The organism is Mucilaginibacter sp. A5337 (genome assembly GCF_059690695.1).
This window is the reverse complement of sequence record NZ_JCAWEC010000002.1, coordinates 1,095,757-1,153,427: the sequence shown is the minus strand read 5'-3', so window position 1 is coordinate 1,153,427 and position 57,671 is coordinate 1,095,757. Positions and strand designations below refer to the sequence as shown.

52 protein-coding genes (2 of these 52 only partly in view) are annotated in these 57,671 nt (G+C 41.9%); 27 read left to right on the top strand and 25 right to left on the bottom strand.

Annotation, left to right across the window (positions count from 1 at the left end; genetic code table 11):
- The 5 genes from mtaB to AC59JO_RS09520 all read left to right on the top strand — a co-directional run.
- On the top strand, nucleotides 1-1,102 hold the 3' portion of the coding sequence (gene mtaB, locus AC59JO_RS09540; protein ID WP_413667704.1) for a tRNA (N(6)-L-threonylcarbamoyladenosine(37)-C(2))-methylthiotransferase MtaB. The gene continues 218 nt to the left of window position 1, outside the view; the window shows 1,102 of its 1,320 coding nt (coding positions 219-1,320); the start codon falls outside the window, past its left edge; the stop codon is at nucleotides 1,100-1,102.
- A 28-nt stretch (nucleotides 1,103-1,130) separates the two neighbouring features.
- Entirely contained in the window at nucleotides 1,131-2,300 is a 1,170-nt protein-coding gene (locus AC59JO_RS09535) for a prolipoprotein diacylglyceryl transferase (RefSeq protein WP_497304934.1), read from the top strand.
- A complete protein-coding gene (locus AC59JO_RS09530; RefSeq protein ID WP_413667706.1) occupies nucleotides 2,293-2,781 on the top strand; it encodes a GtrA family protein in 489 nt (162 codons plus the stop codon). The genes AC59JO_RS09535 and AC59JO_RS09530 overlap by 8 nt, the downstream gene beginning before the upstream one ends.
- Nucleotides 2,747-3,538, top strand: a complete 792-nt coding sequence (locus tag AC59JO_RS09525; protein ID WP_413667707.1) for an inositol monophosphatase family protein — start codon at nucleotides 2,747-2,749, stop codon at nucleotides 3,536-3,538. The genes AC59JO_RS09530 and AC59JO_RS09525 overlap by 35 nt, the downstream gene beginning before the upstream one ends.
- A 126-nt stretch (nucleotides 3,539-3,664) precedes the next feature.
- Nucleotides 3,665-4,009, top strand: coding sequence for a hypothetical protein (locus AC59JO_RS09520; protein WP_497304931.1), 345 nt, complete (start codon nucleotides 3,665-3,667; stop codon nucleotides 4,007-4,009).
- A 174-nt stretch (nucleotides 4,010-4,183) separates the two neighbouring features.
- Here AC59JO_RS09520 and AC59JO_RS09515 read toward each other — a convergent pair whose 3' ends face one another.
- The 4 genes from AC59JO_RS09515 to purB all read right to left on the bottom strand — a co-directional run bounded on the left by AC59JO_RS09515 (nucleotide 4,184) and on the right by purB (nucleotide 7,594).
- A complete protein-coding gene (locus AC59JO_RS09515) occupies nucleotides 4,184-4,654 on the bottom strand; it encodes a RidA family protein (protein ID WP_497304929.1) in 471 nt (156 codons plus the stop codon).
- Between the two features lie 92 nt (nucleotides 4,655-4,746).
- Nucleotides 4,747-5,325 (bottom strand): Crp/Fnr family transcriptional regulator, encoded by a 579-nt coding sequence (locus AC59JO_RS09510; RefSeq protein WP_413667710.1) that lies wholly within the window; start codon nucleotides 5,323-5,325, stop codon nucleotides 4,747-4,749.
- A 140-nt stretch (nucleotides 5,326-5,465) separates the two neighbouring features.
- Nucleotides 5,466-6,017, bottom strand: coding sequence for a NifU family protein (locus tag AC59JO_RS09505; RefSeq protein WP_413667711.1), 552 nt, complete (start codon nucleotides 6,015-6,017; stop codon nucleotides 5,466-5,468).
- 233 nt (nucleotides 6,018-6,250) lie between these two features.
- On the bottom strand, nucleotides 6,251-7,594 hold the full coding sequence (gene purB, locus AC59JO_RS09500; protein ID WP_497304926.1) for an adenylosuccinate lyase: 1,344 nt from the start codon (nucleotides 7,592-7,594) through the stop codon (nucleotides 6,251-6,253).
- A 211-nt stretch (nucleotides 7,595-7,805) separates the two neighbouring features.
- On the opposite strand from purB, the gene AC59JO_RS09495 reads away from it, so the two are divergent.
- The 5 genes from AC59JO_RS09495 to AC59JO_RS09475 all read left to right on the top strand — a co-directional run bounded on the left by AC59JO_RS09495 (nucleotide 7,806) and on the right by AC59JO_RS09475 (nucleotide 15,039).
- On the top strand, nucleotides 7,806-8,417 hold the full coding sequence (locus tag AC59JO_RS09495; RefSeq protein ID WP_413667713.1) for a TetR/AcrR family transcriptional regulator: 612 nt from the start codon (nucleotides 7,806-7,808) through the stop codon (nucleotides 8,415-8,417).
- Nucleotides 8,418-8,500: 83 nt separating this feature from the next.
- Complete coding sequence (locus AC59JO_RS09490; RefSeq protein WP_497304924.1) at nucleotides 8,501-9,850, top strand: TolC family protein; 1,350 nt, start codon at nucleotides 8,501-8,503, stop codon at nucleotides 9,848-9,850.
- Between the two features lie 33 nt (nucleotides 9,851-9,883).
- Nucleotides 9,884-10,987 (top strand): efflux RND transporter periplasmic adaptor subunit, encoded by a 1,104-nt coding sequence (locus AC59JO_RS09485; RefSeq protein ID WP_413667715.1) that lies wholly within the window; start codon nucleotides 9,884-9,886, stop codon nucleotides 10,985-10,987.
- 25 nt (nucleotides 10,988-11,012) lie between these two features.
- The gene (locus AC59JO_RS09480) at nucleotides 11,013-14,435 is read left to right on the top strand and encodes an efflux RND transporter permease subunit (protein ID WP_413667716.1); all 3,423 of its coding nucleotides are present in this window, start codon (nucleotides 11,013-11,015) and stop codon (nucleotides 14,433-14,435) included.
- 124 nt (nucleotides 14,436-14,559) lie between these two features.
- Entirely contained in the window at nucleotides 14,560-15,039 is a 480-nt protein-coding gene (locus tag AC59JO_RS09475) for a DUF4126 family protein (protein ID WP_497304921.1), read from the top strand.
- On the opposite strand, the gene AC59JO_RS09470 is transcribed toward AC59JO_RS09475, so the two are convergent.
- Nucleotides 15,036-16,163, bottom strand: a complete 1,128-nt coding sequence (locus tag AC59JO_RS09470; RefSeq protein ID WP_497304919.1) for a mechanosensitive ion channel family protein — start codon at nucleotides 16,161-16,163, stop codon at nucleotides 15,036-15,038. The two genes, AC59JO_RS09475 and AC59JO_RS09470, sit on opposite strands and share 4 nt — an antisense overlap.
- Before the next feature lie 177 nt (nucleotides 16,164-16,340).
- On the opposite strand from AC59JO_RS09470, the gene AC59JO_RS09465 reads away from it, so the two are divergent.
- Nucleotides 16,341-16,958: a TetR/AcrR family transcriptional regulator gene (locus AC59JO_RS09465; RefSeq protein ID WP_091221535.1), complete on the top strand. Its 618-nt coding sequence runs from the start codon at nucleotides 16,341-16,343 to the stop codon at nucleotides 16,956-16,958.
- A gap of 219 nt (nucleotides 16,959-17,177) precedes the next feature.
- Here AC59JO_RS09465 and AC59JO_RS09460 read toward each other — a convergent pair whose 3' ends face one another.
- The 3 genes from AC59JO_RS09460 to AC59JO_RS09450 all read right to left on the bottom strand — a co-directional run bounded on the left by AC59JO_RS09460 (nucleotide 17,178) and on the right by AC59JO_RS09450 (nucleotide 19,437).
- Nucleotides 17,178-17,591 (bottom strand): OsmC family protein, encoded by a 414-nt coding sequence (locus AC59JO_RS09460; protein WP_413667719.1) that lies wholly within the window; start codon nucleotides 17,589-17,591, stop codon nucleotides 17,178-17,180.
- 106 nt (nucleotides 17,592-17,697) lie between these two features.
- Nucleotides 17,698-18,117 (bottom strand): hypothetical protein, encoded by a 420-nt coding sequence (locus tag AC59JO_RS09455; protein ID WP_091221526.1) that lies wholly within the window; start codon nucleotides 18,115-18,117, stop codon nucleotides 17,698-17,700.
- 72 nt (nucleotides 18,118-18,189) lie between these two features.
- Nucleotides 18,190-19,437, bottom strand: coding sequence for a nucleoside recognition domain-containing protein (locus AC59JO_RS09450; RefSeq protein WP_413667720.1), 1,248 nt, complete (start codon nucleotides 19,435-19,437; stop codon nucleotides 18,190-18,192).
- Nucleotides 19,438-19,511: 74 nt separating this feature from the next.
- Here AC59JO_RS09450 and AC59JO_RS09445 point away from each other — a divergent pair, with 74 nt between their 5' ends.
- From AC59JO_RS09445 to AC59JO_RS09420, 6 genes are all read left to right on the top strand, one after another.
- Complete coding sequence (locus tag AC59JO_RS09445) at nucleotides 19,512-19,946, top strand: DinB family protein (protein WP_413667721.1); 435 nt, start codon at nucleotides 19,512-19,514, stop codon at nucleotides 19,944-19,946.
- A complete protein-coding gene (locus tag AC59JO_RS09440; RefSeq protein ID WP_413667722.1) occupies nucleotides 19,946-20,362 on the top strand; it encodes a DUF3052 domain-containing protein in 417 nt (138 codons plus the stop codon). The genes AC59JO_RS09445 and AC59JO_RS09440 overlap by 1 nt, the downstream gene beginning before the upstream one ends.
- Before the next feature lie 80 nt (nucleotides 20,363-20,442).
- Nucleotides 20,443-20,871: an OsmC family protein gene (locus AC59JO_RS09435; protein WP_497304915.1), complete on the top strand. Its 429-nt coding sequence runs from the start codon at nucleotides 20,443-20,445 to the stop codon at nucleotides 20,869-20,871.
- Nucleotides 20,872-20,898: 27 nt separating this feature from the next.
- Nucleotides 20,899-21,741: a maleylpyruvate isomerase N-terminal domain-containing protein gene (locus AC59JO_RS09430; RefSeq protein ID WP_497304913.1), complete on the top strand. Its 843-nt coding sequence runs from the start codon at nucleotides 20,899-20,901 to the stop codon at nucleotides 21,739-21,741.
- A gap of 310 nt (nucleotides 21,742-22,051) precedes the next feature.
- Complete coding sequence (locus AC59JO_RS09425; RefSeq protein ID WP_497304911.1) at nucleotides 22,052-23,428, top strand: OmpA family protein; 1,377 nt, start codon at nucleotides 22,052-22,054, stop codon at nucleotides 23,426-23,428.
- Between the two features lie 380 nt (nucleotides 23,429-23,808).
- The gene (locus tag AC59JO_RS09420) at nucleotides 23,809-24,573 is read left to right on the top strand and encodes a hypothetical protein (RefSeq protein WP_497304910.1); all 765 of its coding nucleotides are present in this window, start codon (nucleotides 23,809-23,811) and stop codon (nucleotides 24,571-24,573) included.
- Nucleotides 24,574-24,637: 64 nt separating this feature from the next.
- On the opposite strand, the gene AC59JO_RS09415 is transcribed toward AC59JO_RS09420, so the two are convergent.
- From AC59JO_RS09415 to AC59JO_RS09395, 5 genes are all read right to left on the bottom strand, one after another.
- Nucleotides 24,638-25,501: an alpha/beta hydrolase gene (locus AC59JO_RS09415; RefSeq protein WP_497304908.1), complete on the bottom strand. Its 864-nt coding sequence runs from the start codon at nucleotides 25,499-25,501 to the stop codon at nucleotides 24,638-24,640.
- A 4-nt stretch (nucleotides 25,502-25,505) separates the two neighbouring features.
- A complete protein-coding gene (locus AC59JO_RS09410) occupies nucleotides 25,506-27,122 on the bottom strand; it encodes a carboxylesterase/lipase family protein (protein ID WP_497304906.1) in 1,617 nt (538 codons plus the stop codon).
- 213 nt (nucleotides 27,123-27,335) lie between these two features.
- Entirely contained in the window at nucleotides 27,336-28,157 is an 822-nt protein-coding gene (locus tag AC59JO_RS09405; protein ID WP_413667729.1) for an MBL fold metallo-hydrolase, read from the bottom strand.
- A gap of 23 nt (nucleotides 28,158-28,180) precedes the next feature.
- Entirely contained in the window at nucleotides 28,181-29,224 is a 1,044-nt protein-coding gene (locus AC59JO_RS09400; protein ID WP_497304904.1) for an EamA family transporter, read from the bottom strand.
- A gap of 5 nt (nucleotides 29,225-29,229) precedes the next feature.
- Nucleotides 29,230-29,739 (bottom strand): TQO small subunit DoxD, encoded by a 510-nt coding sequence (locus AC59JO_RS09395; protein ID WP_497304902.1) that lies wholly within the window; start codon nucleotides 29,737-29,739, stop codon nucleotides 29,230-29,232.
- An 83-nt stretch (nucleotides 29,740-29,822) separates the two neighbouring features.
- On the opposite strand from AC59JO_RS09395, the gene pdxR reads away from it, so the two are divergent.
- Nucleotides 29,823-31,328, top strand: coding sequence for a MocR-like pyridoxine biosynthesis transcription factor PdxR (pdxR, locus tag AC59JO_RS09390; RefSeq protein WP_413667732.1), 1,506 nt, complete (start codon nucleotides 29,823-29,825; stop codon nucleotides 31,326-31,328).
- 715 nt (nucleotides 31,329-32,043) lie between these two features.
- Here pdxR and AC59JO_RS09385 read toward each other — a convergent pair.
- Nucleotides 32,044-32,175, bottom strand: coding sequence for a hypothetical protein (locus AC59JO_RS09385; protein WP_413667733.1), 132 nt, complete (start codon nucleotides 32,173-32,175; stop codon nucleotides 32,044-32,046).
- 157 nt (nucleotides 32,176-32,332) lie between these two features.
- Between AC59JO_RS09385 and AC59JO_RS09380 the strand changes: the two genes are divergently transcribed.
- From AC59JO_RS09380 to AC59JO_RS09370, 3 genes are read left to right on the top strand one after another with little or no spacing between them, the layout of a single operon-like run.
- Nucleotides 32,333-35,329, top strand: coding sequence for a glycosyl hydrolase family 28-related protein (locus AC59JO_RS09380; protein WP_497304900.1), 2,997 nt, complete (start codon nucleotides 32,333-32,335; stop codon nucleotides 35,327-35,329).
- A gap of 21 nt (nucleotides 35,330-35,350) precedes the next feature.
- The gene (locus tag AC59JO_RS09375) at nucleotides 35,351-36,610 is read left to right on the top strand and encodes a DUF5009 domain-containing protein (RefSeq protein ID WP_497304898.1); all 1,260 of its coding nucleotides are present in this window, start codon (nucleotides 35,351-35,353) and stop codon (nucleotides 36,608-36,610) included.
- Nucleotides 36,611-36,633: 23 nt separating this feature from the next.
- A complete protein-coding gene (locus AC59JO_RS09370; protein ID WP_497304896.1) occupies nucleotides 36,634-37,779 on the top strand; it encodes a glycoside hydrolase family 18 protein in 1,146 nt (381 codons plus the stop codon).
- A 69-nt stretch (nucleotides 37,780-37,848) separates the two neighbouring features.
- Here AC59JO_RS09370 and AC59JO_RS09365 read toward each other — a convergent pair whose 3' ends face one another.
- Genes AC59JO_RS09365 through AC59JO_RS09340 form a run of 6 tightly spaced genes read right to left on the bottom strand, consistent with a single transcriptional unit; the run spans nucleotide 37,849 to nucleotide 43,129 of the window.
- Nucleotides 37,849-38,607 carry a 6-phosphogluconolactonase gene (locus AC59JO_RS09365; protein ID WP_497304894.1) on the bottom strand — a complete coding sequence of 253 codons (759 nt, stop codon included), beginning with the start codon at nucleotides 38,605-38,607 and terminating at the stop codon, nucleotides 37,849-37,851.
- A gap of 9 nt (nucleotides 38,608-38,616) precedes the next feature.
- Entirely contained in the window at nucleotides 38,617-38,883 is a 267-nt protein-coding gene (locus AC59JO_RS09360) for an HPr family phosphocarrier protein (protein WP_413667737.1), read from the bottom strand.
- Complete coding sequence (ptsP, locus tag AC59JO_RS09355) at nucleotides 38,880-40,592, bottom strand: phosphoenolpyruvate--protein phosphotransferase (protein ID WP_497304892.1); 1,713 nt, start codon at nucleotides 40,590-40,592, stop codon at nucleotides 38,880-38,882. The genes AC59JO_RS09360 and ptsP overlap by 4 nt, the downstream gene beginning before the upstream one ends.
- A 13-nt stretch (nucleotides 40,593-40,605) precedes the next feature.
- Nucleotides 40,606-42,186 (bottom strand): PTS system mannose/fructose/sorbose family transporter subunit IID, encoded by a 1,581-nt coding sequence (locus tag AC59JO_RS09350; protein WP_497304890.1) that lies wholly within the window; start codon nucleotides 42,184-42,186, stop codon nucleotides 40,606-40,608.
- Nucleotides 42,187-42,228: 42 nt separating this feature from the next.
- Entirely contained in the window at nucleotides 42,229-42,699 is a 471-nt protein-coding gene (locus tag AC59JO_RS09345) for a PTS sugar transporter subunit IIB (RefSeq protein WP_497304888.1), read from the bottom strand.
- A complete protein-coding gene (locus AC59JO_RS09340; RefSeq protein WP_497304886.1) occupies nucleotides 42,692-43,129 on the bottom strand; it encodes a PTS sugar transporter subunit IIA in 438 nt (145 codons plus the stop codon). Before AC59JO_RS09340 ends, AC59JO_RS09345 begins: the two co-directional genes overlap by 8 nt.
- Nucleotides 43,130-43,506: 377 nt before the next feature.
- Here AC59JO_RS09340 and AC59JO_RS09335 point away from each other — a divergent pair, with 377 nt between their 5' ends.
- From AC59JO_RS09335 to AC59JO_RS09310, 6 genes are read left to right on the top strand one after another with little or no spacing between them, the layout of a single operon-like run.
- Nucleotides 43,507-45,360, top strand: coding sequence for a glycoside hydrolase family 9 protein (locus AC59JO_RS09335; protein ID WP_497304884.1), 1,854 nt, complete (start codon nucleotides 43,507-43,509; stop codon nucleotides 45,358-45,360).
- A 23-nt stretch (nucleotides 45,361-45,383) separates the two neighbouring features.
- The gene (locus AC59JO_RS09330; protein WP_413667743.1) at nucleotides 45,384-46,517 is read left to right on the top strand and encodes a redoxin family protein; all 1,134 of its coding nucleotides are present in this window, start codon (nucleotides 45,384-45,386) and stop codon (nucleotides 46,515-46,517) included.
- A gap of 9 nt (nucleotides 46,518-46,526) precedes the next feature.
- Entirely contained in the window at nucleotides 46,527-47,279 is a 753-nt protein-coding gene (locus AC59JO_RS09325; protein WP_497304882.1) for a ThuA domain-containing protein, read from the top strand.
- 24 nt (nucleotides 47,280-47,303) lie between these two features.
- Nucleotides 47,304-48,062 carry a ThuA domain-containing protein gene (locus AC59JO_RS09320; RefSeq protein ID WP_413667745.1) on the top strand — a complete coding sequence of 253 codons (759 nt, stop codon included), beginning with the start codon at nucleotides 47,304-47,306 and terminating at the stop codon, nucleotides 48,060-48,062.
- A 30-nt stretch (nucleotides 48,063-48,092) separates the two neighbouring features.
- Nucleotides 48,093-48,614 carry a DUF4468 domain-containing protein gene (locus AC59JO_RS09315; protein WP_497304880.1) on the top strand — a complete coding sequence of 174 codons (522 nt, stop codon included), beginning with the start codon at nucleotides 48,093-48,095 and terminating at the stop codon, nucleotides 48,612-48,614.
- Between the two features lie 19 nt (nucleotides 48,615-48,633).
- Entirely contained in the window at nucleotides 48,634-49,392 is a 759-nt protein-coding gene (locus AC59JO_RS09310) for a ThuA domain-containing protein (protein ID WP_413667747.1), read from the top strand.
- Nucleotides 49,393-49,456: 64 nt separating this feature from the next.
- Here the strand turns inward: AC59JO_RS09310 and AC59JO_RS09305 are convergent, their stop codons facing one another.
- From AC59JO_RS09305 to AC59JO_RS09285, 5 genes are all read right to left on the bottom strand, one after another.
- Nucleotides 49,457-52,369, bottom strand: a complete 2,913-nt coding sequence (locus tag AC59JO_RS09305; protein ID WP_413667748.1) for a ligand-binding sensor domain-containing protein — start codon at nucleotides 52,367-52,369, stop codon at nucleotides 49,457-49,459.
- A 257-nt stretch (nucleotides 52,370-52,626) separates the two neighbouring features.
- Entirely contained in the window at nucleotides 52,627-53,394 is a 768-nt protein-coding gene (locus AC59JO_RS09300) for a ThuA domain-containing protein (RefSeq protein WP_497304878.1), read from the bottom strand.
- A gap of 248 nt (nucleotides 53,395-53,642) precedes the next feature.
- Nucleotides 53,643-54,326, bottom strand: a complete 684-nt coding sequence (locus AC59JO_RS09295) for a hypothetical protein (RefSeq protein ID WP_413667750.1) — start codon at nucleotides 54,324-54,326, stop codon at nucleotides 53,643-53,645.
- On the bottom strand, nucleotides 54,323-57,064 hold the full coding sequence (locus AC59JO_RS09290) for an MBG domain-containing protein (RefSeq protein WP_413667751.1): 2,742 nt from the start codon (nucleotides 57,062-57,064) through the stop codon (nucleotides 54,323-54,325). The genes AC59JO_RS09295 and AC59JO_RS09290 overlap by 4 nt, the downstream gene beginning before the upstream one ends.
- 363 nt (nucleotides 57,065-57,427) lie before the next feature.
- On the bottom strand, nucleotides 57,428-57,671 hold the 3' portion of the coding sequence (locus AC59JO_RS09285; protein WP_413667752.1) for a YeiH family protein. The gene runs 731 nt beyond the window's last position; only the last 244 of its 975 coding nucleotides appear in the window; the start codon falls outside the window, past its right edge — the gene reads right to left on this strand; its stop codon occupies nucleotides 57,428-57,430.

The window sequence follows — 57,671 nt, the reverse complement described above, 5'->3', positions numbered from 1 at the left end:
CGTAACTATTGTAGGTTGTTACGCACAGCTAAAACCACAGGAAATTGCTGAAATTCCCGGCGTTGACATGGTGCTTGGGGCTGCCGAAAAATTTCAGATAGTTGATCATATCACCGACTTAACTAAAAGGCCAAAGGCGCTGGTGCTTAATCAGCCCGTGTCTGAAGCTAATGAGTTTGTGCCCGCATATTCTTTTGGCGACCGTACCCGTACTTTCCTGAAAGTGCAGGACGGCTGTGATTATTCCTGTACCTTTTGTACCATTCCCCTGGCGCGTGGTGCGAGCAGGAGCGATACTATTGAAAATGTTGTAGCGCAGGCAAAGCAAATTGCCGAATCGGGCGTAAAAGAAATTGTGCTTACCGGCGTAAACCTGGGCGATTTCGGGATCCGTAATGGTAAACGCGAGGATAAGTTTTTTGACCTGGTTAAGGCGCTTGATGAGGTAGAAGGCATTGATCGTTTCAGGATTTCATCTATCGAGCCTAATTTGCTTACCGACGAGATCATTGCCTTTGTTGCTGCTTCAAAGCGCTTTGTGCCGCATTTTCATATTCCGTTGCAGTCTGGCTCAGATAAGATCCTGGGATTGATGCGCCGGCGTTACAAACGCGATTTGTATGTTAACCGCGTTGCCAAAATAAAAGAACTGATGCCCGATTGCTGCATCGGTGTGGATGTTATCGTTGGTTTCCCCGGCGAAACAAGGGAGGATTTTATCGATACCTATAATTTCCTGAACGAGTTAAATATATCATACCTGCACGTATTTACCTATTCGGAAAGGGAAAATACTTTGGCTGCCCAGATGACCGGCGCTGTTCCGGGTTCTGCACGCGGAGACAGGAGCAAAATGCTGCACATCCTGTCGGATAAAAAGCGCCGTGCTTTTTATGAAAGTCAATTGGGTAAAAATCAGGAGGTTTTGTTTGAGGGCGATATTAAAGATGGCTTTATGCACGGCTTTACCCGTAACTACGTGAAGGTGCGCACCAAGTACGACCCTGTACTGGTTAACGAGTTAAAAACGGTACATCTAACAAATATTTCACCTGATGGTGATGTTGAAATAACAGAAGGCGAAGAAATATTAGTACATTAAATTCTATATTCGCCTTAAAATATAACCTATGTTTCCAACGCTCACATCGTTATTAAAATATCTTTTTGGTTTTAATCTTCCTTTGCCCATACAAACTTTCGGCTTTTTTGTGGCGATAGCTTTTGTTGGCGCTTACTGGGCTTTTGGGCAGGAGTTTAAGCGCAAGGAAGCATTAGGCGTTATCCATACGTTTAAAAAACGGGTTACCTTAGGTTTGCCCGCTTCAAATACCGAATTGATAGGTAATGGTGTATTCGGCTTTGTTTTAGGCTATAAAATAATTGATTGTGCACTTAACTATCAGTCATTGATTGATAGCCCGCAGGAGTTCCTGTTATCATTAAGGGGTAACTGGATAGGTGGTATACTCGGAGCGGCAGCATTTGCGTACTGGGCATGGCATGAAGCCCAAAAACAAAAATTGGATAAACCGGTAACCAAAGATGTTGATGTGCACCCAAATGAATTGATGGGTAGTATATTATTGTGGGCCGCAGTATTTGGCTTTGCAGGTGCCAAGCTGTTTAATGCATTGGAAAACTGGGGCGACTTTATGAAAGACCCGGTTGGTATGCTGATAGGTTTTAGTGGCTTAACTTTTTATGGTGGCTTGATATGTGGCGGTGCGGCCGTACTTTATATTGCTAATAAACACGGTATTAAACCCCTGGATATGCTTGATATCGGCGGTCCGGGTATGATGCTGGCTTACGCCCTTGGCCGTATTGGTTGCCAGATGAGTGGTGATGGCGACTGGGGTATAGTTAACCTGGCACCCAAACCGCACTGGCTAAGCTGGGCACCCGACTGGATGTGGAGCTTTAAATTTCCGCATAACGTGAATGACGAAGGTGTACAGATGATAAATTGTGCAGGAAAGTTTTGCCATGAACTGCAATACCCGGTTTATCCAACCTCATTTTATGAATGTGTAATTTGTTTATTACTGTTCTTTGTATTATGGAAAATAAGGCACAATTTTAAAGCTCCGGGCGTTTTGTTTGGTGTGTATATGATATTGGCAGGCGTTGAGCGTTTCTTTATTGAGCTCATCAGGGTTAATACCAAATATGTTGTCGCCGGTGTTTCATTTACACAAGCCGAAATGATTTCGGTGATTATGGTTTTAGGTGGCATTACACTTATTGTAACAGGATTAAACAAAGAAAAGAAAGCACTGGGTACTACAAATGGCTGATAATAAATCAAAAGGTAAATTAGTAGATAACCAGGTATTCAGATTTGTGCTTTCGGCCGGGGCCGGTTTTTTGGTGGATGTTTCGGCATTTTACCTTTTTTATCACAATCTGCTTACAGCACATACTTACCATATTTTCGGGCTTACCGTTCGCAATTATACTGTTTCACTTGCGCTATCCTTTTTTATGGGTGTAGTGGTTAACTTTTTAATCACACGGTACATGGTATTTAATGAATCAAAATCGGCGCCGCGCAAACAGTTTTTCCGTTTTGTGACAGTGGCTATTATTGGCTTCTTCGCCAATTTATCTGTTGTGAAAATATTGATCCAGGCTTGCAGCTTTAACCCAACGGTAGCACGGATCTCGGCGGCGCTGAGCCTGTTCTTCGCAAGCTTTTTTATTCATAAAGTTTTTTCATTCAGCCTATCATTAAAACGTAACCATGCAAACAGCGAACATCATAAACCAGGTAATTGAGGTTTCAAAACAGGCAGGTGATTTCATCAGGCAGGAACGTAAAGCGTTTGATCCTGATAGGATAGAGTATAAAGGCCTCAACGATATGGTATCATACGTTGATAAAACCGCCGAAGAAACCATTGTAAAAGGTCTGAGCAAAATTTTACCTGAAGCTGGCTTCATCACCGAAGAGAAAACGACCACCAAAATAGGCGAGCGCTATAACTGGATCATCGATCCGCTGGATGGCACAACCAATTTCATTCACGGCGTACCTGCTTTTTCGGTAAGTATAGCTTTGAAAGAATATGATGAACTGATAGCCGGGGTGGTATATGAAATAAACCTTGATGAATGCTTTTACGCCTGGAAGGATGCGCCCGCATACCTTAATGGTAAGGAGATCAGTGTAAGTAAAAACATCACAATCGGTACCAGCTTGCTGGCAACCGGTTTCCCATATTACGATTTCACAAAACAGGCAGCCTATATCGAATTGTTTACCGAGCTGATGCGTACCAGCCATGGTTTGCGCCGCTTAGGTTCGGCCGCTGTTGATCTGGCTTATACCGCTTGCGGGCGTTTTGATGCTTTTTATGAGTATAACCTTAATGCCTGGGATGTTGCTGCGGGTATTGTGATTGTAAAACAAGCTGGAGGCGAAGTGGTGAACTTTAAAGGCGGCTCTGAAGTATTGGATACCCGTGAGTTATTGGCAACTAATGGGATAATAACAGGGGAGATGCTGGGGGTGATAGGGAGATATTTTAAGTAGAGGAGGTAGTTAATAATTTACTCCAATGCTGTAGGATCGTTGTAGTAGAGGTTTTTTGAAGTTGAATTATTTTTTTACTGCAGTGTTTGTGGACTCTATCCAATTAAATAATTTCATTTAAGAAATATGGCTTGTTTTTTATTTTGGATTTTATTTTCTCTCCCTTTTGTTCTGATAGGTTTGTTTTTCTATTTCTTTATCATTAAATCAAAAAGCCGGTACCTTCGGCGGAATGGTGTTACTTGCAAAGCGAAGGTCGAGAATGTTGAAATAACCGCACTTAGCTATGGTAGTGGTATCGTTAGTGAAAAAACAATTGCGATTGTGAAGCTTGTTATTCTCGAAGGGGGTGCCACCGGCAGGGAAGTAACGGTTAGGCAAGGGTTCTTGAAAAGCGTGATGCCTCAGAGGGGAGATGAACTGCTTGTTCTAATTGATCCACAAAATCTCAACAAAGCTATAATAATATAACTCTTTTGGGCGCGAGTATGTAGAGTAAGGTTCAGGTACATAGGTACTCGTGACTTCAATGCAGCTAATTAAACTTTGCACTATTAGTAGCCCTGATAAAGTCACGAGTACGCCACGTTTCTTAGCCCTGCATATGCATTTGCTTTTAATATAGGAACATATTTTTATAACTGATCATTTCACCACTGTTGCCTCAAGTTCAACCTTTAAGGTTTCAAAAAGGCTTTTCACCTCCAATAAAGTTAAGGCTTGCTTAATTCCATGTTTAGATATCCAATCCTGTAATATTAGAAAATGGGGCCAAAGTTCGGCTGTGTTTGTTGTGTAAATATTCAGTCGTATAATACCTTTAGGTTCGTATCCTGCCTGGCTGATAACATGCTCAAGATTTTGCAGTGCCTGAATTAATTGAGATTTCATATCCTCATCGCTTGATTTTCCGTCTGCGTTTATCGCCGTCTGTCCCGAGATATACAAGGTGCTTTCTACATTTTTTACTTCGACGGCCTGGACATAGCTACGTTTGTTTTGCCATTGCCAGGGATTGATAATTCTCTTTTCCATTTTATTGATGTTTTTTGTTTGCGCCAAAACGGGGGCGGTCGTAATTAATAAGAGTGCTAAAAGTGTCGCTGCTTTTTTCATATTCGCGCTTTGAATTTGCACTGCAAACTTGTTAATAACATCCGGAATGGAACGTTGACCTACCTCACGTTTTTGAAGTGAGGTAGGTCACATCAATAAGAAATTCTGCTTAGGGTTTCGCGCGAGACGCCGAGATAGGAGGCCAGCAGAGCCTTGGGCACACGATTAATAAGCGTTGGATACTGCTTAATAAGCTGTTCATAACGCTCCTTAGCGTTTGATGTAAGGGTGGATATAATACGCCTTTGTGAGGAAAGAAAACCGAAAGTTGCCTTTTCAAGAAAGAAGCGTTCCATCTTTTGAAGGCCATTACAAAGCTTTTTATAGTCTTCAAGTGTTAAGCACAGCACTTCGGTATCTTCAAGGCACTCCAGCGACATTGTTGCCGGGGATTCGGTATAGTAGGCATAAAAATCAGTCTCCCACCAGTCTTCCATAGCGAAAGCAACGATATGCTGCTTTCCTGTATCGTCGGTATATATAAGTTTTAAAAGACCTGAAACAACAAAGTAGTTATACTTAACAATCATGTCTTCCTGAATAAGGAATTGGTGTTTCCTGAATTTTTTAGTCGTGAAATGAGAAGATATGAACTCAAACTCATCATCAGTGAGCGGTATTATTTTTTCTATATGTTCCCGTAATTTATTCAGCATGATGTATGTCGGCATAAAGATAAGTTTGAAACCGCTTTATTCAAATCCATTCTACGATCACCCAATCGGGCAAAAAAAATCGGACAAAAACTAATTTAAAGTTTTTGTCCGACACAAGGGTAAGTAATAGGGCCCGGACCCTAAAATCAATAATATTATAACGCTTCAGAAACCACTTCAGTAACTTCTGGCACCATACGTTTAAGCAGGTTTTCGATGCCGGCTTTAAGGGTTACGGTTGATGACGGGCAACCGCTGCATGAACCGCGAAGTTCAACAGTTACAACGCCTTCGTTAAATGAACGGTAAGAGATAGCGCCGCCGTCCTGCTCAACAGCCGGGCGAACGTAATCATGCAGGATCTGCTGAATTTTAACTTCAGTTTCAGTACCTTCAAAGTTTCCGACTTCGGCTTCTTCCTCTAACTGGATCTTCAATTCTGATTCGATAGCGCCTTTGACAAACTCTTTCATTATCGGCTCAACATCTGCCCAGTCGCTGCCTTCAGTTTTGGTGATGGTAACAAAGTTGCTGGCAAAGAAAACGCCGTTTACAAACGAAAACTTATAAAGTTCCTTTGCAAAGGGTGAATGTTCGGCACTTTCCTTAGTAGGAAAGTCAACGCTGCCATTGATAAGCAGTTTGTTAACTATGAATTTCATAGTTGCCGGGTTAGGCGTTAATTCTGTATATACGTTGATGTTCATCGTTTCGTGTTTTTATTCAATCTAATTTAACAAATTTAGCTACCTTTTTTATTAAAAACGACCCTAAACTTTGTTATGACATTTCTTTGATGCGAAGATTTAGATGTGCAAATTTCAAATGTGCAGATATGCAAATGATTTTGATTTATTAATGCTTTAATTGCTCATCGATTTGCACATCTGAAATCTGCGCATTTGAAATCTACTAATCTGCACATTTGAAATTTGCACATCTAAATGCCTGTATAATTTAAAGGTGTTATCTTTTTGATCTCTTCTTTAATGGCGTCACTTACATTTAACGTATCAACAAACTCCGCTATTGTGTTGGCGTTGATCTGCTGATTGGTACGGGTAAGGTCTTTCAGTGCTTCGTACGGGTTAGGGTAAGCTTCGCGCCTTAATATAGTTTGGATAGCTTCGGCAACAACCGGCCAGTTAGCTTCCAGGTCGGCATTGATGGCGTCGGTGTTTAATAGCAACTTATTTAATCCCCTTACGGTTGACTTAATGGCAATCAATGTATGCGCAAAAGGCACGCCGATGTTCCTTAACACGGTAGAGTCTGTAAGGTCGCGCTGTAACCTTGATATTGGTAATTTGGCCGCAAGGTGCTCAAATAGTGCATTAGCGATGCCAAGGTTACCTTCAGAGTTTTCAAAATCGATAGGGTTAACCTTATGAGGCATGGCCGATGAACCAACTTCGCCCGCCTTGATTTTTTGTTTAAAGTAGTTCATGGATATGTAAGTCCACATATCGCGGTCAAGATCAATCAGGATATTGTTAATGCGTTTCAAAGCATCGCATTGAGCAGCGAAGTTGTCGTAGTGCTCAATCTGGGTAGTAAACTGTGAGCGTTTAAGACCTAAAATATTGTTCACGAAATTATTGCCGAACGCTTTCCAGTCGATAGCCGGGTAAGCGATATTATGCGCATTAAAGTTACCGGTAGCACCGCCAAACTTGGCCGAATTTGGGATAGGTTTCAGCAACTCAAGCTGAGTTTCCAAACGCTCAACAAAAACCAGGATCTCTTTACCTAAACGGGTAGGTGAAGCCGGCTGGCCATGGGTATGCGCTAACAGCGGAACATTTTCCCAATCTGCGGCAAATGCTTTCAGGATGCTAACCAGGTCTGTAATAGCAGGGTAGTAGCTATTATTTAAAGCCAGTTTAAAGGTATATGGAATAGCAGTGTTATTGATATCTTGTGAGGTAAGGCCAAAGTGAATAAATTCTTTGAACGGCTCCAGACCTAATTTATCAAACTCTTTTTTAATGAAATACTCAACGGCTTTAACGTCATGATTTGTCGTTTTTTCGATCACTTTGATACTTTCAGCGTCATCTTCCGAAAAATTCCTGTAAATATCGCGTAACTTTTCTGATAGATTTTTATCAAATGATTGTAACTGAGGTAGTGGATATTCGGCAAGTGCTATGAAATATTCTATCTCAACAAATACACGATACTTGATAAGTGCATATTCTGAAAAGTATGCGGCAAGTTCGGCGGTGGTGTTTCTATAACGGCCATCAATAGGCGAGATCGCTGAAAGTGAAGTAAGCGTCATATATTAAAAAGAGAGTGGGTAATAATTTTTTGCAAAGGTAAGCATTTTTGAGGTGCCAATGGCAGATTAAAAGCTTCGCAAATAAACCACAGGATAATAAGCATTAATTAAATGGATTTTAAAAATGAACAAGTATTTGTAATAAGAAAGTAAAAATGAATGGAAACTTTTTATTCAAAAAATGTTTCCTTAGTTTTGACCCGGAAAGTCAATGAGTCAAACAGAAAGAATTATTAAAGGCGCCGAAGACCTGTTTTTAACTGCAGGTATTAAAAGTATCACCATGGATGATATTGCCAGGCACCTTGGCATGTCGAAAAAAACGATCTATCAGTTTTTCAGAGACAAAAATGAATTGGTAGTTGCCCTTACAAAACAGAAGTTGAAAGAAGATGAGGATCAAATGAATGATATCATCAGCAAATCAAATAATGTAATTGAAGAGATGATCAACATGACCAAGTGTTCGGAAGAGATCTTTTCAAGGATCAACCCGATTGTTATTCATGATCTGCAAAAGTATCATCCCGAAGCCTGGAACGATTTTCAAAAATTTAAGGCCGAAGTATTGATCCAAAAAATGGAAGAACTTTTAATTAAAGGAATGGGGCAGGGTTACGTTCGTAAGGATATCGACGTAAAGATAATGGCACGGATGAGGGTAAACCAGGTTGAACTGGGTTTCAACACATCCATATTCCCGGTATCGGAGTTTAGTCCATGGAAGGTGCAGGTTCAGTTTTTAGATCATTTTAATTATGGCATTTGTACACTTGAAGGATACAAGCTGCTTAATGAGTATAAGAATATTAATAATGAATAACATGCTGACACACAGTTGTCATTAACAGCATGAAATTTGTATCAGTTTAGATGAAATCAAATCACTCAACCACAACATATATAATGAAATATCTATTTTACACGGCAATGTTACTTTGCGCCATAGCTGTTAAAGGCTACGGGCAGGAGGCTGCGCCTAACACGCAAACGTATAATTTTACGGTTCAGGACTGTGTTAATTATGCTTATGAGCATCAGAATGCAGTTGTAAACTCGGCCCTTGATATTAAAAGTGCAGAGTATAAGGTAAAAGAAACAACAGGGATCGGCTTACCACAAATCAGCGGATCAGCTTCGTTTCAGGATTATCTGAAGATCCCGACCACCTTATTACCGGGCGAATTTTTTGGTGCGCCTGGTACCTTTGTGCCGGTTAAGTTTGGTGTAAAGTACCAATCAAACTTAGGTCTTAGTTTAAACCAGATCCTTTTTAACGGGAGTTACCTCGTTGGTCTAAAGGCTTCAAAAACATACCGTGAGCTTTCACAACGTAGCTATACCCGTTCAAAAATTGAAGCTAATGTTGCTGTTACCAAAGCATATTACCAGGTTTTGGTAAGCGACGAACAAATAAAGCTGTACGATGCCAATATTGCCCAGTTAAAACAACAGGTTGACCAAACGGTAGCACAAAACAAGCAGGGCTTTGTTGAAAAGATTGATGTAGACCGCATTACCGTACAGTACAACAACTTAATAACCAACCGCGAAAATGTAATCCGCTCGCTGGCTTTGAATTATCAAATGCTGAAATTTCAGATGGGGATGCCCGTAGATGAAAATCTTGTGTTGAAAGATAAGCTAAGTGATATCAGTCTTGATAAGAATGTTGCGGAGTTAGCGGTAGATACCGGTTTTTACCATAACCGGATTGAATACTCCTTACAGGAGACTCAGAAGAAACTAAACGAACTCGATCTGCAAAACAAGAAATCAACTTATTTGCCAACATTAAGTGCTAACGGAAGCTACGCAGCATCGTATCAGGATAATAATTTCAGTAAGCTTTATAGCCAGGTTTTTCCTTCAAGTTATATCGGTTTAACGCTTAACGTACCTATTTTCAGTGGCGGGCAAAGGCTAAACCAGGTAAGGCAGGCAAAAATTGAAGTGCAAAAATCAACAAACGACCTCGTAAACCTTAAAAATACGATTAACCTTGATGCTAAGGTGGCAACTGTGTCGTATATTAATGGTTTACAATCGCTTAATAACCAAAAGCGTAACCAGCAGCTTGCACAGGAAGTACTGCGTGTTTCAAAAATAAAATATCAGCAGGGCGTTGGCTCAAGTATTGAAGTTACACAAGCCCAAACCAGTCTTGAGGATGCCGATAACCAATATATACAAGGCCTTTATGAGGCCCTGGTTAGTAAAGTTGACCTTGATAAAGCTTACGGACGAATTAAATAACAACAACACTAAACTCACTATATAACAATGAAAATGAAAAATTTTATATACATACCGTTCCTGGTTTTACTGGCTGCCTGCTCAAGTAAACCCAAAGATAAAAAGGCCGAACTGGCCGACCTGCAAAAACAGCAATCGGATATCAATTCAAAAATAGCGAAACTGCAGGCCGAAATGGGCACTACAGATTCGGTTAAGAGCACTGATGTAAGTGTTACCGAGGTTAAAAACGGAAACTTTACTAACTACGTGCAGATTCAGGGTAAAATAGATGCTCAGGATAACGTTACTGCCTATCCGCAGGCATCAGCGGTTATTACTGCTATTTATGTAAAACCGGGTCAGCATGTAACTAAAGGCCAGGTGTTAGCACAGCTGGATAATAGCGTTATGCAACAAAATATAGCACAGGCAGAAGCACAGGTTAGCTTGAGCCAACAATTGTTTGATCGTCAAAAAAATCTTTGGGATCAGAAAATTGGCACCGAAGTACAATATCTGCAAGCTCAAACCGCATTACAAAGCAATCAGAAAGCTTTGGCTTCCTTAAAAAGGCAATCGGGTTTATACCGCATCATATCGCCAATTAGTGGTACAGTAGATCAAATGGACCTGAAATTGGGGCAGGGTGCCACTCCGGGTCAAACAGGGATCCGTATTGTGAATGCCGATGTTTTAAAAGTTAAGGCTGATGTTCCTGAATCATATGCAAGCAGCGTGAACACTGGTAATGATGTTAAGATATTGATTCCGGATGCAAAGGATTCATTAGTTACTAAAGTAACTTTTGCTGCTAAAGCTATCGACCCAACGTCGCGTAGTTTTGGTGTGGAGGTTAAATTACCTCAGCGCAGCACACTTCGCCCTAACATGACCGCAATTTTAAAAATTGCTGATTATTCAAAAACAAATACCATAGCAGTACCGGTTAAAGCTATACAGAAATCAGAAAACGGCGACCATGTTTTTGTTAATCAAAATGGTATTGCCAAACAGGTAAATGTAAAATCGGGCGTTACCTATGGTGGTCAAACAGAGATATTATCAGGCCTGAAAGCAGGCGACCAGCTGGTTGTTGAAGGTGCAACTGAAATTGAGGATGGCGATAAGATCAAAGTTGTTCAGTCGGCCAATTAGTTATTAACCAATTGATCTGTTCATTATGAAAGATGTAAAAAAAGAATTTGGCCCTTCAAGCTGGGCCATTGATAACAAAACAGCCATCTATGTGCTCATGTTCCTGATCACAGCACTTGGCTTGATAAGTTATAACCGCCTGCCAAAGGAAAACTTTCCGGATATAGCGCAATCAAAGGTATTTATACAAACAACCTATGCCGGGCAGTCTCCACAAAATATTGAGAACCTGGTGACTCGACAAATTGAAAAGCAATTGAAGTCGTTAAAAGGCTTAAAAAAGGTGACCTCAAACTCGGTACAGAATGTTTCCATTATTACGGCCGAATTTCAAGCCAACATTAATATTAAGGATGCAAAAATCGATGTAAAGGACGCAGTCGATAAGGCTAAGCAGGATCTGCCCCAAAATGACGATAACCTTAAGGAACCGGTAATATCCGATATTAATGTTGCCGATTTGCCCATCTTATACATCAATATATCAGGTAATTATGATCTTAAGAGGCTCAAGGAGTATGCTGATGTTTTAAAAGACGAAATAGAAGGTTACAAGGAAATATCTAAAGTTGATGAGGTAGGTGCTTTAACTCCCGAAATACAGGTAAACGTTGATCTTAATAAAATGGCTGCTACCCAAATAAGCTTCGGTGATATTATTAAAGCCATTGGGGATGAAAATATTCTTTCGTCGGCAGGTACAGTTAAAACGGATGGAATACGTCGCAGTATCGATATCAAGCAGGATTTTAAAAATGCAGATGAGGTAGCTGCTATGGCAATCCGTAACCCAAAAGGCCAAACAATTTATTTGAGGGACATAGCTGAGATAAAAGACTCATTTTTAGAACAGGAAAGTTATGCAAGGTTAAAAACTAATGATAACCCCAACTTTAAGAACGTAATTACCCTCAACGTAAGTAAAAGAGCGGGAGAGAACCTGATAGAGGCATCGGATAAGATCAATGAGTTGATCAAACTTAAACAGAAAACGGTTTTTCCTAAAGGATTAGATATTGTTGTAACGGGAGATCAGTCAGACAAAACACGTACAACTCTGAATGACCTCATCAATACTATAGTTATCGGCTTCCTTTTGGTTACCGTTATCCTGATGTTTTTCATGGGCACAACCAACGCTATTTTCGTGGCGCTATCTGTGCCTTTATCGTGCTTTATCGCTTTCCTGGTAATGCCGGCCATCGGATTCACCCTCAATATGATTGTGTTATTTTCGTTCCTGCTGGCGTTAGGTATTGTGGTGGATGATGCTATTGTGGTTATTGAAAATACCCATCGTATTTTTGCTAACGGAAAAGTACCTATTAAGGAAGCTGCAAAAATGGCTGCAGGCGAAGTGTTCTTACCGGTATTTTCAGGTACAATGACTACTTTGGCGCCGTTTATACCATTGGCTTTCTGGAATAGTTTGATAGGCCATTTTATGTTCTTCCTGCCTATTACGCTGATTATAACACTGCTGGCATCGCTGGTTGTAGCTTATATCTTTAATCCGGTATTTGCGGTTGACTTTATGAGACCCCATCATGATGGCGAACATGATAATCCTAAGTTTGACAGGCCAACAAAAAGGGCTATGATATTTTTGGCGATAGCTGCAGTTATCGGTTACCTGATGAACGTTGGGGTTGGTAACCTGATAGTGCTGATCATGGTATTATACCTGATCAACCACTTCTTCCTGTTGCGGGTTATTGACAGGTTTCAGAAAAATGCCTGGCCTAAATTTCAAAACTGGTATGCAAAATGGCTTGAGCGTGCGGTACACCGTCCGGTTATAGTTTTACTGGGAACCATTGGCTTATTCGTTTTTGCTATCTTCTTTATGGCTGTGCGAGGTAAAACACCGGAGTTTTTCCCATCTGGTGATCCTAACTTTGCCTATGTATATATTACCTTGCCTATAGGTACCGATCAAGCTTATACGAATGAAGTTACCCGGCAAATAGAAAAGCGTGTTGCTCAGGTTGTTGAACCAGATAAGGATGTAGTATCGTCGGTAATCTCAAACGTGACTAAAGGCGTAACCGATCCTACCGATGAAGATCAGGGTGATTATGAAAATAAAGGCAAGGTTACTGTTGCCTTTGTAGAATTTGGCAAACGTAACGGTAAGGATACTAAAAAAGTATTAGCCAATATCCGCGCGGCGGTACAAGGTATTCCAGGGGCAAAAATAGCAGTAGCTCAGGAAAACAGCGGTCCGCCCGTACAAAAGGATATCAGTATAGAGATAGTTGGCGACAATCTTGACACTCTTGTTGCCACGGGTAATCGACTAAAAAGTTACCTCGCAAAGCAAAACATCGCTGGTATTGAAAACCTTATTGCCGACGTACAAAGCGATAAGCCGGAAATTGTTTTCGATGTAAATCGTGAACGAGCAAATCGCGAGGGCATAAGTTCATCACAGGTAAATCAATCATTGGGGGCAGCTATATTTGGTGCTAAAGCTGCAGATTTCAGAAATACCAAGGAAGATGATTATCAAATAAAAGTACGTGCTTTAGAGAGTCAACGAAGCGATATTGATGCATTGCGAAACATAAAAATCACTTATCGTGATATGGCAATGAACGGAACAATACGCCAGGTTCCTATCTCAGCTTTTACTGACGTGCGTTACACAACGACTTACAGCAATATCAAGCGTAAACAGCAACGCAGAGTATTGACACTGGGTTCAAATGTTATTAAGCCTAATAACCCTAATGAGGTTAATGCCAATATTTTGAAAGCTATAAACAACTTCAAAAAGCCGGATAATGTTATCATAAGGCAGGGCGGTGGTCAGGAAGACCAAATGGAAGCCATGACTTTCCTGCTTTCTGCTCTTGGCGTGTCATTCGGGCTTATCCTCATTATTTTAATGATCCAGTTTAACTCTATTGGCAAAACGCTTATTATTATCAGCGAGATACTCTTCAGTATTATTGGTGTGTTGCTGGGTGTTACCGTATTTGGCATGACCATGTCTATCGTAATGACTGGTATCGGTATCATTGCACTCGCCGGCGTGGTTGTTCGTAACGGGATCTTATTAGTTGAGTTTACCGATATGCTGTTGGAGCAGGGCGTAAGCATCCATGATGCCGTGGTTGAAGCCGGCCATACCCGTATGACTCCGGTACTCCTTACCGCAACAGCTGCTATTTTAGGTTTAATACCGCTGGCAGTTGGTTTCAATATTGATTTCGTGGGCTTGTTTACCCGTTTTGAACCGCATATCCACTTTGGTGGTGATAACGTTGCTTTCTGGGGGCCGCTGGCCTGGACAATGATCTTCGGTTTAGGTTTCGCTACCATTATTACATTGATCCTTGTGCCGTGTTTATACCTGATCCGTTATAACCTTAAGGCAAGGTTATTTGGTAAAAAATCGGTTGAAGTTAAGCATGCCGCAGTATTAGAAACAGAAGCAGTTTAAGAAAAAACTGTTTAGTTAAAAAAACGGCCGTGCTAATACAGTACGGTCGTTTTTGCATTATAGATTTTTAATCAGAAACATCATAGGATATTTAGAGTTATTTAAGCATACGTTTTGAAACAAAATGAAAGCATTAAAACCACTTTGGCCAGTAATTGGCCTGGGCACGTTAGCTGGTATGCGCACCTTGTCTGCGCCGGTTATGACCACTCATATCTTAAGTCGTCATCCATCAAAAAAATTGGATAAATCGCCGTTACGGTTTATCCAATCGCCTACGATAGCTGCCGTTTTGAAGATCTTATCTGTCACTGAGCTTATCGCGGATAAATTGCCTTCAACGCCAAACAGGATAGAGCCAGCCGGTATAGCAGGCAGATGCTTATCCGGTGCTTTGGCTGGTGCAAGTATTTATAAATCAGTTGTAGGAAAATGGTTAACCGGTGCATTGATTGGAGGAGCGACAGCAATAGCGGCTACCTACGGAAGCTACTATTTACGCAAAAACATAGTTAAAGCCAATCACATTGCCGATCCATGGATAGGCGCGGCTGAAGATGCTTTGGTAATAGGGGTGGGTATCGGTCTAAATAAGTTGGTTTAAGAAGCAGGGGCGGGTTGAATATATTTTTCAAGCTCGCCCAGGTTGCTGAATTCATTACGTGAGCGTGGAAGGCTATTGGGATAATTCTTTTGGATAAAGGTTATCAGATTTTCACGAATATAACAACGAAGGTCGAATGCGTTTGATGAGGTACTTGAGCTCATTAGTACCCTGATTTCAATAACATGCTCCCGTACGTCCGTTACCTGTACTACCTTAACCCGCTTATCCCAAAGGTTTGATTTTACGATCAACCGCTCAAATTCTTCGCGTATGGCATCAACGGGAACGGTATGGTCCATGTATAAAAACACGGTGCCCAGGATGTCTGCCGATGTACGCGTCCAGTTTTGAAAAGGTTTTTGGATAAAATAATTGATTGGCAGTATCAGTCTTCGTTCATCCCAGATCTTTAAAACCACATAGGTAAGCGTAATCTCTTCCACGCGGCCCCATTCGCCCTCAACTACCAAAACATCATCAATACGGATAGGCTGGGTAAACGCTATCTGAAAGCCTGCAAGCAGGTTACCTAAAGAGTTTTGCGCAGCAAAGCCAACTATAATACCGCCAATACCAACACCAGTAAGCAGGCCTGTGCCTATCTTACGCATACTTTCAAAACTAAGCAGGATAATGGCTATGGTCAAAAAAATGATAGTTACTATAATGATCTTACGGATGAACTGGATCTGCGTTCGCACTTTGCGCTCTTTCAGGTTGTCAACCTTGTTAAGGTCATAAGTATGATAAATATAATCTTCCAGGATTCGCACCGAACGCACAATTAAGCCTGCAAATGATATGGTAAGCAAAATTTCAATTATTTTATCAAGTGGCTGATAATAAAGCTTGTTCATCCGCATTAGCGGCGAAAATAAATTGAGTAGAAATAAGGGTATAAAATAAGCCACCGCCGGCCCCAGGTTTACAATTATTGACCGCAATATGGAATAATCTGTGTCTTTGCGTTGAGCGTAAATCCTGAACAACCTGGTTATAATAAATTTAGTGAAAAGGCCAATAAGTATTGCCGAAGCGATAATGACCAGGTTCCAGGCAAAGGAGGGGATCCGTTGCGAAAACTCAAGCAAGTCAGGCGGTAATCTGTTTTCTATATCCATAATCACAGAACTTGTTTACCCTATAAAATAGTCAGAATGTAAAATTGTTTTAGCAAATGCCCCATCACCGGGTGTTGCTACATTTATTTAATGAATTTTTGATAGTTTTGTTAAAAAAGTCAGGAAATCGATTGTGTTGACTTTATTTGTTTACCTGTTTTTAGAAAAATTTTTCACATGGCAGCAGCGAATGACCAGCAGGATATTAAAAGGGAGAAAATTTTAGAGGCCTCGCATCAGCGCTTTTTACATTACGGTTATTCAAAAACTACTATGAATGAAATAGCCGGCGATCTTTCTATGTCAAAGGCCCTGCTGTACTATTATTTCCCTGATAAAAGTCAGTTGTACATTGCCGTAATGCGCAAGCTTGCTACTGATTATCTTAAAACACTCGAAAACAGGTTAAATAGCTTTACCAATTTAAAAGAAGCTTTCACGTTCCAGGTAAATACCCATCACGAGTTCATCGTTAATAATTACAACTTTTTTGATTTTTTCAGGCTTAACGAGCAAAATCTCCCCGAAGCCATCTGGGAGATAGTTGGCGAAGTACGTGGCGCTGAATTGGGCCTGTTGAGCAATGCTATTAAAACAGAAGTTGAAAAAGGAGCTATAAAACCCGTTGAAAACCCCGATGAGATTGTTGACGTATTGATGGATGCCTTACATGGCATTAGGGTGGGATCCATATCCCAAAAGAAAACAAACTTCCCCCGTAAGGAACATCTTGAAGAAATCCATACAAAAAAACTCCTTCTGCTCGATATTTTTATCAAAGGGTTAACTGCCTAAAGTCATCTGAAAGTATAAATGGTCTGTACTGTCAGTTAGCCGTCAAATGAACTGTCTGTTGAGTGCTGTAGCTCCTATTTATGGGTACATTTGTACTTATAAATAGTTTAATAGCCAGGTAATTACCTTCCTGTTCAAATTATTTATAAATACTTCTTTTTTAAGAGGTGATTGTTTTAGAGTGATTTAGCCTGCGTAGCTTTTTGCCGCGCGGGCTTTTTATATATTGATATTTGTGTTAATATCAATGTTGCCAACCAGTATTTTATGAACCGGGCAGGCATTTGCTATTTTAAGCAACCTGCCCCGTTGCTCGTCATCGACTTCGCCCTTAAAGCTTAGCTTGGTTTCTATGCGTGTGCCGCTTAAAGTTTTATACATCTCAATATCAGCTTTGATTTCTTCTATCGGCCACATTTTCCGATCGATGTACATGCGCAGGGTAATAACCGTACAGCTTGCGAGACTCGCCAGTAATAAACTAAATGGGTTCATGCCGGTGTTGGTGCCATTGGCTTTCAATGGTTCGTCGGTGATAAGGCCATGCCCGCCGCTGTTAACTACTGTTTGATATTGGGTACGCCCTATAAATGCGGTGGCACTTTCTATCAGCTCAAGTCCAGTTTCTTCCATAAGGCTTATAGTGGTGTATTGTTATTAGTCTTTAGTCATAAGTGCTAAGTTCAGAAAGGCGGGGGGGCCGGGCTTTTGACTTCCGGCTCAATACTTCTGACTTTGTCTATTCAGCTGTTTCGTTAATGTCTACCAAAGCCCAGTTCTTTTTTAAGTATCTAGGGCCTCCATTATATCTCAGGATCACTTCAAAATTGGTACGGTTTGTTTCCCCTCTGCTGCCTCTTGAAAGCACGTACGATTTAATGATGAAAACCGAATCGGCTTTTTTTCCAAACTGGTATTTATCGTCAGGAAAAGAGATGTTACCGTTACGGATGGTTGGTGTTACAAATTCCTTGGCAATTTTATAAGCATCATCAGCATTGGGCATTTTACTAAATGACAATACTTCGGGTACTCCACCCGATGTGGCAAATTTGGCCATGACAAATATGAATATTATGCCGGCAACAACTATGGCATACACGCCTTTCATAGCACGCTTTTTTTTAAGGTGCTTTTCCTTAAGATAAGTTTGAGTCATTAGTTTATAAAGGGTGCGATAAAATTAGTAATTAATTTGATGAATAAAGCAAGCCCCCTTTTTAAGCGGTAATTACGGCTGATGGCCAAAGAATAAGTAAGCGATAAAGATAGCCGCAATAACACCAGCCAAATCGGCAATAAGTCCTGCCGGGATGGCATAGCGTGATTTTTTAATACCCACCGAACCAAAGTATAAAGCCACAATATAAAACGTGGTATCAGCTGAACCGTTAAAGATCCCGGCAAGCCGGCCTGCAAATTTGTCGACACCGAAATTTTGCATTACGGTTATCATCATGCCCTTTGATCCTGATCCGCTAAGAGGTTTCAGGTACGCTACCGGCATAGCGTCAACAAAACGGGTATCCAAATTAAACTGAACGCAAACCCAGCGTAATCCTTCGTTCATATAATCAAGCGCGCCACAACTCCTGAACACGCTTATCCCCACCAGCATCGCTACCAGATAGGGGATTATTTTTACAGACGTTTCAAAGCCGCCTTTGGCACCCTCTACAAAAACTTCAAATACATTTACCTTTTTTATAAGTCCGCCGACTATAAATATCACCGGAATGGTAAACAGCATCACATTGCTGATAACGGATGATACCGTGCTGATCTGCTCTTTGGTAAGCTGGGTAGTAAAATACCATACAACTAATGTAATAAAAGCAGTAACCCCGCCAAGCCAACCAATAATTACCCTGTCAAAAAGGTTGATCTTTTGTTTGATGGCCACGGCTATAAGGCCAACTACTGTGGCTACATAGGTAGCGATGATACAAGGTAAAAATACTTCGGCCGGGTCTTTTGAGTTTAGGATGGCCCTTTGCGCGATGATGGTAACAGGTAATAATTGTAAGCCCGATGTGTGCAGCACCAGGAACATGATCTGGGCATTTGATGCCGTTTCTTTATCTGGATTAAGCTCTTGCAGGCTGCCCATAGCTTTTAAGCCGAGTGGGGTTGCAGCATTATCAAGCCCCATTAAATTGGCCGAAAAGTTCATCATCATCTGGCCGGTAGCAGGGTGATCTTTGGGTACATCGGGGAATAAACGACTAAAGAAAGGCCTTACTATTCGGGACAAAAAATTGATAGCCCCTGCTTTTTCGCCGATATTCAAAATACCAAGCCAGAACGCCATCGAACCTATCAGCGGCAACGCAATATCCATTACTGATGACTTGGACGAATTAAACAATCCTTCAACCAATAATTTGAAAGCTTCTGTATCGCCAAAAAAAACTAATTTTATGAGTGAAACTACAAATGCAATTACAAAAAAAGCTATCCAGATATAGTTAAGCGCCATAGTAATGTTTAAGGCTTTGAAGTTAGTGCTTTTGTTGTTTAATATGAAATGCTGATATTTTTATACAACTACCAATGAACGAGGTAACCAACAAACTCACCGGAATTATAGATAAAGTAAGGGAACTAAAATACCATGATATTGACTGGGCTTATAAAGCCTCTCCTGCTAAGTGGTCAAAGAAAGAGGTGATTGGGCATTTGATTGACAGCGCCCAAATTAACTTGCAACGTTTTGTACGCTGTACTTATGAAGAAAACTTCAGGCTTACCTATAACCAGGTTGAATGGGTTGTTGCCGCCCGTTATCAGGACGGCAATATTAACGAGCTGATTGAACTTTGGACTTTATTGAATCGGCAGATTGTACGGGTTTTAGAGAATTATCCCGCCGACAGGTTAGGTGCACGTTGCGATAATAGTAAACAGGAACCCAACCTCCAAACCGTTGAGTGGCTTGCTGCCGACTATGTTGATCACATGCTGCATCACCTAAAAGATATATTGTAATGGCGGGCTATTCAGGTACTCCATTGGCAAAAAAGCTTGGCATAAAGACAGGAACAAAGCTTATGGTTGTAAATGCACCCGGCCGTTATCCTGATCTGTTTACGGACTTGCCAACAGATGTTTATTTCACAGATGATCTTTCGCTTGAAAATGATGTGATCCATTTCTTTAGTAAAAGTGCTGATGAATACCGCGTGAATCTGCCCGAACTAATGAAACAAATAAAGCAGGATGGCATGATCTGGGTTTCCTGGCCAAAAAAGGCTTCAAAAGTAGTTACGGATATCACAGAAGACCTGATCAGAAATTTCGCACTGCAGATTGGCCTGGTTGATGTTAAGGTTTGTGCCGTTGATGAAGTTTGGTCGGGGTTAAAATTGGTTATCCCGGTTAAAGACAGAAAATATATGATGTAGGTCATTTTTGGTTAAACAACCGTAGTGTGTTTCAGCATAAGCGTACAATTGTATAACTTAGCACAATAATACCTGATAATATGGCTCAGATTAATTTAAAACGTGTACATGGCGATTTTGGCTTTGAAGCTGTTGACGCCAACGGGCACACCGTAAAAATGGACAGCAGTCCGGAAAGTGGCGGCCAGGACTTTGGGATCCGCCCAATGCAGATGCTTTTAATGGGCCTTGCCGGTTGCTCGGCAATTGACGTGATCAGTATCCTGAAAAAGCAACGCCAGGAAATAACCGATTACAAAATGGTGGTTAACGGCGAACGTGAAGCAGGTAAAGAGCCTTCATTGTGGGAGGATGTGGATATTGAATTCCATATCTACGGCAATGTTGACGAGGACAAAGCTGTACGTGCTGCCGAACTTTCTATTAACAAATACTGCTCAGTTGCTGCAACACTTGCAAAAGCCGGTGCAGAAATTAAGTGGAATGTAATTGTTCACCCTGCTGAATAATAGATTCATTACTTATTAAAATATCAAATGGCGGAACAGGAAGTCCCTATTAAAACAGTTCACCTGTTCCCCCTTTTGGACCAAAAGCTGATAGAACTGCTCAAGTCATTATCAGCCGACGACTGGAATAAACCTACATTAGCAAAGCTTTGGACGGTAAAAGATATTGCCGCTCATTTGCTTGATGGTAACATCCGGGTTATCTCTTCCGCTCATCAATTCGCCGGAGATCCTCCGCCCAATCCCATTAATAGCTATCGCGATTTAGTAGATTTTCTGAATGGATTAAACGCCACCTGGGTAAAAGCCATGAGGCGTGTGAGTCCTCAACTGCTTATCGAACTTTTGGAAACAACCGGTAAACAATACAGCGAGATCATGGAAGCTGCTGACTTGTTTGCACCTTCGCCATTTTCAGTAGCCTGGGCAGGTGAAGATGAATCGGTTAATTGGTTTCATATTGCCCGCGAATACACCGAAAAATTTCATCACCAACAGCAAATCCGCGAAGCTGTAGGTAAACAGGGTATTATCACAGCCCAATTGTTTTACCCCTGTGTTGATACTTTTATGTGCGGATTACCTCATGCTTACCGCACGGTGATAGCCAATACAGGTGCGCTTATACAAATAACAATAACCGGAGAGGCAGGAGGGAGCTGGCACTTGCTTAAAACAGCAGAAGGATGGACGTTAACCAAAGAAGCTGCTGGTCTTGCACCGGATACAATCATTACTTTATCGCCTGATATTGCCTGGAAAGTATTTACTAAAGGTATTGATCCGCAAACAGCACTGGAAGCCTCTCATATCAGCGGAAATATTAACCTTGGCGAAAATCTGTTCAACATGGTTGCCGTGATGGCTTAACAACTATTTTGTTTATTTACCCTTTCTCTGTACAAAACTGTATTCTTTTTTACTCATTAACCATTTGGTACAAAAAGTTAGAAAATTGCTGTTTGTTGCCTTTTTAAATGAGCCTGGACTGCGTCATAAAAACACGGGTGATTTACTTAGTTAATCAACGGTTTATATTAAATTTCCGCTCTGTTTTTTCGATTTGTTTTTGACTTGTTTACGGTAGGGTGTTCATGTTGCCAAATGCCCGTGGCATCAATGTTGAATTACCCGGTGTACGTTTTTCTTGAATGTTAAACGTATAATTAAACTTATAAATATGAAAACAAATCTAAAAAAAGCCTCACTACTTCTTACCGGAGTTATGATAGGCAGTAAATTATTAGCCCAATCGGCAGATACTTCAGCTACAGCAAGAGATTATGTAAAACCATTTTCGGGTGGCGACCAACTACGTACATGGTCAATAGGTGTACACGGCGGTTTATTAACCCCATTTACCATATTCGGCCGTAATAGCAGGCAGGACTTTACAAACCCAACCGAACAGTTCGGCTACGGTGGTTACATCAAAAAACAAATATTACCGTCATTAGGCCTACAGGCCGACTTCCTTCGTGGTAAATTAACTTCATCAAATAGCCAACCTAATGCCGCAGGCGTTTCTCCCTATGATTCTTACTCTACTAAATTTAACTGGTCGGCGGCATTAAGTGCTAACATTACCCTGGCCAACATCAACTGGCGACATGAAAAACCATTTATCCAGCCTTACTTAACCGCCGGCTTAGGTAATTTGAACTACACGCCAAGAATTACACCAGTTGGCGGGCAACAAGAAAACTTTAAGAAAACCGATAACGGACATATTAATGAGCTGTTTATACCGGTTGGTTTAGGCTTGAAGTTTGACCTTGCACCTGGTATAAATCTTGATTTGGGTTACCAGGTTAACTTTGTACAGTCAGATAACCTTGACGGTTACAACCATGGTTTAGGCGACGATAAGTTTTCTTATGCACACATTGGTTTAGAGTTTGCCCTTGGCAGCAAGAAAAAACACCAGATGGCAACTCATAACCCGGTATCATCAATGCGTACCGAGTATCAATGGGAAAACCAGCGTACCCGTGCCGAACTGCAACAGCAAATTGATGCGGAGAAAGCTAAAAATGCTCAGCTTGCAAGCGACCTTGCCACAACCAATGCCAACTTAGCTAAGTTAACTACCGATAGCGATGGCGACGGTGTTGTGGATGTGAACGATAAATGCCCTAACACGCCAGCTGGTCAAAAGGTTGATGGTTCTGGCTGTCCTTTAGCTAAACCGGTTGTTTATGTCACCGAAGAAGATAAAAAAGTAGTTAAAGACGCCATCAAAAACCTTGAGTTTGATTTGGGCAAAGCCACTATCCGCGCACATTCATACCCAAGCCTGGATAGGGTAGCACAGTTGCTGGTTGATAAAAACTTTAGCCTGAAACTTGCGGGCCATACTGATAACACAGGTTCGGCTGATTTGAACATGCGTTTATCAAAAGATCGTGCCGAATCGGTTAAATCATACCTGGCAAGTAAAGGTGCAAATCCTTCACGTATCGAGGCAACCGGTTATGGTCAAACCCAGCCAATTGCTACAAACAAAACTGCAGCAGGCCGTCAGGCTAACCGCAGGGTTGAGTTTACCTTATATTAATATTTATTGTTAATATGCCATAACTACAAAGGCCGCTCATGTGAGTGGCCTTTGTAGTTATATAATCGGCTAACCTGACTTTGTCATTAGGCTTCAAAGTGTAATATACGGATAACCGGTCTGTTTCCATTTGCCAACGGCATTAAACGGCAGCCTTATTTAATATCAGTGTAATTTAAAATAAGTTATTTAAAAGATTGATCAATATGCGCGTTTATTGCAACAAGTGGTAAACAGTATGGGGCTTTTAGTTAGAGGTTAAGGGTTGTAGTCTGTCAGTAATTAATGTCAATATTAAACTGACTTTTTAATGACGTTTTTAATTATAAATTAAAAACAGCCCCTGCCGTCGCTTGTTCATCCTTATATATCTATTAGCTATGAAAGCAATCTTAGTGATTCACAACCTTAAAAAAGAAAGTAATTATGCACTTACCTACGCCGGTAATTTAGGAGTAAAATTAAAAACTAAAGTAATTGTCATGAATATGGTGCCGGAGCAGTTCACCGTTCAATTATCTGATACTGCTGTTCAGGACACGTTTGAAAGTGACGACTTTGGGTTTAAAGATCAAAAAACCACTGAAAATATAGTTTTCCTTAGTTACCTGGACACGCTTGGAATGTCACTTCACGCCATTATAGCTAAGTATGATATCGGTTTAATAATAAAGGGCGTTAGCGGAACTGCTAAGGAAATCAATGAGCAACTTACACCAATTTTAAATCATTCATCCTGCCCTTTGCTTGCCGTACCTGAACACGCTACCTTTAATATCACCAATATCGGGTACCTTGCCGATCTTCGTTACGCCAAAAAGGACATTGTAAGCTTTTTAAATAAAATGAGCGAAGCGATGGGTGTACAGGCTTCACTTTTTAATGTTACCGAATCGGGATTGCCCCACATGAGTGATAGCTATGCGGAAACTGTGTTCAGGCAATTGTTTTCAAACTCAAATCTGAACCTCGTGAACATCATGGAGCGGGACATTATGAAAACTGTAGATGTGTTAGCCAATGTAATGCAGGTTGATTTTTTTGTGTTGAGTAACCGCAGTTCGCAATTAAACGGCCTTTGGGATTGGGAGAATATGGAAAATGAAGAACATGCCCATTTGCCCGCCTTGATATTTCCTTGTTAATCAACAAAAAAAGGGGAAAGATACGAGCGATATCTTTCCCTTCACGAATATTAAAATCGGCATTTTATAAAACGTAAGTACCGTTTGCTTTCAAAATTTTGCTGAAAAACAAAAGATGCCCGGGCAATGCGTTTTGCCAAAACTCCCAGGTATGCCCTCCAGGTTGTTCACTGTAATCATGCGGTGTATGGTTGTAAACAAGCCTACGATGTAGCTCGCGGTTGGGTTCAAGCAAAAAATCGTCAACACCGATATTAATAACCAAAGGTAATCCGTTTCTCCTGATCTGATCGGCCATGTTCACTACCGAATATTGCAGGTAAGTATCCGGCGTCATAGGTCCCCAAATCTTATCAAGCATTTTGGTAAGCATTTCAAACCTGTCGGGAGGAAGTTTCCAGGTAGTCATGTTTGGGTCGAGTGCCCCGCTCATGCTTCCCGCTGCAGCAAAAAGGTCCGGATGCTTTGTTGAGAGGTACAATGAACCATAGCCACCCATGGATAAACCTGTTATAAGCCTGCCTTTTTTATCGTTAATAGTGCGGTATTTATTATCAATAAAAGGGATCACCTCCCTGGTAATATAAGTTTCAAACTTGCTGTTGGGGTCAACGGGGCTGTCAACATAGTAACTAAAGATTTCGCCTTCGGGCATTACAATGATGATGTTGTATTGATCGGCAAGATCTTTCACCAATGATTTATCCGGCGTTTTTTGCAACCAGTCGTCAAAGTGGCCATATCCTCCATGCAGCAGGTATAATACCGGGAAATTCGCTTTGCTTTTTGCATAGGTTTTAGGAAAAGCAATGGCCGCTTTGTAGCTTTTGTTCATGGCCATACTTGGGATCAGTACTGTATCAACCTTTGCTGCAAATACCCATATGCAGCAAAATAACAGCGCAAATGTTAAAGCTATTCTTTTCATATCATTAAGGCTTAGGGGCGGCCGCTACTATTTTTAATAATTCATCATCCGGATGGTTTTTAACTACGCACTGGTTATCCAATATCATGGTTGCTCCATTTTCTGCAGCATAAGCAGGCCATTTAGGCAACGACGGTGTATTGGGGTTACCGGTTTTAGCAAAGTTTATCCATGCGCTGCTTATTTTGTCGGCAAGGGCATAAGCGTCCTTACCGCCGCCGGTCATTTCCTGGCAACGTGCTATGTTATTAAACTGGAAAGCAATATCCATACAGTGCATAGCCTTGTACATACCGCCATTTACAGGCGACTGCCACGTAAACAGGTACATATAAACGGGTGCCGCGCCACTTACAGCTTTTTCGTCGGCTTGCTTAATGGCTAATGAACGGAAATTAAACTCAATATCAGTGTATTCTGAAGGTTTCGAGATAGTAGGATAGGCTTTTTTAGCAGCAGCGATGTAAGCATCGGTTTTATCGCCGTATTTTTTTTGTAAGCTGGCTTTTAACTCTTCCATGGTTTGGCTTTTTGGGCCGGGGATGAATGGAGCAAACTCGTTTTTGGTTGTACCTACAAGCAGCGGAACATTTTTGGACAGTTCTTTGGCAGCGGGATCAGATGGTTGATATGGCAAAAAATCACCATCTAAAGCAGGGCCCCAGCCATTTATACCCTTACCTTCTTTTCTTAGCTCGGCGGATACTTTACGCATGGCTTTTTTACCAGCCTCGTTCAGCACATCATATGGCAATTTTTGAAGGGAGTCAATCTGCGACGGCTGCAAGTGAAGTTCTTCCAGTAGTGCAGCAGCAACTTTTTGAGTAACCGGTTTTTCGTTAAATGCGGTTATGTAACTGCCGCTTTCAACAATGGCATTTTTAAACAGGCCTTTTACTGATGGCGCGTTCATTAAACTGGTAACCTTACCACCACCGCCAGACTGGCCGAAGATAGTTACATTATCAGGATCGCCGCCAAACTGGGCTATGTTTAGTTTAACCCATTCTAAAGCCAGTTTCAAATCAAGCAGGCCGGCATTTGCTGAACCTTTATATTTATCGCCATAGGCCGATAGATCCAAAAAGCCCAGGATATTTAACCGGTGGTTTACGGATACCAATACCACATCTCCTTTTTTAGCCAGGTTTTCACCATCATATGATGGAAGTTCAATTGATGAACCAGCAGTGAAACCACCGCCATGCAGCCAAACCATTACCGGGCGCTTTTTGCCGTCGTTTAGTTTCTGAGTCCATACATTGAGTGATTGGCAATGTTCATTTGAATACCCCAGGTCATGCTGAAAGGCAAATTCAAACTCGTCATTAATAGTTGTGGTAGGGTCGGTGGGGCAAACCGGGCCGTATGCTTTTGAGCTGCGTACATCCGTCCATGGGGTTGGTTTTTCGGGTGCCATGAAACGCTCGGCTTTAGCATAGGGGATACCTTTAAATGTAAAAATGCCATTGTGAAGATAGCCTTTTACTTTTCCGCTTTCGGTTGATGTTACGGCTACATCATTTCCGGCAACAACTGGTTCGTTGCCGCTTTGACAAAACGCCGTTACGGGTAAAAAGCAAACGAGTAAAAGCAGCATCAGGGTACTGTTTTTTTTCATAATTGTATTTGGTTAAATTGGTTTAAAGCAATATATCCCTGCACTTTTGAGGGATAAGGAAGAAGAAATATTGCAGATCAATAACCTCCTGTTTGACGACGTTATTGATTTACTATTGTGTAAATATAACACAATGGGTTTGCCAAATACAATTTATATCATACTTTTTACTTTCAGAAATTTTTGGCTAAATAAAGGGGCTTGTCCGGGTTTTCATAAGCCGTACCCATCCTTATATCGTTGCATAGAAGCTTTAAATATCTCCATTGCATTACCCTCAATGTCCTGGTTCTCAAATGCACCGTACACAGTGTCAAAATTAAGCCTGGACGCTTTCTGGTATGCTTTGGCAAATTCGTCTTTAGTGAGCAATATAATATTAGGATAGCTGTACATGATGGCCATATGCCGTTTGCTGCGGGCTATATTAAAGGTATCCCCACAAAGCAGAGTTCCGTTGGGCGTTATGCCTGTAATATGCAACACACAGCTGCCGGCAAAATGTCCGCCGATGTGCACTATACTTAGTCCATCCCAAAGCTGCAAGCTGTCACCACTCCATAATTTAACGTGCGGGATTATAAATGGCACCCATTCCGCGTCATTTTGATGAATGTAGATTGGGCAATTAAATTCAGTTGCCCAGTCATTCATATTGCTATAATAATGCGGGTGTGAAAACGCGATAGCTTTTAACCCACCTTTAGACCGGATAAAATCTATTGTAGGTTTATCTAAATAAGGGATGCAATCCCATAAAATATTACCTCCCGGCGAGATCAATAGCAATGCCCTTTGGGCTATAGCAAAATCAGGCTGTATTTTAAGAGCATATACATGCTCATTTAGTTGTGTTATTTTAATATTGCAATGCTCAAGTTCATTAGGTAGCGTCCATTGCTGGCCACTTTCCGGAATGTACTGGCGGTCATCGGTGCAGATCGGGCAAAACGAAGGTATCTCCGGCTCTGCTAAAAGTTGTGTGCCGCATGTACTGCATATGGTAGTTTTGCTCATTTTATTGGTAGTTGTCATAAGTATTGTTTTACAAGACGGATTTATATCCTGTAAGCTATTTTAGCCAAAGCTTTGATCTGTTTTAATTCAGAAACAGCGCTCAAATGATCGGGCTTATCGATGTTTTCATTTATGTTGATCACCGATGTTTTGAATTTAAGTTTTCCGTATTTTGAAAGATTAACAAGCAATACGCTAAATAAAATTACAATCAGACCTAAAACCTGAACCGCCGAAATACTTTCATGTGCAAAGCAAACACCAAGCAGCACAGCGATAACCGGGTTTACATATGAATGGGTACTCACCTGCGTTGCCGGCCTCACCTGCAATAACCAAACATAAGCGGTGAATGCTCCGATTGATCCGAATATGATCAGGTATACGATAGCCATCCACGATTGCATTGGGACGGCGGCAAGGTCAAATTCCTTAAATTCCTGATGGATAAATGCTGCCGGTACAAAGGCCAACCCTGCAATGATCATTTGCCATGATGTATTTACCCTTGCCGGAGCAGTGCCCCCGCGTTTTTTAGAATACAATGAACCTGCCGACCATGCTATGGGGCCAGCCAACAGCAACAATGAGCCGGTAAATTGGGCATGGTCTATAGTACTGGTGATTGATTTCAGGAAAGCTTCGCCAAACAGTAGTAAAATCCCTGCAAAGCCTATAATAAGGCCAAATATGGTTGATTTGTTTTTCAGGTTTATGCGCCAGTTAGCTCTATCCAATATAATAAACCAAATCGGATTTACAGAAACCATAATGGCAACCATTGCGCTGGGAATATTACGTTCAACCCAAATCACTATGCCTGTTGCTACAAACAAGGTTAATAGTCCGCAGATGCCGGAAGTAATGATATCACGCTTAGCAAATACTTTATCACCTTTAATATAGCACCAGCCGAGCAATAACATGCCGGCGGTAAAAAAACGTAGGGCACCCATCAACATAGGAGGAAAGCCCCGCACAGCCATTTGTATAAAGAAATAGGTTGAGCCCCATACCACATATACAATAGCAAAAGCTACTATAACTAAAATCGGTGATGCTTTGGTAATTGTTGTAGTTGTCATGATGCTTATTTATTTAAGACGTCTGTACCTTTTAGTTGGGTTTGTGTCTGGTAGTTTGCCAGCTTTTTGTTTACGGCGCGTGAAGCAAACCAGCTATCTAAACTCCAGGGATATTGAGTTGCTCCTGCCAGCAGAAAACTTGCGGCGCTTAGCGTAAAAACTGAATATCCCAATGGTGATTCGATGCCAAAAGAAATTGCCATCGCGATAGCAAAACATAAACTCAATATGCCGCTGCCTATAGCCGCCATGCGGGTGAATAGGCCCAGGATCAGTAATAATCCAAATCCACCCTCGCCAATTGTAGCGATTGTTCCCAGCGGATTTACCATACCTTCGGGCAGAAAGCTCATTACCTGTTTGGCGTAAGCAATAAAATGTTTCCAGTCGCCCCAGCCAACATGGGGGTACCCGTTTGGCCCAAATAAACCAAGACGATCGGCTACTTCCCAAAGGTAGCTTGCCCCAATAGCTAACCTCAGGTATATGGATGATAATTTTTGATTGATATGCATAGCTTTTATTTTTTTGATGATCAAAAATACCATGGATTTGGACTATACTTGTAGTCCAGAATGTAGATTAAAGATAGTCCAGTATGATGCTCATCGAAAGTTTATTAAGCGTAGATAAAAGCAGCCAGGTGCCTGTTTACCTGCAAATTAGCAACGGTATTATCAGCTATATCAGGCAGGGGACTTTAAAGCCGGGATCTGCGCTTCCTGCCAGCCGGGCGTTGTCGGCGTCATTAAACGTTCATCGCAAAACGGTAGTAGCTGCTTACGACGAGCTTTACGCGCAAAGCTGGGTTGATGTAATACCGCGTAAAGGCATTTATGTAGCTAAAAACCTGCCCGATGTTGCGCCGCGGCCTATCGAAAAAGCAGTTCTGAAACATAGCCTGGCAAATAAAACATCCTTTAAAGTTGATGACGACAGGATCAACCCGCAACGAATGTTTGCAGCAATGCCCGATGGTAATCTCACTTTTACAGAAGGTTTTCCTGATACCCGTATCGCACCTGTCGATTTAATGGTGAGGGAATACAGGCGCATGGCCAACTACCATTTTACACATAAATACCTGATGTACGGGCCGGAACAAGGTTCGGAAAACTTAAGGAATGAACTCGCCCGCTTTTTAGGTGAAACCCGTGGATTGCACGTAACACCCAACGATATCTTGATAACTAAGGGTGTTCAGATGGCGCTTTATCTTTGTGCCCAGGTACTGATCAATAAAAATGATATCGTAATTGTAGGCGATCCCGGTTACAGTGGCGCCAACGAAGTGTTTGAACAGGCGGGTGCGCAACTGGCTTTTGTACCGGTGGATGAGCATGGCATTGATATTAATGCTGTTGAGGCTATTTGTAAAGTGAAAAAAGTGCGGATGCTGTACGTGGTGCCGCATCATCATCAGCCTACTACGGTAACCCTGAGTTCAGAAAGGCGAATGCATTTGCTTGAACTGGCAGCTAAATACCAGTTTGCTATTATTGAAGACGATTACGATTTTGATTTTCACTATACCAGCGGGCCAATTTTACCATTGGCCAGTGCCGATTATTATGGTAACGTAATATACGTGGGCTCATTTTGTAAAACTATTGCGCCGGGCATCCGCATTGGCTTTATGGTTGCGCCTCCTAATTTTTTAATGCAGGCAACCCGTTTACGCCGGCTGATTGACCGGCAGGGAGAGCATCTGCTTGAAGAAGCTATGGCAAGCCTGTTAAAGAATGGTGATATTGGCCGCCACCTGAAAAAGGCTAACAAGCTGTATCACGAACGGCGCGACATTCTTTGTAACTTGTTGGAGGAGCAATTAGGCGGGTATCTTACATTTAAAATACCGAGCGGCGGTTTTGCCATCTGGGTTGAATATCTTCATGATCTGGACACTGCTCTTGTTTCGGCAAAAGCCAATGAACTGGGATTATCCATAGGGGCGGGGCATGACTATTATTACGATAAAACATTCAAACATAGCTTTGTGCGCATAGGTTTTGCCGCTTTAAATGAAAGGGAGATGCTGGAGGCGGTAGGTATCTGGAAAAAGGCCATCCTTAAATGCCTTCCTATTGATCAGAGTTTGGCATAGGGGGTAAAAGCTTTAATTTGAATAGTTTTAGGGATGTTCATGTCATGCTTTGTCAGTGTGTGTCATGTTTTTAAGCTGATGGTTTTCTGCCAAAATTTGTATTTGTCATGCTGGTGACAAATTGTCGGTTATTTTTTTTCAAATTGCTAAGCCATAAATTATTCGAAATTAAGGATGGTGTTTTTTTACAAAAAAATGTTTGGGGGCTGATTTTTTACATCGTAAAGCGGTCTGTGAAAATAGCCTGCGAAATAAATTTCTCTAAAAATAAATTCCTGTCGGTTTAGCTGTTTTTAGAAAAATAATCTAATGAAAAACAGTTAATCAGATTTTTATATCCCAATTAGGCCCTCTTTTTCTAATCCTTAAGGTGAAATTTGAATTAAAATTTAGAAAACCTCTGTTTTTGGACGCGATTTTTAAGAAAAGTCAATTTTAAAAAATGACGTTTTGGGTCTAAACTGTTGATTTTTAGGGGCGATTTTTTAATGGCATATTTTTAGCCTAACCCCTGCCAGGAATGATACAATTGTTCTTGCATCCCTGCCACAGCATGCCTGTAGGAACGGTTGTAATTCCTTAAAACATTGTTAGTTCAGTAATTAAAACATTAAAAAAATTAAAGTTATGTTAACCGTATTAGAAGTTGCCCTTTTCTTAGCTGTTATTATCGTTCCGTTAACTCCTGCAAGAAAAACTGCAAAATAATTGGACATTAAAACCAGTTAATGAATGGGCGGCCTTTGGCTGCCCATTTTTGTTTTATATACTTCGTTTCCATTCCCCCGTTCTTCGTTAACCCGCCCGGTGGTTCTTTATGCTGGGCAGTTCCGTTTAGATATTTCATCTGTTAGCCCCTAAATTTTCTGTTTAACTGTAATGTTACCTATGGTAGTGGTGATGTAGTGCCGTAATAATAGCATCAGATTACACTATCCGATAGATTTGCGCATTGACAATCCGTTGGATCGGCATCATTCCATATAAACCATATTATAGCTCAAGTGAAAAAGGGAACCCTGTTAATCACCGTATTTATTTTTATTCAAACCTTTTGTTTTGGCAGCAAGAAAACTGTAAAAGACGACAATGGCGGCAAATCCATTTATCAGGCCCGCCTGCAGGATTCGGACGCTGTTTATTTTACCCCCGAAAACTTTAAGATTAGGGCCGATGGCAGAACCGATGTGTCCGACGAATTGCAAGCCGCCATTACCAAAGTAAAAACTGAGCATAATTTCGGTGTGCTTTTTATCCCCGAAGGGAAATATCTGATCTCCAAAACTATATATATACCTACCGCTGTAAGGTTAATCGGGTATGGCAAAAACAGGCCTCAAATTATCCTGGCTAAAAACTCGCCCGGTTTTCAAACCTCTGATGAAAACGATAAAGGTCACGCTAAGTATATGTTTTGGTTTGTAAGCAATCTTTCGAAACCCGATGATGAGATTCATGATGCCGGAGCATCAACTTTTTATAGCTCGATATCAAATATCAACCTTAAAATAGAAGATGGCAATCCTTACGCTGTAGCCATGCGCACTCATTTTGCCCAGCACAGTTTTATAGCTCATGTCGATGTAAATATTGGCAAAGGCCTGGCAGGCATGTTTGATGTGGGTAACGAGATGGAAGATGTTCGCTTTTTCGGAGGCCAGTATGGAATTTATACTACCAAGCCGTCGCCGGGCTGGCAGTTCATGATGGTGGATACTTATTTTGAAGGTCAGCGTGAAGCGGCTATGCGTACGCAGGAAGCAGGACTTACCATTGTGCGGATGAATGTTAAGCACGTGCCGACCGTGATCAGCATTAATCACAACTACCATGAAAAACTATTTATGGAAGATTGCCGTTTTGATGGTATAAGCGGACCGGCTATCATTATCAGTAACGAGGATAATGCTTTTAACCAGATCAACCTGCGTAATGTAATTTGCCGCAATGTACCTGTATTGGCCAGCTATCGTCGCAGCGGTAAAACAACGCCAGGGGCGGCAAATATCTATCGTGTAAAAAACTTTACTTACGGTTTGCAGATGGATGGGCTTGATGCCGATCCGCAATATAAAACCATTAATGAGCAGGAGCCTTTGAGCGCTTTGCCCGAAGCCGTTAAAAAAGATATTCCCGATTTTCCGGCAATTGAAACCTGGGCCAACCTCAAAGCGCTTGGCGCTAAAGGTGATGGTGTCACTGATGATACCCAGGTTATACAGGCAGCTATCGACAAATATGAAACCATATATGTGCCCCAGGGATGGTACCGCGTTAGCCAAACTATTAAACTAAAGCCCGATACCAAATTGATTGGTTTGAATCCCATTGCCACGCAGTTTTTAATTGCTGATAATACACCTGCTTTCGGCGGTTTTGGTGGCCCGGTAGCACTGCTGGAATCATCAAAAGGAGGAAACAATATATTAAGTGGTATTGGTATTTGCACCAGTGCCGATAATCCGCGGGCTGTCGCCTGTAAATGGATGGCAGGTGTCGGGTCATACATGAACGATGTGAAATTTGTGGGTGGCCATGGGGGCATGCAACGTGTTGGTATACCCAAAAGCCCAGCAGGAAGTGGTGCTTATAATCGTGCGCAAAATGGAATGGATTCATCCTGGGATACACAGTACTGGAGCCTTTGGGTAACAGATGGTGGCGGCGGTACTTTTAAGGATATCTGGAGCGCCAATACTTATGCTACTGCCGGCACTTATATTTCTAACACACAAACTCCCGGTCGTATTTATGCCATGTCGATAGAGCATCATGTACGTAACGAGGTGCGGTTTAACAATGTAGCCAATTGGAAAGTTTATGCAATGCAGTTAGAAGAGGAAAGCCGAGAAAGTACCGAATGTCAGCCAATGGAACTGGAAAATTCGAGTAATATAGTGTTTGCCAACTTGTATATGTTCAGGGTGATCAGGGTGAATAAACCGGCACCGTATTCAATCCGAAAATGGGGTGGCAAAAACATCGAGTTATTGAATGTGCATAATTACAGCCAGATAAAATATACCACTACCTTGCCGTTATATGATATCAATACAGCTACAGAAGTAAGGCCATGGGAATTTGCGAGACTTTATATTGATGACAAAGCCAACGCCGCCGAACAGCAGACCGGCACCATCAATAAGCTGGCTACTGGTTTTGAATTTGCATCGGCAGTATGTGCTGATAGCAAAGGCAATATTTATTTCAGTGAGCAGCGCATGAAACGGATCTATAAATGGTCGGCTAAAGATAGGCAAATCAGTTTACTGGCCGACTATCCATGGGAACCGCTATCCTTAGCTTGTGATAAAAATGATAACCTGCTGGTAGTTTTTAAATATGTGCCAAAGCCCGGCTATCTTGTAAATGGTAAGCCGGAAAAATTTGATAATCCGGCCGACGCTGTGGGTACATCTTTTAGCGGATGGGGCAATTCGGGCTTTGCAAGCTGGGCTTATAGTATTGACCCCCATAATCCTGATGAAACTATACAAAAACTGAAAACCATCCCAATGGGGCAAATAAACCCGGTTTACAAAGCGTTATACCCGGCACACCGCTGGCGCGATTATCATGATTTCAATACGGTAACAGTGAACAAGCCTGCCGAATGTTTTGTGGCGCCCGATGGAGTGACCATTATCCCTGTGGTGTATGATTTGGCAAGGTCAACAGCTTTGGCAGCCGCGTATCCCGGAAAGCCATTATACAGCAGCGATGAGTATGATAAACGTACCGTGAGCACAACTGTAAGTAAGGACGGTTATCTTTCTGATTTAAAATATTTTGCTGAAAGAGGCGAGTTTGGCTCGGCAACAGATGATAAAGGAAATGTTTATGTAGCCGATGGACAGATTTATGTTTATGATAGTGCAGGTAAACAAATCAATATGATAAAAGTGCCTGAACGGCCAACGGGATTAGCATTTGGTGGTGCTGGTAATAATACTTTATATATTACGAGCCATAACTCATTGTTTTCCGTAAAAGTTAAATAAAATACCCTAAATAAAAGCTACATGCAACAATTACCCAAGCGCCTGTTATCCATCGATGTATTGCGTGCCATCACCATGCTGCTAATGATATTTGTTAACGATGCCGCGGGTGTTAAGCATATTCCCGAATGGATAGATCATGCCAAAGCCTTTGAGGACAGGATGGGTTTTGCCGACACGATTTTTCCTGCGTTTTTGTTCATCGTGGGTTTATCATTACCCTTTGCAATCAATAACAGGATCAAAAAGGGCGATAGTACAAAGGAGGTGTTATTTTATATCCTGATACGCAGCGCAGCGTTGGTCATTATGGGTTTCTACCATGTAAATCTTGAAGAGTACAACTCGTCAGCGGCATTAATCCCGAAGGCCGCCTGGGCCCTGGTTATTACTACTGCGTTTTTCCTTATCTGGCTGGATTATCCCGAAACCATGGCAAAGGCCAAAAAATATTCACTGCAAATACTTGGGATTATTATGCTGATAGCCATGGCGGTAATTTACAAAGGGGGCGAAGATGGTGAAGTAAGGTGGATGGAGCCTTCATGGTGGGGCATTTTAGGCTTAATAGGCTGGGCCTATCTGGTTTGTGCATTGATATATGTTGCTGTAAAAGGCAAGCTGCACAGGCTTATTGTGGCATGGACAATACTTGCTGCTATTGGCATCATAGCTCATAGCGTGTGTGAGATAAAGGTAATGCACGACGATACGTTGGTAACTTTAGCAGGTAGCAACATTACCGGTAGTTCGCTGGGTGACGCTATTGTCTTTTTAAAGCCATTTTGGATAATCAATGATGCTTCAAATATGACATTAATTATGGGGGGCATTGTTGTATCAGGGATCTATGCCAGGCTTGTTGAGCAGGGTAAAACCCAACGTATCTGGGCCACTCTGGCTATTATTGGCGTGTTGTTCCTGGTAGCAGGTTTTGCTTTACGACCTTATACCGAAGGCATTTCCAAGATTCGCTCGACACCGTCATGGGTACTCATTTGTTCGGGCATCACTACGCTTGCGTTTTTGATATTGATATATGTGGCTGATGTTAAGGGTAAAATAAGCGCTTTTAACTGGATCAAACCTGCGGGCACCAGTACGCTCACCTGTTACCTGATCCCGTATTTTCAAGTTTTTATACTGGAACTGTTTCATATCAATTATCCAGATGTGATAAATAACGGATTTCCGGGATTGCTGCGTTCATTCCTGACGGCTGTGATCATTATTTTATTTGTTGGAATACTTGAAAAGAAAAGGCTGCGCCTGAAGATTTAAATATTATAAATACCTAAATTCTAATGACAACATCATCGTTATTGCGGCCTGGGCAATGCAAAACCAGGCTGATGGCTCTTCTTTGCCTTGTACTTTCTGTAAACCTGGCTTATGCTCAAAAGAACCGGACAAGAAAACACGTTATAATTGCTTATGTAAGCGGTTTCCGTGGTTTGATTGATACTAATATGGTTCATCCGGCAAAGCTTACTCATATTAACTACGCGTTTGTAAATGTAATAGGCAACAGGGCTTTTTTAACCCATCCCCGAACCGATACCATCAATTTTAGGTATTTGGTTGGGTTGAAGAAAAAGAATACAGGTTTGAAAGTTCTGATTTCTATAGGCGGCTGGCTGTGGAGCAAGAACTTTTCGGATATGGCACTTACCGATACTTCACGTAAAGCTTTTGCGGCAAGCGCCGTTGAGTTGGTACGTAAGTTCAAAATGGATGGCATTGATATAGATTGGGAATATCCTAACGAATCAGGTGCAGGTAATGTGCATCGCCCGGAGGATAAACAAAACTATACCAGCCTGTTCCTGGAACTGCGGGCGCAATTGAATGCACTTGAAAAAGAAACCGGAAAAAAACTGTTGCTTACTGCAGCCGTAGGTGCTTTCAGGCATTTTGTGCAGAATACCGAAATGGATAAAGTAGCTGCCTGTTTGGATTACATCAACCTCATGACCTATGACTATGGTGCAGATGTAGCCGTGCACCATACCGGGCTTTACGCTTCAAAATATCTAAAAACAGAAAATAACTCAGATAATGGTACCCGGGTTTTTATTGAAGCGGGTGTTCCGCGGAATAAACTTGTGTTGGGAATGGCTTTTTACAGCCGCTCTACAAGAGTGTCGGACAGTACCAAAACCGGATTGGGTTCGCGTAACCTGGAAAGGATGCGAGGCGGTGGTTATACTTTTATAAAAGATAGCCTGCTCACCAATAAAGCATTTAAATACTATCGGGATAAAAGTGCTAAGGCACCGTATTTGTACAATCCCACAACCCGCCAGTTTTTATCATTTGACGATGAATGGTCGATTAGAAAGAAATGCAGGTACGTGAAAAAGAACGGCATGGCAGGGGTGATGTTCTGGGAATACGTAGATGATAGGAAAGAGTATTTGCTTGACGTGGCTAATAGCCATTTGAATTAAAGCGTTACTAAGGCATCAAAGAAAGCAGGTCACTGGGTTACCCGGTGGCCTGCTTTTAAGTTTGAGTTGCTACCAGTTATAACCACGTTCCTTAGCGTAATCGGCTATTAACGCGCCTGCATCGGCATCTAACAATATCTCGCAATTTGGATGCAATTGCACTATCGATGCCGGGATATCTGTAGTTACAGGGCCTAATATGGCTTGTTTAATGATTTCGGCTTTGTGGCTACCTTTAGCTATCAGGATCAGCTTGCGGGTATGCATAATGTTTTTAACGCCACGGGTTAGGCCACCAAGCTCTGTTTCTGGCGGTACTTGTGTTTCACGGCGTACGCGTGCTTCAAAATCCGGGTCCATCGGTGATACCCAGGTTTCGCTTTCAAAGGCTGTTCCCGGCTGATTGATGCCGATATGCCCGTTGCTGCCTATGCCCAGCATCTGCAGATCGGCCCCGCCGCGCTCGGCAAGGCGTTTTTCAAACAGGATACTCTCTGCCACAAAATCATCAGAAAGTGTAGGCGGCATAATAAAGTTTTCTTCAGGAATTCCAAGCGGACCGGCAATCTGGTTCAGGATCATCGTATAACAGCTGCCTGCATATTCGCGTTCCAGATTGGTGAGTTCATCCACGTTAAACAGGGTGATGTTTGATACATCAAACGGATATTGAGCGTAAATTTCCGAAACAATGCGGTGCATGCCAATGGTGGTTTGCCCGGTTGAAAGGCCAATTACAGATGTTCTTTTTTCCAGCATCTGCGCTATGATGCGCCATGCCGCGGTGATATCAAATTCCTGTTCGCTTTTAGTTATAGTTACTTTCATGTATGCTTTTTATAGTTCTTTAAGCTGTTTGGTAAAAAAATCATCAATAACAATGGCTGCGCTCACTTCATCCTCGCCATCCATAATTACTGAAATGGTTTCGCCGCCTTTAATGCTCAGCGATAGGATATTAAGCAAACTGTTCAGTTTAACGGTTTTGTCGCCTTTTTTTAAACTTGTGGCCGATTTAAAGCCTTTTACCAGTTTAACAAGCTGAGTTGCCGGGCGGGCATGCATTCCCTGCGCCGATGTGATGATATAATCTTTGGTTATCATTGGGTTATCTCCTTTAAATAAGCAATAATTTTTTCTGAGCTATCCATAGTCATTACCTGCTGGGATATCTGTTTAGCCCTTGCTTCGCTATTATTAATGATGATGTTTTTTATTGCTGGAATAGAGGCAGCACTCATGGAAAACTCTTCCAGCCCCATCCCTAACAATAACAAGGTAGCAAGAGGATCGGAAGCCATTTCGCCACACATGCCTACGTGGATGTTATGCGCGCGGCCTTGTTCAATTACGTTTAGAATAAGGCGTAGTACACCCGGATTAAACGGGTCGTAAAGGTGTGTGATCTTTTCGTTCATCCTGTCTACAGCCAGGGTATACTGGCAAAGGTCGTTGGTGCCAATACTGAAAAAGTCCACTTCTTTAGCAAGGATATCTGCCGTAACCGCGGCCGATGGAATCTCGATCATAATCCCTACTTTCACATCATTGCTAAAAGCGACACCCGGCTCAAGTAGCTCATTTTTTGCTTTATTCAGGATGAGTTTCGCGTCGCGGATCTCTTTCACGTTCGAGATCATCGGGAACATAATGCTGACCGGTCCAAACGCCGAGGCCCTTAAAATGGCTTTCAGTTGCACTATAAATAAGCCTTCCTGGTCGAGCGAAATACGGATAGCCCGGTAGCCAAGAAAAGGATTAAGTTCGGGTAGTAAATTAAAGTATGACAGGTGTTTATCTCCGCCTATATCAATTGTTCGTATAACTACAGGTTTGCCTTTTGCCTGTAATACTGCTTTTTTATAAAACTCAAATTGTTCCTCCTCATCGGGAAAAGTATCACGATCCATAAACAACATTTCGGTGCGGAAAAGACCAACGCCTTCGCCTCCGTTGTCGTGCACCATGGTAAGGTCATCTGCATCCGAAATATTGGCCAGCAGGGTTACCTGTTTGCCATCAGCGGTAATGGCAGGTTTATCCTTTACCATTTTTAATACCTCCGCCTGATGCCTAAAGGAAGCAGATTTGACGGAGTAGCGGCTAATGATATCCTCGCCGGGGTTGACGTAAACCGAACCACTAAGGCCGTCTAAAATGATAAAGTCATTATGGTTGATAGTCATTAACTCATCGCCGCAGGCTACAACCGCAGGCAACCCTTTTGATTTGGCTATAATGGCCGCGTGTGAAGTACGGCTGCCCGCCTGTGTTGCAAAACCGGTGACAAGGTTAAGATCTAAAGTGATGGTATCAGAAGGAGTGAGGTCATCGGCAATAACAATAGTATCCGGCTCGAACGAGCGGTTACTGGTATCGCCTGTACGGTTGATGTATTTGAGGATGCGGTTGCCGATATCCTGAAAATCGGCCGAGCGGGCGCGCATGTACTCATCGTCCATGCTTTCAAACAGGGCAACAATACCGGCCGTAACCTCAATCATAGCATCATTGGCCGTTTTTCTTTCGGCTTCAATCTTGGCCACCACATCCTCGCGGATCTGCGGATCATTGATCAGCTCCACTTGTGTTTCCAATATGGCAATGTCATCGTCATTGAGCATCAGTTGCGAGCTGTTCTTGATGGCATCGATCTCGGCAAGCGCGTTGGTTACTGATATATCAAAACGTTCAATTTCCGCTACTATCTCAACCTGGTTTTTTAAAATAATACCGTTGGTGGCCGGTGCGTTCTTTTTAATAACGAATGCCCTGCCTATTGCAATGCCCGGTGAAACTCCAATTCCCTTCATTTATATTTTTTCTTTATGCAAACAGGTGGATAATACTCCCTGCAAAACCAAGCAGCAGCAGGCCTAACAACAGGTATGTGGTTTTAATATTCTTTTTAACAAAATAATACACTAAAAAAGTGAGCCCTAACGGAATCATCGCAGGCATTACCTGGTCTAAAATACTTTGAATGCTCACCGCCGATTTTTCCGCACCTATATGTAGCGGTGTAGTGATGTTCATGAGTGTTGCCGGCATAGCGCCAACAACCATCAGCCCTAAAATTGAGGAGCCTTTGGTAAGCCTGTCCATCACATTGTTTTTGGCCAGGTTTTGCAAAAAGCGTGTTCCGGCGTCATAGCCCACAAAAGTTAGTTTATAGCGTAATAGCAAATGCGGAACATTGAATATCAGCAGGAACAGCAATGGCCCCAGGATATTGCCTTTAATGGCGAGCGATGTTCCAACGCCAGCGGCTATAACTTTAAATGTTCCCCAAAATAAGGAATCGAATACGCCTGCCAGCGGCCCCATCAAACCCAGTTTAACCGAATTGATAGATTCTTCATCGAAATCCCCATCATTGCTGTTTTGCTCTTCCATAGCAGCAGTTATACCCAGTATTAATGTTGAACCGTAGGGACTGGTGTTGAAAAACTGCAGGTGCCTTTTCAGGGCGGCCGCCATGGCCTCTTTTGTGTTGTACAGCTTTTTCAGCACAGGAATAATGGAGAACGCAAAGCCGGTATTTTGCCATGTCTCAAAATTGAAATTGGCCTCCAGCGTCAGCGAACGGAAAAACAGCATACGGATATCACGTTTGCTCAGCTTAGTATTGAGCTTTATTTGCTCGGCAGGTTCCTCATCGGCTCCAAAATCGTCATCTGTAGCCGGTTTAGGGGCAATTTGTGTTACTAATAATGCGATTATAACCCCAAACCCGCCAATGGCTATTACCGGTAATTTGAGATAGGCTGCCAGCATAAAGCCCAGGAAAAAATAAGGCGCCATATTTTTGTTGAACATGAGGTTCATGAGCAGGGCAAAACCTAATGCAGGTAGCATATTGCCTGCAACCTGCAGGCCTGTTTGTACCCATGCAGGTATCATGTCCAAAAATGTTTTCATAGCGCCCGCACCTAACTGCAGTGCAAGCGTAATGATGATACCCATAAGTACCGGCCTCAATAGTCCTGAAATAATATGCAGGCGTTGAATGCCTTTAAAATCACCGTCCTCGGCATATTGATTGAATTTTTTATTGAGCATAGCCCGCAATACAAACAGACCACTGATCACCATTTCGGCCAGTATGGAAACCGGTACGGCTATGGCCAGGGCAATTGCCGGGCCTTTGCCAGAGATGATAGCGAAAGCTGTACCCAAAACACCACCTGTGATTACATCGGGAGGTATGGCGGCCCCAACCTTGATGTTACCCATAAATATGAGTTCAAGCGTAGCGCCGATAATTACACCCTGGGTTACATCGCCAAGCACCAGGCCAACCAGTGGTCCAAGTACCAGCGGACGACTAAGCAGCGTAGTGCCTAAAAAATCTTCCGAATGTCCAAACATCGCTATCAGCGCGATGAGTAAGTATGATGCTGACAAGAGGGTTAAATTGTTGTTTGTGAGTTTGCTAAATATGTTTAATTAAATAAGGCTTGCCACAAGCTGTTTATTATCAGTAGGTACCTGCCTTACTTCCAACTCAAGGCCTTTTGCAAGCATTTCGCGGATGATGGTTATATCATCATCATTTACCGCTATAGCTTTTGATATCAACTTTGAGCCATCTTTTGACCGTAAGCCACCGAAGTTGATTGTTGTTATTTCGGGCACTTCCGCTGCCAGTGCTGCCGCATCCTTAACGCTGTTGATCAGTATTAAAACTTTTGCGTTTTTGCTTTTCTCGTCATTTAAAAAAGCAATCGCCTCTTTTACAGGTTTTATCAGCAGTTTGGTGCCTGTCGGTTTTGCAAGGGCGAGGGTCATCTTCATAAACTCATCCTTAGCCACTTTGTCGTTAGCAATCAGCAGGCAATCGGCGCCAAGAGCCGGTGTCCACGTAAAAGCTACCTGGCCATGTACCAGCCTGTCATCAATACGGGTTAGTTTAATCATTATTTTCTTCCTGGTTTTGCGCGGTTAAAAGTTTGTTTACGTATACCATCTGTTGTTTGGCATTTTCAATGGCTTCAGCAATTACCTCTTCTACGGGAGTAGCTGCATCAGCCAGTATAATTTCAATCACCAACGGAAGATTAAAGCCCGAAACCACATGTACGTTAGGCTGCAAGGCATATTGCAGGATCTGATTGGTAACACTGCCGCCCATGATATCCGAAAAAACAATCAATTCATCATTGTCGCCAATCTGATCAATTACCGCTTTGATGTCATCTTCTAACGAGCGGTTTTCCTCAACATAAGCTTCAATCAAAAAAATGCTATCCATAGTTCCGGTAATAATATCAAGCGACGATTTTATGCCGCCTGCAAGCTTGCCGTGCGTTGCTATCAGAAATTTTCTTGTGCTTCCGGTATTCTCCATCGATAATTAAGGTTTTTATATCCGCGTTTTAGGGCGCGGGGTTTTCATAACTGGTTTATATATGAAAATTAATCTTATGCAATTATCAGTCAAACTTTATTCAATAGCTATTTTGAAGGCACTACAACACCACTACTGTAATTTATTGTGCTGATTTCGCGCAATTGAAGAGGTTCGAAATCACATAAAGAAGTTCGAAGTCATAAGTCCGAAGTTTTAAGTCAAAAGACTTTTGACCTCCGACTTTGCACTATCTACTTACCAGTAGTGTTAATGTAGGGGCATGAAAATATCTACCAGCGGCTTTATCTTTTAGCTTTGAAACGGGATGCAAAATGCTTCCCTGACAACCATTTTATAATTCCTTAACTTTATATATGAACCTGAAAAAGCATATCAATATCCTTTCGGCTATATGCAAAAAATGCTGCCTGCTTTTAGCCGGACTGCCATTTATTGTGCAGGCACAAAGTGTTAAAGTGGTAACCAATCATGTAGGTTATGAGGATAGTAAGGCCAAACGTGCCATTATAGTTGCAGATAGCCATCTTGCTTTTACATCTTTTAATCTTATTGAAGCAGATAAGGGCAATACAGTATTTACCGGGCAAATCAACTACAGCGGCCCGGTGAACAAGTGGAAGGACTTTCAATTTTGGACGCTTGATTTCAGTGGATTTACAAAACCGGGGACTTATAAAATTCAATTAAGTTCGCCAAGTGGAATCATTTCCTCTTATCCTTTTATTATAGGAAAGAATGTGCTTGAAAAGGCAACCATATCTGATGTGGTATATTACTTTAAGGGACAGCGAAGTTCAGGCCTGTTAGATAAAGCTGATCATCATTTAGTATTATCAGGTACAACAGATACTGTTGATGCGCATGGCGGCTGGTACGATGCTACCGGCGATTACGGCAAACATTTATCGCACCTGTCATTCTCTAATTATTTTAACCCGCAGCAGATCTCATTAACAGCTTTTAGTCTGTTCAAGACTTATGAGTTGTTAAGTGCCCGTCCCGGAACTGATTTCAGACAGTTTAACAGACGGATTTTGGATGAGGCCATGTATGGTGCCGATTACCTGGTAAGGATGCAGGCAAAAAAAGGCTCCTTTTATCGCTCTGTTTCTTCACCCGGACCGGGTAAATTACCTAAAGACCGGGTAATTCAGGCCGATGAAGGCAACTACCGGATCAAGCAAACTAAAGATCAGTCGTTCACTAAAACTACAACCGGTAAAAACTGGCGTAGTTACCAGGCCAGTTACCGTTCGGGTGCAGGGATTTCGATTGCTGCCTTGGCAATGGCTTCGGCTTATCAAACGTCGGGTGAGTTTAGCAATTCAGATTACCTGAAGGCCGCTGAAAATGCCTTTGCCTTTTTGGAAAAGGAAAACCCGCAGATGGATTATGATAAAAAGGAAAACATCCTTGACGATTATTGTGCTCTGAGCGCCGCAGCCGAGCTTTATAAGGTAACCCATAAAGAGGTATATAAAACAGCAGCCGAAAAACGGGCAAATAATTTGCTCAATCGCCTAACCTCATGGAATAAATATCAAAACTTTTGGCGTGCAGATGATAAAGACCGGCCTTTCTTTCACCCTTCAGACGGAGGCTTGCCGGTTGTTAGCCTGCTTTATTATTATCCTTATGCTTCTGCCAATTTGCAAACTAAGATCAAATCAGCTGTAAGGAAATCAATGGAGTTTGAACTCGCTATTACTCATGAAGTAAACAACCCCTTTGGCTACAGCCGCGAATTGGTGCAGGATACGTTGGGCAATCGCCATAGTGCCTTCTTTTTCCCTCATGGCAGTGATGCGTCTCCATGGTGGCAGGGTGAAAATGCAAGGCTTGGCTCTGTTGCTACTGCCGCGCGGATGGCAGCGAGCCTTTTTAAAGATGACAAAGCTTTTCATGACCAGCTTTCAGGTTTTGCTATTGATCAGCTTAACTGGATTTTGGGATTGAATCCCTTTGATGCCAGCATGCTGCAAGGTACAGGGCACAATAACCCGGCTTATGGCTTTTTTGGCACGTTTGAATATACCAACGCACCGGGCGGTATTGTAAATGGTATTACATCGGGTTTTGATAACGAGGATGATATTGACTTTAATATCCCTTACGCTGTATCGGGCAAAGACTCGGACTGGCGCTGGGCCGAGCAGTGGTTGCCGCACACAGCCTGGTACTTGCTGGCGGTTTCAACAGGCGATTAATTATAAACCACTATACCTAAGTTATGAAGAACTGGAAGATCCATATAAGTTTTGCCCTCGCGTTGTTATTGTGTACCCCGATATTTTGCTTTGCGGCAGATGAACACAAAACGCTGGCTATCGGCGCTCAGGCACCTGAGTTTAGCCTGCCTGGGATTGATGGTAAAACTTATACTTTGCAATCATTTAAAAATGCCAAAGTGTTGGTTGTTGTTTTTATGTGTAACCATTGCCCAACATCGCAGGCCTATGAAGACAGGGTGATTAAACTGACCAGTGACTATGCGTCAAAAAGTGTTAGTGTTGTTGCTATTAATCCTAATAATCCTAACTCGCTACGCTATGATGAATTGGGTTACAGTGATTTAGGAGATTCATTTGAAGAAATGAAAGTACGTGCCAAAGATAAAGGGTTTAACTTTCCGTACCTGTATGATGGCGAAACGGAAGTAGCTTCTAATAAATATGGCCCGGTTGCTACTCCTCATATTTTTGTATTTGATAAAGATAGGAAGCTCAGGTACAACGGCCGGATTGATGATATGGAAAATCCCGCTAAAACGCCAAAATCGCAGGACGCGCGTAATGCTATAGATGCTGTGCTGGCCGGTAAAGAAGTAGCCGTTCCTGTTACCAAAACCTTTGGCTGCTCTGTTAAATGGGCCGAGAAAAAGGATTGGATAGATAAAGCGCAAATTCAGTGGGCAAAAGAGCCGGTAAAACTTGATACCATCAGCGCTGCCGGAATCGCGAGGGTGGTGAAAAATCATTCGGACGGGTTAAGGATGATCAACCTTTGGGCAACCTGGTGCGGCCCTTGTGTTGCAGAGTTTGATGACCTGGTTACGTTGAACAGGCTGTACCGAGACAGGGGGCTTGAATTTGTGAGCATCAGCGCCGATGATCCGGCTAATAAGGATAAAGCGCTGAAGTTTCTTCAGCGAAAGCAATCGTCCGGAACCAACTATATCTACACAGGCGACGATAAATATAAAATGATTGAGGCTGTTGATCCTAAATGGGATGGCGCTTTGCCCTATACCATGCTGGTTGATCCGGACGGGAAAGTGGTATACAGTCATCAGGGGGCTATAGATATTGAAGAACTTAAAAAAGTGATCTGGAACAATCCAATGATGGGCAGGATCTACAAATAATTGATGCCGATGGACAAGCTGAAATATTTTATTGCAGTATTGATTCCGTTGCTATTGGAGAACCCAACTATCGCGCAACAATATAAATTCAAGGCGCTTGTGTTGATCTCCCGTTCGGATGATCACAGCAGAATGATGACTGCGGCTAAACCATTTTTTGAGAAGCTGGGCAAAGACAATCAATTTAAAGTTGATTATACCGACGATTCAAGCAAGATCAATGACGAAAACCTGAAGAATTATGAAGTGTTTGTGATGCTGCAATTAGCACCTTTTGATATCTCGTACAGTCAGCAGGCCGCTTTGCAAAAGTTTGTTGAACAGGAGAAAGGTTGGGTTGGCATTCATGGTGCGGGCTTAACTGGTACTGAGTTTTTAGCTAAAAATACCAAATACTGGCATTGGTTTGAGGATTTTATGGGAGGGGTAGTGTATTCGCCGCATCCTGCTTATCAAAAAGGAACTGTTGTAGTTGAAGATAGGAAACATCCGGCCACTAAAAACTTACCCGCTAAATTCGAGATCTCTGACGAATGGTACGAGTTTAACAAAAGTCCGCGGCCCAATGTCCGTGTCCTGGTAACCGCCGACGAAGCAAGCTATAAACAAAACAAGCCAATGGGCGATCATCCCATCATCTGGACGAATGAAAAATACCGCCGCATGATCTATATCGGCATAGGGCATGATCCTTCGGTATTCACTAATCAAAGTTATGTAATACTGCTCAGGGATGCCATCCTTTGGGCAGGATCAAAATAAATCATCAGCCTGTAAACCATCAACATGAAAAAAATAGCATTGATATTAAGTTTTTGTTTGTTAACCGTAGTAGTTGCCTGGGCGCAAAAGGCGCCACGCTTTAAAGTAATTGCCCTATACGAAAACGGTGGCCATCATATTGAATACTCAAAAGCTGCCAAAGTATGGCTGGATAAGCTTGCTGCCGACAGCAATTTTTCTATTGATTATATTCAAAGTACTGATTCAATTGATAGCTCTTTTCTATCTAATTATCAATTGTTTATTCAACTGGACTACCCACCATATGCCTGGAAAGAAAAAGCGGTTAAAGCATTTGAAAAATACATTGATGAAGGTAAGGGGGGCTGGATTGGTTTTCATCATGCAACCCTTTTGGGTGAGTTTGACGGTTACCCAATGTGGAACTGGTTCTGGAATTTTATGGGAGGCATCCGTTTTAAAAATTACATAGCCACCTTTGCCAGAGGCACCGTGAATATTGAGGATAAGAAACACCCGGTAATGAAAGGCGTGTCGCCATCCTTTTTGGTGCAAAAGGAAGAGTGGTATATCTATGATAAGGACCCACGACCTAATGTGCATGTACTGGCTTCAGTAGATGAATCAACTTATGAGCCGAAAGATGGTATAACCATGGGTGATCATCCTGTAGTATGGACTAATCCCGCGAAAAAAGCCCGCAACGTTTATATTTTTATGGGGCATTCGCCGGTACTTTTTGAGAGTAAGGATTATACCACGCTTTTTAGTAATGCAATTTTCTGGGCCGCTAAAAAGTGATATTAAAAAAGCTTAATTGTATTTATAACCATGATAAAAAAGCTGTTGTTCTTGTGTCTTTTATTCTTGCCTGTCATGGTTATGGCACAAGGGAATACTTCGCCTATTTTACTGCAGATGCGCAATGGGAAAGTTTATTTTGATAACGTTTACGCCATTAACGCAGGTTTTAAAAAAGCTGATCTGTATAATAAGGCGCTAAGTTGGTTTAAGGGAGATGAAAAGACGATAACTAATGCCAACGAAAAGAAGGGTGAGGTGATAGGCACTTGTACTACCCGGGTTAACATTGGTAATACCGGCAACTACTATTTTGTAAGGTTTGTGGTTGATGTGATAGTTTACGACGCTACTTACGAGGTTAAGGTTTTTGATGTTTACGAAAAGCCAATTGAAAAAGGAATCTCAAACGAATATTCAAAAATAGAGTACCGTTGGTGGGATTTCAGACGGGGCAAGCCCTGGTCGGCAGATGATGAACCATTGTTCATGGGTATAAGCACCTCTGTAAATAATATAATGGATTCGATTGGTAATGAAATGAATAAATAATCCAGTTGAAGTATTTGTAATGGAGAAATTGATATATACTACCTTGTTTCTGTTAGCGATATTTTTGGCGGTTGACACTGCTTTTGCGCTGCAGCCTCGCTTTAAAGTACTGGCATTATACTCAACCAATGTAGAGAGCGATCATGTTGATTTTGCCATGGATGCCATGAAGTTTTATAGCAAAATGGCTAAAGCAAAAGGCTTCGCTTTTGATACCACAAGTAATTGGGGCGATTTGAATGACAAAAAGCTAAAAAATTACCAGGTGGTTATTTGGCTCAATGAGTTTCCACATAATCAGGTACAACGGAGCGCATTTGAAAAATTTATGGCTAATGGTGGTGCTTGGTTAGGGTTCCACGTGTCTGGCTATAACGACAAGTACACCAAATGGCCATGGTTTGTTGATTTTTTAGGAGCTACCTTTTACAATAATAACTGGCCGCCTCTGCCGGCTAAAATGATTGTTGATGATAACACCCACCCGGTTACCCAAAGCCTTGGTAAAAGCTATATTGCCCCTATAAACGAGTGGTACGGCTGGAAGCCTAACCCACGGGATAATAAAGATATTAAAGTATTGGTAACGCTCGATCCGGCTAATTATCCGTTGGGTAAAAAGGATATCATTCGTGACGGTGATATCCCCGTAGTGTGGACTAACACGAAATACAAGATGCTATACATGAACATGGGGCATGGCGATTTAATATTTACATCGCCCGGGCAAAACCAAATGTTTGAGGATGCTTTACTATGGTTAGCCGGTAAAAAGTAAATGATCCATCATTTTTCCAACACTCAGAAGCCATGTTTCAATAAAGGGGCATGGCTTTTTAATGTTACTTGGTTACCTCTATCAGAAAGTCATAAAGGTTTGTCTCGGTGGATAGCTGTAGCTTTTTACGTACCCGGTACCTGCTGATTTCAACGCCCTTTAACGAGATGTTGAGCAACTGCGCTATCTCCTTTGATGACAGGTTTAACCGCAGGTAAGCGCAAAGCTTCAAATCAGTCGAGCTTAAACTCGGGAACTTAGCCTTCATGGTGGTTAAAAAGTTATTATGCACCTGGTCAAAATACATGGAGAAGTTATCCCAGTCATCGTCGTTTTTTTCAGTATCGCTTAAGAGCTTAAATACACTTCTGAACTGGTATGAAGCATCGGGAATATTAAGCTTTTTGATCAGCGTCATCATTTCGTCTTTGATATTCAGCAGTAATTTTCCCCGGTCAACCATCTGCATAGTGAGGGTGGCCAGTTCTTTGTTTTTATAGCTTAGTTCGGCTTCGAGCTTTTCATTTTTAAGGGCGATGATTTCTTTGTCATTGCGATCGAGTTCAAGACTGTGGAGATAGCTTAACCTTTTTTGTTCCTCTTCGTGGCGTTGCTGATGCAGTTCAAAACGTTTTTGTTGCAATTTTATACCGATGTAAATAGCGTAAGCTATGATCAGGAAATAAACAAGGTATGCCCAGATGGTTTGGTACCAGGCCGGCTCAACAATAAAAGTATAATTAACCGGTTTAGATGCCGCCCCTAAATTGTTACGTGCCTTCACCGAAAATGTATATTTACCATAAGGCAGGTTGGTATAATCCTTCTCCGTTTTAACCGACCATTGTGACCAATCCTTGTCAAACCCAATAAGTTTATAGCTAAACTCCTCATTGCTTTTTTGAGCAAACAGGGTAGAAGTGTATTCAAAATGAAAGGAGTTCCAGTGATTGGATAATGAGGTAATATCTTGCTGGTTTTGTGCCGGTACAATCCGGTTGTTTTTAACAAAATAGCCACCGAAGATCAGACTGTCTTTTTCGGCTATGGCTTTTACAGTTGTTAGCGATACATTGAGTTTGTTCTCTGACGATACGTATTGGCGGTAATTTAAATGGAATACACCGTTATTTGAACCAATGAAGATATTCTCCATATCATGGGGGTAAATGTATTCTGCCCCTTTTACCGTTTGCCCGGTCAGTTCCGGGAAATAGATTACCTTGTAAGGTAAATTAGCTGATCTTTTACTAAAATCAATTACACCAATCCGCTGATTGCTGATGAACCAGATATTGCCTTTACTATCTTCGGTAAGAAACTCAATTCTTGCTTTATCAAATATTGGTTTATAAAAAGCAGATCGTGTAAAGTCACCTTCGATTGTATTATACTCATAAACACCTTTTTCGGTGGCTGCTATTATCTTGTTTTTAATAAAATATACGTGGTTGTCCAGAGCCGATGGCAAACCGCCTTTTTGAGTATATTGTGTATAGCCAACTATCTTTTTCCTGTCGGCAGACAGCTGTACCTTAAAAATACCCCGGTAAGGGTGCGTCGCCCACACAAAGTTATTTTTATCCACTGCAAGGTTCCCCAGCGATTCATAAATGCCATCTAACCGTCCTTCAAAACTAAAGCCGGTGCCATTGTATTTTAAAAGCTGAAAGCCTGTGTAGGTTCCGGCAATAATATCCTGCGAGGCAGGAAAACCTTTCACCATCCAGGCACCCGGCCCTGAAGTAACCAGTTTAGCCTGGTTATCATCTACCTGTAAAACACCATCCTGGTGACCGGCTAACAGGTGCCCGTTGATTTGCGTGAGGCTCAGCACCTGGCCTTTGGTATTGGGTACTTCTGTAAAAGAACCTGTAGACATGCTGATGTCTTTTTGCTGTGTGTTTAACGGGGCGAAGTATAAACCATTTGAGGTTCCGATATATAGTTTGTTGTTAAAGATGGTTACAGCACTGCTTTTTACCAGATTTTGACGATTGGGGTAAATGTTTTTAACTGAAGTGTTATAATTGATAAAGTCGAGACCATTTTCTAATCCAAGCCATAAATTGCGGTCTTTATCCAGCAGTATACTATGAACATTATTGTTTTGAAGTCCCTGAGCGTTGGAGAATTGTTCTATTAGCCTGCCTTTGCCATCAATAATGATCAGGCCTTTTGCCGATGTGCCGATGGCGTATTTGTCGGGCCCAATTTTTTGACCAAAATTTACCAGGTCTGTGAGCAAAACGCCATCTGCGGGTGTCGATTTCTTTATCAGCGAGGTGCCGGCCATCAAAAACAGACCATTTTTGCGGGTGGTTACCAGTAATGTGTCCTTATTAAATTCGGTGATACCAGTTATTCTTAACCCTTTTGTTGGTTGTTGTACACAAGGTTCCCAGCGTGAATTTTTAAAAACAACCAAGCCAATATCTTTATCATGAGCAAACAATCTACCCCCGGTCTGGCTTAGCAGCATCCAGCCGCCGGGCGCGTCAAATGTGCGTATGCTGTTGCTTTGTAATTCAAAAATGCATTCAATGGTTCGAAAAAACACCTCATTGTTGTAAATAACTATATCCCAGATATCCGCAAATTGCCTGGCTTTTTGAGGTAAAAGTTGTTTAAATGAATGATATTTCAGGATCCCTGCATTGTTTGGGAAAAAATAGCCGACTTCGTCCTGTCCGCCAACATAAACGCGGCCCATAGCATCAATGGCTACCGACTTTATTGCACTTTTATTAGGTAGTGGATAAGTTTTCCAATAGCTGCCGTCGAAAGTAAGCAGGCCTTCATCGCTTGCAAAATAAAGAATGCCATTTTTGTCCTGTTTGATATCCCAGATCTCGCTGCCCGCATTATACTCATTATGAGTATAGTTTTTAATAGCCGGAGTACCAAGTGTAGTTTGAGCTAAAGATGTGCATATGAATACACGCAGAACAATGATAATTAGGATGCACTTCTTCATTAACGGATTAACGTGGCGGTTGAGTAAAACTCAGTTAGTAATACAGCCCGGCCTGGTTATGAGCCGACTGGTTGAGAGCTGTAATTTAATCAACATTTTACATATACCGTAAAGCTAAAAATCTATCTGATGCGACTGAAATGAAAAGTTGGATATGTTTCAAACCTGCAATGGATTGCTGTAGTGGTATTGTAGGGGCTGCCGGGATATTGTTAAAATAACAGTTATTGGCCTTTATTTAGGTTTTGGTAAGATAATTACTTGCTGGCTGCCCAGAAAATGGCATTGCTGAACAGGGTGGTAAAGGCGGTATCATCAAAAAGTTGAGGGAAATGTCCCATGGCTATATAAATATTCCGGGCCTTAAAGTGTTCGTTTGTCCAGATTACGGGATGGTCTCCCATCTTTACATCTTTGTTGGGCAAATAAGTGGCCTCATCTATATTCGCCAGCACGTGCACGTTAGTGCGGGGGCTTTTATCATAAATGTACCATTCATCTTCGGTAATAAAGGTTGCCGGAAGGCCTTTCATAATGGGGTGCTGCTTATCTTCTACATGAAGCATAGCAGCGGCACCGCCGGGAATGTGCAGTTTAAACTGTATACCGCCCATAAAGTCTGAATACCATTGCCACATAGAGTACCCGTCAAAAACGCCTAAAAGGGTAGGGTGATGAAAGCCGATCCACCCTCCCCGTGCATTTTCAATGTAATCGGTAAAGGCCTCCTGCGCTTCTTTTTCCCAGGGATACGGAGGATAATCCAGCTGAATAAACAGCTGATATTGTTTCAGGAAATCTTTATTGATCTTTTTGGTATCGCTGATATAATCTATCGTGAAATTACTGTCTGCAGCAAGCCTATCCAGCCATGGTTTGGCTGCTGCGTCAAATAACGCATGCCCACCTCCGGTTTCGGCAAGGGCAACAGCTCTGAAACGAGGCTTTGCATTTTGTTGGGCTATTGCAATGCTGTTGTATATAAGTAATAAATACAGAAAGATTAAAAAAGTTACTTTTTTCATTTTGATCATTATCGATGACCGGGCAGTGTGATGCGTAAACGATATCAGTGGTAAAATTTAGATTGCCGGCTTTCGGCAGCAATGATAACTCAAACTTTTTACCCGAGGGGCAACGGAAAGGAAAGTAGTGGTAAAGTAGGGCACATCATATGCGTAATTAGAGCCGGCCCGGATATAGGTTAGCCAAAAGAGAAAATGCCCCTCTGAATAAACTCAAAGGAGCGTTTATTTAACAGATTTAAAAACTTCTACTTAACTGAAAATTGATATACTCCCGAATCGGTATAGTTTCCGGCCACATCTATCGTAACAATACGCCAATAGTAGGTTGTGCCCGATTTTACCGAAACCTGGTATTGACTGTCAGATACATTTGATTTGAACAGGGTGGGTGAGCTGGTGTTGCTAAAGTAAATGTCATACCCCTTAATTGCAGCACCAAGGGTACTGCCAGTCCATTTTAGTATAACATTTCCGGTTGAAGCTGTTACATTATCGCCAAAAATGGGCGCGGTAATTTCGGCCGGATAGGGAGGAAAGCTTATAACACCGGTACCGGCATTATAAAATTTCCAGGTATCACTTTGAGCGGTAGCCTTGGTTTTTGTAGATGTAGATATCACATACCATGAGTATGGAGTATTGCGGAGCAGATCGGCTGTGGCCTGGGTTGATGCTACAGTTTGTTTTGTTTCAATTTTGGTAAGCAGGTTTTTTATAGCAAGAATATAACCATCGGCTTTATCGGCAGCTTCCCAGGTAAATGCCACAGTGCTTTTGTCGGCAGAGATGACTGTACCTGTAGTACAAGGCTGATCTTTCAATGGAGACACCAGGTTTGTTGCCACAGGAGTTACATCGGGCGGAGGAGTTTTTTTGCCGCAACCGCTGAGTATCAATATTATTAATGAGCTATAGATCCAGTTTTTCATTTTTTCAAAATTTTAAAAGATTTGGCTTTCCCATCCATCATTAAATTGAGCGAGTAAACACCGCTCGGTAAGGTTGAAAGGTCCATTTGCAGATTGCCTGATTGATTATTGTACTGGTTAGTGTAAACAGTTTTGCCGTCAACTACATTATAAATGGTCGCTGATATTTTATTAATATTTCCGCTGCCTGTATTGATATTAAGCACGTTTTGGAATGGGTTAGGATAAGGGATCATCCGCGCATCCAGGTTTATTATCTTTTCAAAAATTCCCTGGCACAGTTTGTCGGTAGTAACAGATAATTTATTTGCGCCTGTTATCAAAGGCAGGGTGATTTGGGTATCAGTAGTAGTATAAATTACGTTGTTAAGGTTTACGTTGTAACTTGCACCTCCGGTTAGCTGCAGGTTTACTGTATTTAGGGTTGTGTTAACTGTCGAATAAACTGATAAGTCGGCAGGTTCGGTGATTACAACATTAAAACATTGCGAATAAATTTTACCCTCGACACTTATACATAAACTGTAGTTGCCGGCAGTAAGCTTATCAATGGTGAGTTGATTGGTGAAAGGGTATGTTGTTGTGGTGCCGTTAGCAGTAAAAGATGCCGAGTAATTTAATTTTTGAACAGCCTCGATATTAACAGAGCCATTGGCACTACCTTTACAAGCTGCGCCGTTTAGTGTTAGTTTGAAGTTATTTACCGGCAGGCTAAACTGCGTATAAACAGTAGTAGCAGCCGATGTTACTGTAAACGATTTAACCGTAACTGCTACCGTATATTTGCCTCCGTCTGTCACTTTTAATTTGGAAGCAGTGGCCGTTTTTATAGCCACATTATCTTTAAACCATTGATAAGTATAACCAGGTGCTGCGTTCGTTGAAAGCGTAACCGAACCGCCGTCAAAAAAGGTAGTTGAGCCGTCGGCTGTTATGGTTGGTAAATTGATGATACTCAGCGTGCCGGGTACATAGCTTATGGTATAATTGTCGGCTTTTGCGCCGCTCAATGTAATAGGATAATCACCCGCCGGAGAAGATTTTGAAGCAGTATTGGAAATTGCAGGTCGAGCGCTTAAAATCGTTGTATCTTCTTTGTTTACAAATCCTTTGTATGCTATTCTGAAAATTGGGTTGTCGGTATTGTAAAGCCTTGCAGTGTCAACCGCGGTTATGGTTAATGGCGCTTTTTGAATAGTTAAAGTTTGTGAAACCGGTGTCGCGTCAAGGTATAGATCATTGCCGGGCTGGGTAACAGTAATGGTGACACTGCCGGGTTTACTAAAATAGATACTGTCTTTAGCTATTTTGGCTATCGAAGGATCACTGATTGTATACGTTAAAGGAATTGTTGTATTGTTGCTCGTAACCTTTAATGCCAATGCTTTATCACCATAAGTCACCTTAGGTAAAGGAGGAAAGGCTATTTGCTGACTGCCTTTAACTATTTGGATGGTGGCGACATTTTCGCCCTTTCCGCCTGCATTGTAGCCCGCTATTCTGTAAAGCTTTATACCCTGCAATGTTTGGGGTGTACCTGTAATTGTTCCGGTGCTGTCTAAAGAAAGCCCTTGAGGCAGTAGGTCCTCAACCTGGTAGCCGTAAAGGTTCACTTTTCGTAATACGAAATTTTTTCCGTCGGATACAAGTAAGTTTCCCGCACCATCATAAGATACGCCTAAATTATCTGAATATTTGGCAAGTGTGTCTATACCTTCTTCATATCCTTTCTGTAAAAAACCCGAAAGTGGGACATTGCTGCTTTGTGCGCCGGATGGCAGAAATTTGGTTACAAATGATATCTGTCCGCAAGCATATACATTGTTGAGGCTATCCACGGCAACGCTGTTAGGTAGAAATAATGATCCGGCTGCAAATGTTGATACCGTGTTATCTGGTGTTATTTTTCTAACACTGCCGTTAAACTTGTCTGCAATAAATAAATTTCCTTTTGAATCGACCGCAATACCGTATGGAACGCGGAAGGCAGCAATTGTCCCCGGACCGTCTATATTACCACCGTTAAGAACACCTGCTATGGTTGAAACTACGCCGGCAGGTGTGATTTTTCTGATCAAATTGTTGTATGAATCGGCTACGTAAACATTTTCGGCTTTGTCAACAGTTAAGCCATAAGGCAGGTTAAATGAGGCTAATTTTCCAACACCGTTGTCGTGTCCCGGTGAACCTGTTCCGGCCAGCGTAGTAACTGTCCCGTCCGGGGTTATTTTCCTGATCAGGCAATTGCCGTAATCGGCTACATATATGTTTCCTGAAGCGGCAATTACAACTCCGGTGGGATAATTAAAAGTTGCATCTCTGCCTTTTCCGTTGTTAGCACCCAGGTTGCCGTTGCCGGCAAATGTGCTTATAGTGCCATCGGGTGCCAATTTTCTGATGGCGTTATTGTTGGCATCGGCTATATAAATATTACCGTTAGCGTCTCTTGCTGAACTAAGCGGATTCCCTAACCGGGCATCTTTCTTATTTCCGTCTACGTAGCCATATAAATGATTGCCGCCTATTGTGCTTGTTTGAGAAAATAAGCTGGTTAAAGGAATAGCACCGCCCGTATTTGTTACCTTTAATGGTGCTATCGGTTTGCCAATTTCATAGGTATGAAGGCCGCCGCCGTAATTTATTACAGGTGCCGGGGGCCGCGTAATTGTTTGGCCCAATGATTTATTAACGGAAATATTTACGAGCACTAAAAGTAGCAGGGGATACAGTTTCTTCATATAGAAACAGAGGGGGAGTTGATGATAAGGTTAAAAGTTTAATATTATGGTATTTAATTCTAAATACGGCATAAAAATAGGCAATATTTACTAAAATACCTTAACACAAAAGGATTTATAGTAAACAAATTTCGAATACGTGAACTTTTACAAAAGGCAAAGGCGGCCCTGTTATGCCGCCTTTGCCTTTTGTTCTATAAATAATTAAGCGTGTTTAACATCGTCACGATCAGTGCCTGTAACCACATCGTACCATTCTTCAATGTCTTTTTCAAAAGCGGCGGTTTTTTCGCGGAAACGCTGTAAGGTGTCGCTGCCTAACGGTAAGTGTACCGGAGGTTTTTCGGCGGCGGCAAGATTTTGTCATGCCAACTGTATAACCGCATATAGCGCAGCGCCGGATATCGCAACCCAAAGTGCCACGCCCTGCAGAAGCGGTTTTAAGCCCACTGATGCCAATACTTTGCGTGAAAGGCCGGCGCCAATTAAAAACAAGGTAAGCGTTAAACCAGCTTTTGCTATTGTGATGATGTAAGGGCTCATGAATTTGACAATGGGCAGGTAGGTGTTAGCTATCATTGCCAGTATAAACAAACCGATAAAATAA

Coding starts and splice junctions, on each gene's coding strand:
- AC59JO_RS09535 (WP_497304934.1), top strand. CDS start 1,131: ATGTTTCCAACGCTCACATCGTTATTAAAATATCTTTTTGGTTTTAAT.
- AC59JO_RS09530 (WP_413667706.1), top strand. CDS start 2,293: ATGGCTGATAATAAATCAAAAGGTAAATTAGTAGATAACCAGGTATTC.
- AC59JO_RS09525 (WP_413667707.1), top strand. CDS start 2,747: ATGCAAACAGCGAACATCATAAACCAGGTAATTGAGGTTTCAAAACAG.
- AC59JO_RS09520 (WP_497304931.1), top strand. CDS start 3,665: ATGGCTTGTTTTTTATTTTGGATTTTATTTTCTCTCCCTTTTGTTCTG.
- AC59JO_RS09515 (WP_497304929.1), bottom strand. CDS start 4,654: ATGAAAAAAGCAGCGACACTTTTAGCACTCTTATTAATTACGACCGCC.
- AC59JO_RS09510 (WP_413667710.1), bottom strand. CDS start 5,325: ATGCCGACATACATCATGCTGAATAAATTACGGGAACATATAGAAAAA.
- AC59JO_RS09505 (WP_413667711.1), bottom strand. CDS start 6,017: ATGAACATCAACGTATATACAGAATTAACGCCTAACCCGGCAACTATG.
- purB (WP_497304926.1), bottom strand. CDS start 7,594: ATGACGCTTACTTCACTTTCAGCGATCTCGCCTATTGATGGCCGTTAT.
- AC59JO_RS09495 (WP_413667713.1), top strand. CDS start 7,806: ATGAGTCAAACAGAAAGAATTATTAAAGGCGCCGAAGACCTGTTTTTA.
- AC59JO_RS09490 (WP_497304924.1), top strand. CDS start 8,501: ATGAAATATCTATTTTACACGGCAATGTTACTTTGCGCCATAGCTGTT.
- AC59JO_RS09485 (WP_413667715.1), top strand. CDS start 9,884: ATGAAAAATTTTATATACATACCGTTCCTGGTTTTACTGGCTGCCTGC.
- AC59JO_RS09480 (WP_413667716.1), top strand. CDS start 11,013: ATGAAAGATGTAAAAAAAGAATTTGGCCCTTCAAGCTGGGCCATTGAT.
- AC59JO_RS09475 (WP_497304921.1), top strand. CDS start 14,560: ATGAAAGCATTAAAACCACTTTGGCCAGTAATTGGCCTGGGCACGTTA.
- AC59JO_RS09470 (WP_497304919.1), bottom strand. CDS start 16,163: ATGGATATAGAAAACAGATTACCGCCTGACTTGCTTGAGTTTTCGCAA.
- AC59JO_RS09465 (WP_091221535.1), top strand. CDS start 16,341: ATGGCAGCAGCGAATGACCAGCAGGATATTAAAAGGGAGAAAATTTTA.
- AC59JO_RS09460 (WP_413667719.1), bottom strand. CDS start 17,591: ATGGAAGAAACTGGACTTGAGCTGATAGAAAGTGCCACCGCATTTATA.
- AC59JO_RS09455 (WP_091221526.1), bottom strand. CDS start 18,117: ATGACTCAAACTTATCTTAAGGAAAAGCACCTTAAAAAAAAGCGTGCT.
- AC59JO_RS09450 (WP_413667720.1), bottom strand. CDS start 19,437: ATGGCGCTTAACTATATCTGGATAGCTTTTTTTGTAATTGCATTTGTA.
- AC59JO_RS09445 (WP_413667721.1), top strand. CDS start 19,512: ATGAACGAGGTAACCAACAAACTCACCGGAATTATAGATAAAGTAAGG.
- AC59JO_RS09440 (WP_413667722.1), top strand. CDS start 19,946: ATGGCGGGCTATTCAGGTACTCCATTGGCAAAAAAGCTTGGCATAAAG.
- AC59JO_RS09435 (WP_497304915.1), top strand. CDS start 20,443: ATGGCTCAGATTAATTTAAAACGTGTACATGGCGATTTTGGCTTTGAA.
- AC59JO_RS09430 (WP_497304913.1), top strand. CDS start 20,899: ATGGCGGAACAGGAAGTCCCTATTAAAACAGTTCACCTGTTCCCCCTT.
- AC59JO_RS09425 (WP_497304911.1), top strand. CDS start 22,052: ATGAAAACAAATCTAAAAAAAGCCTCACTACTTCTTACCGGAGTTATG.
- AC59JO_RS09420 (WP_497304910.1), top strand. CDS start 23,809: ATGAAAGCAATCTTAGTGATTCACAACCTTAAAAAAGAAAGTAATTAT.
- AC59JO_RS09415 (WP_497304908.1), bottom strand. CDS start 25,501: ATGAAAAGAATAGCTTTAACATTTGCGCTGTTATTTTGCTGCATATGG.
- AC59JO_RS09410 (WP_497304906.1), bottom strand. CDS start 27,122: ATGAAAAAAAACAGTACCCTGATGCTGCTTTTACTCGTTTGCTTTTTA.
- AC59JO_RS09405 (WP_413667729.1), bottom strand. CDS start 28,157: ATGACAACTACCAATAAAATGAGCAAAACTACCATATGCAGTACATGC.
- AC59JO_RS09400 (WP_497304904.1), bottom strand. CDS start 29,224: ATGACAACTACAACAATTACCAAAGCATCACCGATTTTAGTTATAGTA.
- AC59JO_RS09395 (WP_497304902.1), bottom strand. CDS start 29,739: ATGCATATCAATCAAAAATTATCATCCATATACCTGAGGTTAGCTATT.
- pdxR (WP_413667732.1), top strand. CDS start 29,823: ATGATGCTCATCGAAAGTTTATTAAGCGTAGATAAAAGCAGCCAGGTG.
- AC59JO_RS09385 (WP_413667733.1), bottom strand. CDS start 32,175: ATGAAATATCTAAACGGAACTGCCCAGCATAAAGAACCACCGGGCGGG.
- AC59JO_RS09375 (WP_497304898.1), top strand. CDS start 35,351: ATGCAACAATTACCCAAGCGCCTGTTATCCATCGATGTATTGCGTGCC.
- AC59JO_RS09370 (WP_497304896.1), top strand. CDS start 36,634: ATGACAACATCATCGTTATTGCGGCCTGGGCAATGCAAAACCAGGCTG.
- AC59JO_RS09365 (WP_497304894.1), bottom strand. CDS start 38,607: ATGAAAGTAACTATAACTAAAAGCGAACAGGAATTTGATATCACCGCG.
- AC59JO_RS09360 (WP_413667737.1), bottom strand. CDS start 38,883: ATGATAACCAAAGATTATATCATCACATCGGCGCAGGGAATGCATGCC.
- ptsP (WP_497304892.1), bottom strand. CDS start 40,592: ATGAAGGGAATTGGAGTTTCACCGGGCATTGCAATAGGCAGGGCATTC.
- AC59JO_RS09345 (WP_497304888.1), bottom strand. CDS start 42,699: ATGATTAAACTAACCCGTATTGATGACAGGCTGGTACATGGCCAGGTA.
- AC59JO_RS09340 (WP_497304886.1), bottom strand. CDS start 43,129: ATGGAGAATACCGGAAGCACAAGAAAATTTCTGATAGCAACGCACGGC.
- AC59JO_RS09335 (WP_497304884.1), top strand. CDS start 43,507: ATGAACCTGAAAAAGCATATCAATATCCTTTCGGCTATATGCAAAAAA.
- AC59JO_RS09330 (WP_413667743.1), top strand. CDS start 45,384: ATGAAGAACTGGAAGATCCATATAAGTTTTGCCCTCGCGTTGTTATTG.
- AC59JO_RS09325 (WP_497304882.1), top strand. CDS start 46,527: ATGGACAAGCTGAAATATTTTATTGCAGTATTGATTCCGTTGCTATTG.
- AC59JO_RS09320 (WP_413667745.1), top strand. CDS start 47,304: ATGAAAAAAATAGCATTGATATTAAGTTTTTGTTTGTTAACCGTAGTA.
- AC59JO_RS09315 (WP_497304880.1), top strand. CDS start 48,093: ATGATAAAAAAGCTGTTGTTCTTGTGTCTTTTATTCTTGCCTGTCATG.
- AC59JO_RS09310 (WP_413667747.1), top strand. CDS start 48,634: ATGGAGAAATTGATATATACTACCTTGTTTCTGTTAGCGATATTTTTG.
- AC59JO_RS09305 (WP_413667748.1), bottom strand. CDS start 52,369: ATGAAGAAGTGCATCCTAATTATCATTGTTCTGCGTGTATTCATATGC.
- AC59JO_RS09300 (WP_497304878.1), bottom strand. CDS start 53,394: ATGAAAAAAGTAACTTTTTTAATCTTTCTGTATTTATTACTTATATAC.
- AC59JO_RS09295 (WP_413667750.1), bottom strand. CDS start 54,326: ATGAAAAACTGGATCTATAGCTCATTAATAATATTGATACTCAGCGGT.
- AC59JO_RS09290 (WP_413667751.1), bottom strand. CDS start 57,064: ATGAAGAAACTGTATCCCCTGCTACTTTTAGTGCTCGTAAATATTTCC.